69 protein-coding genes, 1 rRNA gene and 2 other annotated features (1 of these 72 running past the window's edge) are annotated in these 57,671 nt (G+C 37.1%); all 70 genes read left to right on the top strand.

Annotation, left to right across the window (positions count from 1 at the left end; genetic code table 11):
* Positions 1-86: ribosomal RNA gene (gene rrf, locus ACX6U0_RS20095) — 5S ribosomal RNA — on the top strand; the annotation flags it as partial.
* Between the two features lie 305 nt (positions 87-391).
* On the top strand, positions 392-853 hold the full coding sequence (locus ACX6U0_RS20100; RefSeq protein WP_464961636.1) for a CtsR family transcriptional regulator: 462 nt from the start codon (positions 392-394) through the stop codon (positions 851-853).
* A 20-nt stretch (positions 854-873) separates the two neighbouring features.
* Positions 874-1,422: a UvrB/UvrC motif-containing protein gene (locus tag ACX6U0_RS20105; RefSeq protein WP_464961637.1), complete on the top strand. Its 549-nt coding sequence runs from the start codon at positions 874-876 to the stop codon at positions 1,420-1,422.
* A gap of 5 nt (positions 1,423-1,427) precedes the next feature.
* The gene (locus ACX6U0_RS20110) at positions 1,428-2,492 is read left to right on the top strand and encodes a protein arginine kinase (RefSeq protein ID WP_464961638.1); all 1,065 of its coding nucleotides are present in this window, start codon (positions 1,428-1,430) and stop codon (positions 2,490-2,492) included.
* A 20-nt stretch (positions 2,493-2,512) separates the two neighbouring features.
* A complete protein-coding gene (clpC, locus tag ACX6U0_RS20115) occupies positions 2,513-4,954 on the top strand; it encodes an ATP-dependent protease ATP-binding subunit ClpC (protein WP_464961639.1) in 2,442 nt (813 codons plus the stop codon).
* 175 nt (positions 4,955-5,129) lie between these two features.
* Complete coding sequence (gene radA, locus ACX6U0_RS20120) at positions 5,130-6,503, top strand: DNA repair protein RadA (RefSeq protein ID WP_464961640.1); 1,374 nt, start codon at positions 5,130-5,132, stop codon at positions 6,501-6,503.
* 10 nt (positions 6,504-6,513) lie between these two features.
* Positions 6,514-7,587: a DNA integrity scanning diadenylate cyclase DisA gene (gene disA, locus ACX6U0_RS20125; protein WP_464961641.1), complete on the top strand. Its 1,074-nt coding sequence runs from the start codon at positions 6,514-6,516 to the stop codon at positions 7,585-7,587.
* A gap of 80 nt (positions 7,588-7,667) precedes the next feature.
* On the top strand, positions 7,668-8,735 hold the full coding sequence (locus ACX6U0_RS20130) for a PIN/TRAM domain-containing protein (RefSeq protein WP_088003731.1): 1,068 nt from the start codon (positions 7,668-7,670) through the stop codon (positions 8,733-8,735).
* Positions 8,736-8,760: 25 nt separating this feature from the next.
* Entirely contained in the window at positions 8,761-9,447 is a 687-nt protein-coding gene (ispD, locus tag ACX6U0_RS20135; protein WP_464961642.1) for a 2-C-methyl-D-erythritol 4-phosphate cytidylyltransferase, read from the top strand.
* A gap of 11 nt (positions 9,448-9,458) precedes the next feature.
* On the top strand, positions 9,459-9,938 hold the full coding sequence (gene ispF / locus ACX6U0_RS20140) for a 2-C-methyl-D-erythritol 2,4-cyclodiphosphate synthase (protein WP_464961643.1): 480 nt from the start codon (positions 9,459-9,461) through the stop codon (positions 9,936-9,938).
* A gap of 42 nt (positions 9,939-9,980) precedes the next feature.
* The gene (gltX, locus tag ACX6U0_RS20145; protein ID WP_464961644.1) at positions 9,981-11,441 is read left to right on the top strand and encodes a glutamate--tRNA ligase; all 1,461 of its coding nucleotides are present in this window, start codon (positions 9,981-9,983) and stop codon (positions 11,439-11,441) included.
* Positions 11,442-11,483: 42 nt separating this feature from the next.
* Positions 11,484-11,708: a binding site (T-box leader), on the top strand.
* 94 nt (positions 11,709-11,802) lie between these two features.
* Positions 11,803-12,441: a serine O-acetyltransferase gene (gene cysE, locus ACX6U0_RS20150; RefSeq protein WP_464961645.1), complete on the top strand. Its 639-nt coding sequence runs from the start codon at positions 11,803-11,805 to the stop codon at positions 12,439-12,441.
* 4 nt (positions 12,442-12,445) lie between these two features.
* Positions 12,446-13,846 carry a cysteine--tRNA ligase gene (gene cysS / locus ACX6U0_RS20155; RefSeq protein ID WP_464961646.1) on the top strand — a complete coding sequence of 467 codons (1,401 nt, stop codon included), beginning with the start codon at positions 12,446-12,448 and terminating at the stop codon, positions 13,844-13,846.
* A 4-nt stretch (positions 13,847-13,850) separates the two neighbouring features.
* Positions 13,851-14,267, top strand: coding sequence for a Mini-ribonuclease 3 (locus ACX6U0_RS20160; RefSeq protein ID WP_464961647.1), 417 nt, complete (start codon positions 13,851-13,853; stop codon positions 14,265-14,267).
* A 1-nt stretch (position 14,268) separates the two neighbouring features.
* The gene (gene rlmB / locus ACX6U0_RS20165) at positions 14,269-15,012 is read left to right on the top strand and encodes a 23S rRNA (guanosine(2251)-2'-O)-methyltransferase RlmB (RefSeq protein WP_464961648.1); all 744 of its coding nucleotides are present in this window, start codon (positions 14,269-14,271) and stop codon (positions 15,010-15,012) included.
* Between the two features lie 34 nt (positions 15,013-15,046).
* On the top strand, positions 15,047-15,526 hold the full coding sequence (locus ACX6U0_RS20170; RefSeq protein WP_464961680.1) for an NYN domain-containing protein: 480 nt from the start codon (positions 15,047-15,049) through the stop codon (positions 15,524-15,526).
* A 64-nt stretch (positions 15,527-15,590) separates the two neighbouring features.
* Positions 15,591-16,241, top strand: a complete 651-nt coding sequence (gene sigH / locus ACX6U0_RS20175) for an RNA polymerase sporulation sigma factor SigH (protein ID WP_464961649.1) — start codon at positions 15,591-15,593, stop codon at positions 16,239-16,241.
* A gap of 87 nt (positions 16,242-16,328) precedes the next feature.
* Positions 16,329-16,475: a 50S ribosomal protein L33 gene (gene rpmG / locus ACX6U0_RS20180; RefSeq protein WP_464961650.1), complete on the top strand. Its 147-nt coding sequence runs from the start codon at positions 16,329-16,331 to the stop codon at positions 16,473-16,475.
* A 139-nt stretch (positions 16,476-16,614) separates the two neighbouring features.
* Positions 16,615-16,797, top strand: a complete 183-nt coding sequence (gene secE, locus ACX6U0_RS20185) for a preprotein translocase subunit SecE (protein ID WP_464961651.1) — start codon at positions 16,615-16,617, stop codon at positions 16,795-16,797.
* 112 nt (positions 16,798-16,909) lie between these two features.
* The gene (gene nusG / locus ACX6U0_RS20190; RefSeq protein ID WP_088003763.1) at positions 16,910-17,443 is read left to right on the top strand and encodes a transcription termination/antitermination protein NusG; all 534 of its coding nucleotides are present in this window, start codon (positions 16,910-16,912) and stop codon (positions 17,441-17,443) included.
* 166 nt (positions 17,444-17,609) lie between these two features.
* Complete coding sequence (rplK, locus tag ACX6U0_RS20195; RefSeq protein WP_142283142.1) at positions 17,610-18,035, top strand: 50S ribosomal protein L11; 426 nt, start codon at positions 17,610-17,612, stop codon at positions 18,033-18,035.
* 115 nt (positions 18,036-18,150) lie between these two features.
* Entirely contained in the window at positions 18,151-18,840 is a 690-nt protein-coding gene (gene rplA / locus ACX6U0_RS20200) for a 50S ribosomal protein L1 (RefSeq protein ID WP_088003769.1), read from the top strand.
* Positions 18,841-18,894: 54 nt separating this feature from the next.
* Positions 18,895-19,030, top strand: a sequence feature (ribosomal protein L10 leader region).
* Positions 19,031-19,074: 44 nt separating this feature from the next.
* Positions 19,075-19,575, top strand: coding sequence for a 50S ribosomal protein L10 (gene rplJ, locus ACX6U0_RS20205; RefSeq protein ID WP_464961652.1), 501 nt, complete (start codon positions 19,075-19,077; stop codon positions 19,573-19,575).
* 55 nt (positions 19,576-19,630) lie between these two features.
* A complete protein-coding gene (gene rplL, locus ACX6U0_RS20210) occupies positions 19,631-19,993 on the top strand; it encodes a 50S ribosomal protein L7/L12 (protein ID WP_088003775.1) in 363 nt (120 codons plus the stop codon).
* A 106-nt stretch (positions 19,994-20,099) separates the two neighbouring features.
* On the top strand, positions 20,100-20,699 hold the full coding sequence (locus tag ACX6U0_RS20215) for a class I SAM-dependent methyltransferase (RefSeq protein WP_464961653.1): 600 nt from the start codon (positions 20,100-20,102) through the stop codon (positions 20,697-20,699).
* A gap of 245 nt (positions 20,700-20,944) precedes the next feature.
* Complete coding sequence (rpoB, locus tag ACX6U0_RS20220) at positions 20,945-24,478, top strand: DNA-directed RNA polymerase subunit beta (RefSeq protein ID WP_088003779.1); 3,534 nt, start codon at positions 20,945-20,947, stop codon at positions 24,476-24,478.
* 46 nt (positions 24,479-24,524) lie between these two features.
* Complete coding sequence (rpoC, locus tag ACX6U0_RS20225) at positions 24,525-28,133, top strand: DNA-directed RNA polymerase subunit beta' (RefSeq protein WP_464961654.1); 3,609 nt, start codon at positions 24,525-24,527, stop codon at positions 28,131-28,133.
* A gap of 248 nt (positions 28,134-28,381) precedes the next feature.
* Positions 28,382-28,804, top strand: a complete 423-nt coding sequence (gene rpsL / locus ACX6U0_RS20230; protein ID WP_056467392.1) for a 30S ribosomal protein S12 — start codon at positions 28,382-28,384, stop codon at positions 28,802-28,804.
* A gap of 32 nt (positions 28,805-28,836) precedes the next feature.
* The gene (gene rpsG / locus ACX6U0_RS20235) at positions 28,837-29,307 is read left to right on the top strand and encodes a 30S ribosomal protein S7 (RefSeq protein ID WP_464961655.1); all 471 of its coding nucleotides are present in this window, start codon (positions 28,837-28,839) and stop codon (positions 29,305-29,307) included.
* A gap of 233 nt (positions 29,308-29,540) precedes the next feature.
* Positions 29,541-31,619, top strand: coding sequence for an elongation factor G (gene fusA / locus ACX6U0_RS20240; RefSeq protein WP_464961656.1), 2,079 nt, complete (start codon positions 29,541-29,543; stop codon positions 31,617-31,619).
* Positions 31,620-31,739: 120 nt separating this feature from the next.
* The gene (gene tuf, locus ACX6U0_RS20245; RefSeq protein ID WP_088003792.1) at positions 31,740-32,927 is read left to right on the top strand and encodes an elongation factor Tu; all 1,188 of its coding nucleotides are present in this window, start codon (positions 31,740-31,742) and stop codon (positions 32,925-32,927) included.
* 334 nt (positions 32,928-33,261) lie between these two features.
* Positions 33,262-33,570 (top strand): 30S ribosomal protein S10, encoded by a 309-nt coding sequence (gene rpsJ / locus ACX6U0_RS20250; RefSeq protein WP_088003795.1) that lies wholly within the window; start codon positions 33,262-33,264, stop codon positions 33,568-33,570.
* A gap of 33 nt (positions 33,571-33,603) precedes the next feature.
* A complete protein-coding gene (gene rplC, locus ACX6U0_RS20255) occupies positions 33,604-34,233 on the top strand; it encodes a 50S ribosomal protein L3 (protein WP_088003797.1) in 630 nt (209 codons plus the stop codon).
* 26 nt (positions 34,234-34,259) lie between these two features.
* A complete protein-coding gene (gene rplD, locus ACX6U0_RS20260; protein WP_464961657.1) occupies positions 34,260-34,883 on the top strand; it encodes a 50S ribosomal protein L4 in 624 nt (207 codons plus the stop codon).
* Positions 34,883-35,173, top strand: a complete 291-nt coding sequence (rplW, locus tag ACX6U0_RS20265; protein ID WP_088003801.1) for a 50S ribosomal protein L23 — start codon at positions 34,883-34,885, stop codon at positions 35,171-35,173. Before rplD ends, rplW begins: the two co-directional genes overlap by 1 nt.
* A gap of 31 nt (positions 35,174-35,204) precedes the next feature.
* Positions 35,205-36,035 carry a 50S ribosomal protein L2 gene (gene rplB, locus ACX6U0_RS20270; RefSeq protein WP_464961658.1) on the top strand — a complete coding sequence of 277 codons (831 nt, stop codon included), beginning with the start codon at positions 35,205-35,207 and terminating at the stop codon, positions 36,033-36,035.
* A gap of 57 nt (positions 36,036-36,092) precedes the next feature.
* A complete protein-coding gene (gene rpsS, locus ACX6U0_RS20275; protein WP_088003805.1) occupies positions 36,093-36,371 on the top strand; it encodes a 30S ribosomal protein S19 in 279 nt (92 codons plus the stop codon).
* A 17-nt stretch (positions 36,372-36,388) separates the two neighbouring features.
* Entirely contained in the window at positions 36,389-36,730 is a 342-nt protein-coding gene (gene rplV / locus ACX6U0_RS20280; protein WP_056467425.1) for a 50S ribosomal protein L22, read from the top strand.
* A 3-nt stretch (positions 36,731-36,733) separates the two neighbouring features.
* Positions 36,734-37,393, top strand: coding sequence for a 30S ribosomal protein S3 (gene rpsC, locus ACX6U0_RS20285; RefSeq protein WP_464961659.1), 660 nt, complete (start codon positions 36,734-36,736; stop codon positions 37,391-37,393).
* 2 nt (positions 37,394-37,395) lie between these two features.
* Positions 37,396-37,830, top strand: coding sequence for a 50S ribosomal protein L16 (rplP, locus tag ACX6U0_RS20290; RefSeq protein WP_088003809.1), 435 nt, complete (start codon positions 37,396-37,398; stop codon positions 37,828-37,830).
* Positions 37,820-38,020: a 50S ribosomal protein L29 gene (rpmC, locus tag ACX6U0_RS20295; protein WP_088003811.1), complete on the top strand. Its 201-nt coding sequence runs from the start codon at positions 37,820-37,822 to the stop codon at positions 38,018-38,020. The genes rplP and rpmC overlap by 11 nt, the downstream gene beginning before the upstream one ends.
* A gap of 21 nt (positions 38,021-38,041) precedes the next feature.
* A complete protein-coding gene (rpsQ, locus tag ACX6U0_RS20300; RefSeq protein WP_088003813.1) occupies positions 38,042-38,305 on the top strand; it encodes a 30S ribosomal protein S17 in 264 nt (87 codons plus the stop codon).
* Positions 38,306-38,351: 46 nt separating this feature from the next.
* Entirely contained in the window at positions 38,352-38,720 is a 369-nt protein-coding gene (rplN, locus tag ACX6U0_RS20305; RefSeq protein WP_088003815.1) for a 50S ribosomal protein L14, read from the top strand.
* Between the two features lie 56 nt (positions 38,721-38,776).
* Positions 38,777-39,088, top strand: coding sequence for a 50S ribosomal protein L24 (gene rplX, locus ACX6U0_RS20310; protein ID WP_056467443.1), 312 nt, complete (start codon positions 38,777-38,779; stop codon positions 39,086-39,088).
* A gap of 28 nt (positions 39,089-39,116) precedes the next feature.
* Positions 39,117-39,656, top strand: coding sequence for a 50S ribosomal protein L5 (gene rplE, locus ACX6U0_RS20315; protein ID WP_088003817.1), 540 nt, complete (start codon positions 39,117-39,119; stop codon positions 39,654-39,656).
* A 34-nt stretch (positions 39,657-39,690) separates the two neighbouring features.
* Complete coding sequence (locus tag ACX6U0_RS20320) at positions 39,691-39,876, top strand: type Z 30S ribosomal protein S14 (RefSeq protein ID WP_069716795.1); 186 nt, start codon at positions 39,691-39,693, stop codon at positions 39,874-39,876.
* Positions 39,877-39,909: 33 nt separating this feature from the next.
* Positions 39,910-40,308, top strand: a complete 399-nt coding sequence (gene rpsH, locus ACX6U0_RS20325) for a 30S ribosomal protein S8 (protein ID WP_088003819.1) — start codon at positions 39,910-39,912, stop codon at positions 40,306-40,308.
* Between the two features lie 30 nt (positions 40,309-40,338).
* The gene (gene rplF / locus ACX6U0_RS20330) at positions 40,339-40,875 is read left to right on the top strand and encodes a 50S ribosomal protein L6 (protein WP_088003821.1); all 537 of its coding nucleotides are present in this window, start codon (positions 40,339-40,341) and stop codon (positions 40,873-40,875) included.
* A 31-nt stretch (positions 40,876-40,906) separates the two neighbouring features.
* A complete protein-coding gene (gene rplR, locus ACX6U0_RS20335; protein ID WP_464961660.1) occupies positions 40,907-41,269 on the top strand; it encodes a 50S ribosomal protein L18 in 363 nt (120 codons plus the stop codon).
* Between the two features lie 20 nt (positions 41,270-41,289).
* On the top strand, positions 41,290-41,790 hold the full coding sequence (rpsE, locus tag ACX6U0_RS20340; RefSeq protein WP_098848445.1) for a 30S ribosomal protein S5: 501 nt from the start codon (positions 41,290-41,292) through the stop codon (positions 41,788-41,790).
* A 15-nt stretch (positions 41,791-41,805) separates the two neighbouring features.
* Positions 41,806-41,988, top strand: coding sequence for a 50S ribosomal protein L30 (rpmD, locus tag ACX6U0_RS20345; protein ID WP_088003827.1), 183 nt, complete (start codon positions 41,806-41,808; stop codon positions 41,986-41,988).
* 30 nt (positions 41,989-42,018) lie between these two features.
* Entirely contained in the window at positions 42,019-42,459 is a 441-nt protein-coding gene (gene rplO, locus ACX6U0_RS20350; protein ID WP_088003829.1) for a 50S ribosomal protein L15, read from the top strand.
* On the top strand, positions 42,459-43,757 hold the full coding sequence (secY, locus tag ACX6U0_RS20355; protein ID WP_088003831.1) for a preprotein translocase subunit SecY: 1,299 nt from the start codon (positions 42,459-42,461) through the stop codon (positions 43,755-43,757). Before rplO ends, secY begins: the two co-directional genes overlap by 1 nt.
* Positions 43,758-43,816: 59 nt before the next feature.
* Positions 43,817-44,467: an adenylate kinase gene (locus tag ACX6U0_RS20360; RefSeq protein ID WP_464961661.1), complete on the top strand. Its 651-nt coding sequence runs from the start codon at positions 43,817-43,819 to the stop codon at positions 44,465-44,467.
* Positions 44,468-44,752: 285 nt separating this feature from the next.
* On the top strand, positions 44,753-44,971 hold the full coding sequence (infA, locus tag ACX6U0_RS20365; protein WP_056467475.1) for a translation initiation factor IF-1: 219 nt from the start codon (positions 44,753-44,755) through the stop codon (positions 44,969-44,971).
* 38 nt (positions 44,972-45,009) lie between these two features.
* Positions 45,010-45,123: a 50S ribosomal protein L36 gene (rpmJ, locus tag ACX6U0_RS20370; protein WP_000868344.1), complete on the top strand. Its 114-nt coding sequence runs from the start codon at positions 45,010-45,012 to the stop codon at positions 45,121-45,123.
* A gap of 21 nt (positions 45,124-45,144) precedes the next feature.
* A complete protein-coding gene (gene rpsM / locus ACX6U0_RS20375; protein WP_088003835.1) occupies positions 45,145-45,510 on the top strand; it encodes a 30S ribosomal protein S13 in 366 nt (121 codons plus the stop codon).
* A 26-nt stretch (positions 45,511-45,536) separates the two neighbouring features.
* The gene (rpsK, locus tag ACX6U0_RS20380) at positions 45,537-45,926 is read left to right on the top strand and encodes a 30S ribosomal protein S11 (RefSeq protein WP_056467481.1); all 390 of its coding nucleotides are present in this window, start codon (positions 45,537-45,539) and stop codon (positions 45,924-45,926) included.
* Between the two features lie 169 nt (positions 45,927-46,095).
* The gene (locus ACX6U0_RS20385; RefSeq protein ID WP_088003837.1) at positions 46,096-47,040 is read left to right on the top strand and encodes a DNA-directed RNA polymerase subunit alpha; all 945 of its coding nucleotides are present in this window, start codon (positions 46,096-46,098) and stop codon (positions 47,038-47,040) included.
* Positions 47,041-47,127: 87 nt separating this feature from the next.
* Entirely contained in the window at positions 47,128-47,490 is a 363-nt protein-coding gene (gene rplQ, locus ACX6U0_RS20390; RefSeq protein WP_464961662.1) for a 50S ribosomal protein L17, read from the top strand.
* A gap of 112 nt (positions 47,491-47,602) precedes the next feature.
* Positions 47,603-48,445 carry an energy-coupling factor ABC transporter ATP-binding protein gene (locus ACX6U0_RS20395; RefSeq protein ID WP_464961663.1) on the top strand — a complete coding sequence of 281 codons (843 nt, stop codon included), beginning with the start codon at positions 47,603-47,605 and terminating at the stop codon, positions 48,443-48,445.
* Positions 48,421-49,287 (top strand): energy-coupling factor ABC transporter ATP-binding protein, encoded by an 867-nt coding sequence (locus tag ACX6U0_RS20400; RefSeq protein WP_464961664.1) that lies wholly within the window; start codon positions 48,421-48,423, stop codon positions 49,285-49,287. Before ACX6U0_RS20395 ends, ACX6U0_RS20400 begins: the two co-directional genes overlap by 25 nt.
* Entirely contained in the window at positions 49,284-50,078 is a 795-nt protein-coding gene (locus tag ACX6U0_RS20405) for an energy-coupling factor transporter transmembrane component T family protein (protein WP_464961665.1), read from the top strand. Before ACX6U0_RS20400 ends, ACX6U0_RS20405 begins: the two co-directional genes overlap by 4 nt.
* A 12-nt stretch (positions 50,079-50,090) precedes the next feature.
* The gene (gene truA, locus ACX6U0_RS20410; RefSeq protein WP_464961666.1) at positions 50,091-50,834 is read left to right on the top strand and encodes a tRNA pseudouridine(38-40) synthase TruA; all 744 of its coding nucleotides are present in this window, start codon (positions 50,091-50,093) and stop codon (positions 50,832-50,834) included.
* Between the two features lie 156 nt (positions 50,835-50,990).
* Complete coding sequence (gene rplM / locus ACX6U0_RS20415; RefSeq protein WP_088003849.1) at positions 50,991-51,428, top strand: 50S ribosomal protein L13; 438 nt, start codon at positions 50,991-50,993, stop codon at positions 51,426-51,428.
* A 21-nt stretch (positions 51,429-51,449) separates the two neighbouring features.
* The gene (rpsI, locus tag ACX6U0_RS20420; RefSeq protein ID WP_056467505.1) at positions 51,450-51,842 is read left to right on the top strand and encodes a 30S ribosomal protein S9; all 393 of its coding nucleotides are present in this window, start codon (positions 51,450-51,452) and stop codon (positions 51,840-51,842) included.
* 253 nt (positions 51,843-52,095) lie between these two features.
* Positions 52,096-53,367, top strand: a complete 1,272-nt coding sequence (locus tag ACX6U0_RS20425) for a cation:dicarboxylate symporter family transporter (protein WP_464961667.1) — start codon at positions 52,096-52,098, stop codon at positions 53,365-53,367.
* Positions 53,368-53,385: 18 nt separating this feature from the next.
* Positions 53,386-54,822, top strand: coding sequence for an aspartate ammonia-lyase (gene aspA, locus ACX6U0_RS20430; protein WP_464961668.1), 1,437 nt, complete (start codon positions 53,386-53,388; stop codon positions 54,820-54,822).
* 127 nt (positions 54,823-54,949) lie between these two features.
* Entirely contained in the window at positions 54,950-56,641 is a 1,692-nt protein-coding gene (locus ACX6U0_RS20435; protein WP_464961669.1) for an NAD-dependent malic enzyme, read from the top strand.
* A 134-nt stretch (positions 56,642-56,775) separates the two neighbouring features.
* Positions 56,776-57,671, top strand: partial view of an ATP-binding protein gene (locus tag ACX6U0_RS20440; protein WP_464961670.1) — the 5' portion only. Its footprint extends 400 nt past the window's final position; only the first 896 of its 1,296 coding nucleotides appear in the window; its start codon is at positions 56,776-56,778; its stop codon lies beyond the right edge, outside the window.

Here is a 57,671-nt window from a genome sequence, read left to right on the forward strand (position 1 = left end):
GTTCCCATACCGAACACGGCAGTTAAGCTCTTCAGCGTCGATGGTAGTTGGGGGTTTCCCCCTGTGAGAGTAGAACGTCGCCTGGTAACTAAAACATCAGCTATTAAGCTGATGTTTTTTTGTGTTTGTTAAGATAGAACATTGTTTTTAAATATGATCAGCAGGAATTTCAAAAAATTAGTAGTAATAAATAAAGTACTTCATCATTCAATTTAACCTTAGTAAAAATAACTTCATAATAAAGATTCATTTACATATATTTATATAATACAAATCAGATTAAGTCTTTCATACTTTGGCAAAAATAATAAAAGAGTTATTAGTTGAAATTTTTCTTGAAAGGAATATAATAATAGTCAAAGATAGTCAAAGTCAGTAAGGGTGGTTAGTAATGAAAAATATATCAGATATTATTGAACAATATCTAATGCAGTACTTTGATGTATCAGACAAAGATTATGTTGAAATAAAAAGAAGTGAAATTGCTAATAAATTTGATTGTGTACCATCACAAATTAATTATGTTATAAATACAAGGTTTACGTTAGAAAGAGGATATGTAGTTGAGAGTAAACGTGGTGGTGGAGGTTACATCCGAATAATCAAAGTACAATTTCATGACAAGGCTAGCGTAATTGATCAGGTTATGAATAGTTTTAATACTAGTATCGCTCAATCAAGCTCAGAAGATTATATACATTTACTTCTTGAAAGAAATGTTATTACAGAAAGAGAAGCAAAAATGATGCTTAGTGTATTAGATCGTTCTGTTTTAATGGTCAATTTACCTTATCGTGATGAATTAAGGGCCAGGTTATTAAAAGCAATGTTAAGAAGTTTAAAATATAAATAGAATATGGAGGTTGCCCCCAAATGATATGTCAAGAATGTCAAGAACGTCCGGCAACATTACACTATTCTAAGATTATAAATGGTGAAAAGACAGATATTCACTTATGTGAGAAGTGCGCAAATGATTCAAACAACAAATATATTTTTTCCGAAATAAGTGGGTATTCTGTAAATGATTTGTTAGCCGGATTATTTAAAGGTAATAATGGTATTTATGAAATGAAAAAAAATACATTTCATAAAGATCAACAAATTGAGTGTCCTAGATGTAAGATGACATTTCAAAAGTTTACTAAAATCGGACGTTTAGGTTGTTCAACTTGTTATGAAACATTTAAAGAGCAGATGAAACCAATTGTTAAAAGGATTCATAGCGGAAATGTTTCTCATACAGGAAAATTGCCTCAGAAGATAAGTGGAGCAATTTCATTAAAAAGGAAGTTGAATGATCTTAAAACGCAAATGAAGACTTTTATTGAAAAAGAAGAATTCGAGCAAGCAATCAAATTACGGGATGAAATTCGAACAATCGAAAAAGATTTACAAATCCTTCAAGAGGAGGGGGAGTAAGTTTTATGTCAATTCATCGCATTATTAATGAAGCAATTAGTCCTTGGATGAAGCAAGAAGGTCCTGATAATGACATTGTACTAAGTAGTCGGATAAGGCTTGCTAGAAATTTTAGCGCATATTTATATCCGACTTTATTAAGCCAAGACAAGGCAAAAGAAATTTGTCACTTAGTAAAACATTATTTTGAAGGAAGTACAGCTTTACCAAATGCACCTTTTGAATATATTGAAATTAATAAGTTAGAACCAGTTGAAAAACGTGTACTGATTGAAAAGCATTTGATTAGTCCAAATTTAGTTGAATCTGTACATGGTGCATGTATTCTTTCGCAAAATGAACAGATTAGCATAATGATTAATGAGGAAGATCATTTACGTATTCAAGCTTTATACCCAGGGTTACAACTTAGAGAAGCATTAACAGAGGCGAATAATATAGATAATTATATTGAAAGTCAACTAGAATACGCTTTTGATGAAACGATTGGTTATTTAACAAGCTGTCCAACAAATGTAGGTACTGGTTTAAGAGCATCTGTAATGATGCATTTACCGGCACTTGTCATAACAAAGCAATTCAATCGTTTGATCCCAACTATTAATCAACTCGGATTAGTTGTAAGAGGAATTTACGGTGAAGGTAGCGAAGCTTTAGGTAATATCTTTCAGATTTCTAATCAAATCACATTGGGGAAATCGGAAGAAGAGATTATTGAAGATTTGATTACAATCGTTCAACAGTTGATCAAACATGAAAAGTCAGCTAGAGACGCACTTGTTAAAACTTCATTAATCAGACTAGAGGATAGAATCTATCGTTCTTTAGGGATATTGAAATACGGTAGAATTATTGAAACAAAAGAAAGTGCTGTTTGTTTATCAGATGTACAATTAGGTATCGATTTAGGTTTAATAACCGGTCTATCTAAAAACTTTTTGAATGAATTAATGATTCTAACCCAACCAGGTATATTACAACAATATGTTGGTGATCAACTTACACCTGAGGAAAGGGATATCAGAAGGGCATCATTAATTCGAGAAAAACTATCTAGTAAAAATAACTAATTATATGGGAGGAACCAATTATGATGTTTGGTCGATTTACAGAACGTGCTCAAAAAGTATTAGCTCTTTCTCAAGAAGAGGCAATCCGAATTGGACACTCAAATATAGGAACAGAACATATATTATTAGGGCTTGTACGTGAAGGCGAAGGAATCGCAGCAAAAGCATTACTTGCTCTTGGACTTAGTCCGGAAAAAGTACAGCAAGAAGTAGAAACATTAATAGGTCGTGGTCAAGGTGTAGCACAAACTGTACATTATACACCTAGAGCTAAAAAAGTAATTGAATTATCTATGGATGAAGCTCGAAAACTAGGTCACTCATATGTAGGGACAGAACATATCTTACTAGGTTTAATTCGTGAAGGTGAGGGTGTTGCAGCAAGAGTATTAAATAATCTTGGTGTTAGTTTAAACAAAGCCCGTCAACAGGTACTTCAATTATTAGGTAGCAATGAAAGCTCATCTAATCATCAAAATGGATCAGCTAACCAAGCAAATACACCTACGTTAGATAGCTTAGCTCGTGATTTAACTGTATCTGCTCGAGAAGGTCGATTAGATCCGGTTATTGGCCGTAGCAAAGAGATTCAACGTGTTATTGAAGTATTAAGCCGTCGTACGAAAAATAACCCAGTTCTAATTGGTGAACCAGGTGTTGGTAAAACAGCAATTGCTGAAGGGTTAGCGCAACAAATTGTAAATAATGAAGTACCAGAAATCCTTCGTGATAAACGAGTAATGACGCTTGATATGGGGACAGTTGTAGCTGGAACTAAATATCGAGGTGAATTCGAGGATCGTTTGAAAAAGGTAATGGACGAAATTCGTCAGGCAGGAAATATTATTTTATTCATTGATGAGCTTCATACATTAATCGGTGCTGGTGGTGCTGAAGGTGCAATTGATGCATCTAATATCTTAAAACCATCACTTGCACGTGGAGAATTACAATGTATCGGTGCTACGACAATTGATGAATACCGTAAATATATTGAAAAGGATGCAGCTCTAGAGCGTCGTTTCCAACCAATTACAGTCGATCAGCCTAGTGTTGATGAGTCAATTCAAATTTTACAAGGGTTACGCGACCGTTATGAAGCGCATCATAGAGTATCAATTTCTGATGAAGCGATTATTGAAGCAGTAAAATTATCTGACCGCTATATTACAGATCGTTTCTTACCAGATAAAGCGATTGATGTAATTGATGAAGCTGGTTCAAAGGTTCGTTTACGTAGCTTTACAACGCCACCAAACTTAAAAGAATTAGAAGTAAAATTAGAAGAAGTGCGTAAAGAAAAAGATGCCGCAGTTCAAAGCCAAGAATTTGAAAAAGCAGCATCATTAAGAGATTCAGAGCAAAGATTACGTGAGCAATTAGAAGATACAAAACGTCAGTGGAAAGAAAAACAAGGTAAAGAAAATTCTGAGGTGACTATAGAGGATATTGCGAATGTTGTATCTTCATGGACGAATATCCCAGTTACTAAGCTAGCACAAACTGAAGCTGATAAGCTGTTAAACATGGAAAGTGTTTTACACAAACGTGTAATAGGTCAAGAAGAAGCTGTTGTTGCTGTTTCTAAAGCAGTAAGACGTGCAAGAGCTGGCTTAAAGGATCCTAAACGTCCAATCGGTTCATTTATCTTCTTAGGCCCAACTGGTGTCGGTAAAACAGAATTAGCGCGAGCTCTAGCAGAAACAATCTTTGGTGACGAGGATGCAATGATTCGTATCGATATGTCCGAGTATATGGAGAAACACGCAACTTCAAGACTTGTTGGTGCACCTCCAGGATATGTTGGATATGATGAGGGTGGACAATTAACTGAAAAAGTTAGACGTAAACCATATTCTGTTATTCTTTTAGACGAAATTGAAAAAGCTCATCCAGATGTATTTAATATCTTACTTCAAGTATTAGAAGATGGTAGATTAACTGATTCTAAAGGTCGAACTGTTGACTTTAGGAATACGCTAGTGATCATGACTTCTAACGTAGGAGCAAGTGCATTAAAAACAAATAAATATGTTGGATTTAATATTAATGATGGAGCGAAAGACTATCAAGACATGAAAGGGAAAGTAATGGAGGAATTAAAGAAAGCATTCCGACCAGAGTTCCTTAACCGTATTGATGAAACAATTGTGTTCCATTCATTAGAGAAAAAACATATTAAAGAGATTGTTCATTTAATGGTAAATAGTTTAACAAAACGATTAAAAGAACAAGAAATCGAATTAGAATTATCTGATGCAGCGATTGATAAAATTGCAGATGAAGGATTTGATCCTGAATATGGAGCTCGTCCATTAAGAAGAGCAATCCAAAAGCAAATTGAAGATAGACTATCAGAAGAGCTATTAAAAGGTGCTGTTGAAAAGGGACAAAAAGTTGTTCTTGATGTTCAAGAAAATGAATATGTCATTAAATCAGCAGCTGAAATTGTAAATCAATAATTAATAAGTGTTTCCTAGCCTTTTAAAATAGGATTATTGTATACGGAAACGCTGAATTAACTAATTTTTGAAAAAGGGCGTTAAGCCCTTTTTCTTATATCATAAAAAAGGTAGGATAGACTTAGAATACATATACTAAATTAAGTAATCATGTTGCATGAGAGGTACAATACATATGGCTAAAAAGAAAACTAAATTTGTCTGTCAATCTTGCGGATATGAATCTGTTAAATGGGTAGGAAAGTGTCCAGCATGTAATGAATGGAATACAATGGTTGAGTTCATTGAACAACCGCCAAGTTCTAGAAGATTAACATTTAATACAAGCTCTTCTACTGAAGGTTCTAAGCCAATCTCCATTATGGAAGTTGAAATTGGGTCTGAAACGCGTATTGAAACGACCTTTCAAGAATTTAATCGTGTATTAGGTGGAGGAATTGTTTTAGGTTCTTTAGTATTAATTGGTGGAGACCCTGGTATCGGGAAGTCGACAATGCTTTTGCAGGTTTCTTCACAATTAGCAAAAAAGGATCATAAAGTTTTATACGTTTCTGGAGAGGAATCACAGAAACAAATAAAGCTTAGAGCAGAGCGTCTAGGAATTGCTACAAAAAACTTATTCGTGTTATCAGAGACTGATCTTTCTTACATTGCTAGATTTATGGATGAAATGGCACCAGATTTTGTTGTAATAGACTCCATTCAAACAATTTATTTGAATGAAGTAACCTCAGCTCCTGGCAGTGTTTCACAAGTTAGGGAATGTACATCAGAATTAATGAAAATTGCTAAAACAAAAGGTATACCTATATTCATAGTAGGTCATGTTACGAAGGAAGGCGCAATTGCAGGTCCTCGTTTATTAGAACATATGGTAGACGCAGTTTTATACTTTGAAGGTGAAAGACATCATACATATCGCATACTAAGAGCGGTAAAAAATCGCTTTGGTTCAACAAATGAAACTGGCATTTTTGAAATGAAGGAATTAGGATTGGTCGAAGTGTTAAATCCTTCTGAAATTTTCTTGGAGGAGCGTCCATTTGGCGTAGCCGGTTCTACAGTCGTATCTTCAATGGAAGGGACAAGACCTGTTTTAGTGGAGCTACAAGCACTTGTATCACCTACTAGTTTTGGTAATGCAAGAAGAATGGCAACGGGAGTCGATCATAACCGTGTGTCTTTAATTATGGCTGTTCTAGAAAAAAGAGTCGGTCTATTATTACAAAATCAGGACGCATATTTGAAGGTTGCTGGAGGATTAAAGTTAGATGAACCTGCAGTAGATTTAGCTGTTGCCGTTAGTATTGCATCAAGTTTTCAAGACAAGCCTACGAAACCAACAGACGTTGTAATTGGTGAAATTGGTCTAACCGGTGAAGTACGAAGAGTATCCAGAATCGAGCAAAGGGTGCAGGAAGCTGCAAAACTTGGGTTTAAACGAGCAATAATTCCTGCAAAAAATATTGGAGGGTGGAGTTTTCCTGAAGGAATGGAAATAATAGGGATAAACTCAGTTCAAGAGGCTTTAAAACATTTGTTGAGTTAGGAGGGTATAGATGGAAGATCAAAAGCAAAAGACCAAAACGATGCTGCCAGTACTAGAGATGATTTCACCTGGCACGCCATTACGTGATGGGATAGACAATGTTTTGAGAGCGCAGACAGGTGGTTTAATTGTCCTAGGCTTCAATGATGAAACAAAACAAATGGTAGATGGCGGCTTTCATATTAATGATCCATTTTCTCCAGCAAGCTTGTATGAGTTAGCGAAAATGGATGGTGCAATTATTTTAAATGAGAATGGCTCTAAAATTCTTTTGGCAAATGCACAATTAATCCCCGACCAATCTATTAATACAAAAGAAACTGGTATGCGTCACCGTACTGCTGAGCGTGTATCTAGACAAACTGGGAATTTAGTCATTGCAATCTCACAAAGAAGAAATGTCATTACTTTGTACAAAGGGAACCTACGATATACTTTAAAAGATATAGGGGTTATTTTAACAAAAGCAAACCAAGCGATTCAAACGCTTGAGAAATATAAAAGCGTTTGGAATCAAGGGATTACTTCTCTTAGTATTTTAGAATTCGAGGAGTTAGTCACTTTATTTGAAGTTGTCAATGTATTACATAGTGTTGAAATGGTATTGCGTATTAAAAATGAAATTAATAATTATGTAATAGAACTCGGTGATGAAGGTAGATTGATTGAATTACAATTAATTGAAATCATTTCGGACCTTGAGGAGGAGGCATTATTATTAATTAAAGATTATCATTATAATAAAGAGCAAAATCCTAAATATATTTTGCAAAAGCTACAAGAGTTAGCAAATGAAGAGTTATTAGAGGACCACGTTATTATTAAACTGCTTGGCTTCCCTAATAATACGAATTTAGAAGAAATGGTTGAGCCGAGGGGTTATAGGATGTTAATGAAAATTTCTAGACTACCGCCTTTGGTCATCGAGAATTTAACAGAGCGCTTCAGACATTTAAAAGGGATATTTAGAGCTTCACTTGATGAACTTGATGATGTCGATGGAATAGGTGAAATTCGTGCTAAAAAAATCAAAGAAGGATTAAAACGAATCCAAGAGCAATTGTATATCAATAGACATAATTGAGTAGTTTCGTCTAAGATAGAGTTAATTACAATATAAATAACCATAGTTGTAATTATATATTATTGATAGGAGGTGGCGAAGTGATAAAAAGGATAGTACAAGTAATTTATATCTTTGTGGGAAGTACATTATGTTTAGTATTGTTTCCACTCTTAGATAAGTTGTTAAAAACAGAGATGCCTTCAATATTACTTAATTCATACGTACAAGCATTAAGTGGGGCAGTTATCTTTTTCATTTTATCGCTTTGGTTAGTAGATCCAACAGTAATGTTTATTAGGTATATAGAGGAGAAATTGTTAAAGGCTCCTATTTCAATGATTTTGTTTGGTAGTTTAGGACTTGTTTTTGGACTTATTCTGGCATTTCTTATTTCATTGCCAATTGACTCGATTAGATTACAATATGTATCATCAATTATTCAGATTGTCGTTACGATTTTGTTAGGTTATTTAGGATTCCAAGTTGGGATTAAGAAAAGAGAAGAATTACTTGGTTTATTTACTTTATCAAAAGCTTCTAAGCGAAAAGCAACTGATGAGCAGGATACAGTAGAAACGCCGGTTAAAATTTTAGATACGAGTGTTATTATTGATGGGCGTATCGCTGACATTTGTCAAACTGGGTTTATAGAAGGTACGATTGTGATTCCGCAATTTGTATTAGCTGAGTTACAGTACATAGCAGATTCTTCTGACACGTTAAAACGAAACAGAGGTAGAAGAGGTTTAGATATACTAAATCGAATTCAAAAAGAGCTTGCTATGAACGTAGAAATTTATGAAGGTGACTTTGAAGATGTTCCTGAAGTTGATGCAAAATTAGTTAAACTTGCAAAACTAAAGAATGGTATTCTAGTTACGAATGATTTTAATTTAAACAAAGTAAGTGAATTACAACAAATTAAGGTCTGGAATATAAATGATTTAGCAAATGCCATCAAACCGGTAGTATTACCTGGAGAAGTAATAACGGCATTTGTCGTAAAAGAAGGTAAAGAAAAACTGCAAGGTGTTGCTTACCTGGATGATGGAACGATGATAGTTGTAGAAGATGGAAAAGAATCAATCGGAAAACGTATAGATACAATCGTTACAAGTGTACTGCAAACATCTGCAGGCCGTATGATTTTCGCAAAAGTAAAGTAAGGTAAAGTAAAGGGGTAACAGAGGCATGCAATATAAAGTCATTATCCCAGCAGCGGGTTCAGGCTCTCGAATGGGCGCAGGCTTCAACAAATTATTTCTAAAGATAAAGAATTCACCTATTATCGAACTAACCATTAAAATATTTGGTGAAGATCCAAGATGTAATGAGATTATTTTACCAATCAAAGAAGCTGAGAGACATCTATTTGATACATTAAACCTATCTAAATCGATTAAACAAAAAATCACTTATGTACAAGGTGGGTCTGAAAGACAAGAAAGTGTATATAATGGTTTACTATCTATTAAAGATGCAGCTGGGTATGTGCTTGTACACGACGGGGCAAGACCTTTTGTATCAAAAGATGTGATTGAACGAATTTTAAAAAGACTGAATGAACATCATGCAGTTATTTGTGCAGTTCCTATGAAAGATACGATTAAAAAAGTAATTGATGAAAAAGTGGTTGAAACAATTGATCGATCTACACTTTGGGGGGTACAAACTCCCCAAGCTTTTACTTATGAATACTTGGTACAAGCTCATCAAAAAGCGATACAAAATGGCTTTTTAGGGACTGATGATGCAAGTTTAGTTGAATGGAATGGACAAGTTGTTTCAGTAGTGAATGGTGATTATAATAATATAAAAGTTACAACAAAAGAGGATTTGTTTTTTGCTGAAACAATCTATGAACAATATCAAAATTAGAAGGTGTATACATGTTTAGAATCGGACAAGGGTTTGATGTTCATGCTTTTGCAGAAAATCGCCCATTAATTATCGGTGGCATTGAAATTCCGTATGAGCTTGGCTTACTTGGACATTCAGATGCTGATGTGCTTCTACATACAATTTCAGATGCATTATTAGGTGCGATAGGGGAAGGCGACATTGGAAAACATTTCCCAGACACAGACCCAGCTTTTAAAGATGCTGATTCGGCTAAGCTTTTAATTCACGTTTATCAACTTGTAAAAGATAAAGGATATGAATTAGTCAATGCTGATTGTACAATCATTGCACAAGCACCGAAAATGGCGCCATATATACAATCAATGAGAAGTAGAATTGCAGAATTACTAGAAACGTCTTCGGATCTTATTAATGTAAAAGCAACGACAACTGAAAAGTTAGGTTTTACTGGAAGAAAAGAAGGAATTGCTTCACAAGCGGTTGTATTGTTACAGAAGAAGGCTTAAACTAGTAAAGTATAATTATAAATCAGTGGAGAGTGTCTATAAATGTCAAATAGAGTAAGAGTTCGTTATGCACCTAGTCCAACGGGGCATTTACATATTGGTAACGCGCGTACTGCATTATATGTTTATTTATTTGCAAAACACTTTAATGGCGATATGGTATTACGTATTGAGGATACAGATATCGAACGAAACGTTGAAGGTGGCGAAGAAAGCCAAGCAAAATTTTTACACTGGTTAGGAATCGACTGGAATGAAGGTCCAGATAAAGGTGGAGAATATGGTCCTTACCGTCAATTAGAAAGATTAGATTTATATAAGCAATACGCTAACGAGTTAATTGAAAAAGGTCACGCTTATAAGTGTTATTGTACAGAAGAAGAACTTGCAGCTGAACGTGAAGCTCAAATTGCTTCTGGACTTCCAACTACACGTTATAGTGGTAAATGTCGTCATTTAACAGCGGAAGAAAGAACAGCAAAAGAAACAGAAGGTGCAGAATATACGATTCGTTTTGCAGTACCAGCATCTGATACGTATGAGTGGGAAGATATTGTTCGTGGAAATATCAAGTTCGAATCAAAAGATATCGGTGACTGGGTTCTTGTGAAAAAGAATGGAATTGCTACGTATAACTATGCAGTAGTAGTAGATGACGCGTTAATGAAAATTAGTCACGTATTACGTGGAGAAGAGCATATTTCGAATACACCGAAACAATTAATGGTCTATCGAGCGCTAAATTGGGATGCACCTGAATTTGGACACATGGCTGTAATTGTGAATGAAAACCGTAAAAAGCTTTCAAAACGTGATGAATCAGTATTACAATTTATTGAGCAATATCAAAACCTTGGTTATTTACCAGAAGCTTTATTTAACTTTATTGCGCTTCTTGGTTGGTCACCAGTTGGTGAGGAAGAAATTTTTAATAAAGAAGAATTTATTAAAATTTTCGATCCTAGCCGTTTAAGTTCAGCACCTGCAATGTTTGATAAGCAAAAGTTAACTTGGATTAACAATCGCTATATTAAAGAGCAGCCATTAGAGAAAGTAGTAGAAATTTCATTACCTCATTTAATCGAAGCTGGTTATGTAAAAGAAGAGCGTACTGCAGATGAAAATCTTTGGGTAACGAATCTTGTTGCACTTTACCAAGATCAAATGAGCTTTGGAGCTGAAATCGTAGAACTATCTAGCTTATTCTTTAAAGATGAGTTAACATTTGGTGAAGAAGAACAAGCTGTTATTTCTGAAGACCAAGTAAAAGAAGTTCTAGCTGCATTAGTTGAAGAATTAAATTCTGCTGATGAGTTTACTGTAGATTCTATTAAAACTTCAATGAAAAATGTTCAAAAAGCTACAGGACATAAAGGTAAAAAGTTATTTATGCCAATTCGTGTTGCGACAACTGGACAATGTCACGGACCTGAATTACCAGCTGCAATGACGTTATTAGGAAAAGAAAAAGTTATTGCTCGTTTACAACAAATTATTGGTTAACAATTTTGCATTCGTGTAATATATATAAATAACATTCATATAGGAAAAATGTTGATAGGGAAGAGTAAATGATTGTTCGTTATCCAGAGAGAATCACAAGTGGTGTGAGTGATTTTAACGACATACATGGAAGTGCGCCCTTGAGTCTTTAGCCGAACGATTATTTTAGTAGGTTAAAGCGGTGGAAACCGTTATATTACATGAGTTGAGATGATTTTTACTAATTATCTAAACAGAGTGGAACCGCGCAAAACAAGCGTCTCTGTGTTTAAGTACACAGGGGCGCTTTTTTATTTTTTTAGTACCATATTAAAATAGAGAGAAACGGAGTTCTTAATAAATTCTTTAAGGGGAAATGAAAATGCTAAAGTACATGAAGGAAGATGTAGCGACGATATTTGAACGTGACCCAGCTGCAACTGGATATTTAGAAGTAATTCTAACGTATGCTGGTTTACATGCATTATGGCTTTATCGATTTGCACATTATTTCTATCGTAGAAAATGGTACTTTATTGCAAGAAGTATTTCACAATTTGCTCGCTTTCTAACAGGCATTGAAATTCATCCAGGTGCGAAAATCGGTAGACGCTTCTTTATCGATCATGGGGCAGGAGTTGTTATTGGAGAAACTTGTGAAATTGGCGATGATGTCACTATTTATCAAGGAGTAACATTAGGTGGAACGGGGAAAGAAAAAGGTAAAAGACACCCGACCTTATTAAACGGAGTACTTGTTGCTACAGGGGCAAAGGTATTGGGATCGATTACAGTCGGAGAGAATGCAAAGATAGGTGCAAATTCAGTTGTACTAAAAGATGTTCCAAATAATACGACTGTAGTTGGTATACCTGGAAAGATAGTTGTTCAAGATGGAATTAGAGTGAATAATCAGTTTGATCACTGTGATTTACCAGATCCTGATGCAGATAGATTGCTTCAATTAGAAGCAGAGATTCAAGAATTGAAAAGTTTATTGAGCATAACTGAAAGGAAGTAAAAATATGGCGATTCAAATTTATAATACATTAACGAGGAAAAAAGAAGACTTTAAACCTTTAGAAGAAGGAAAAGTAAAAATGTATGTGTGTGGGCCAACAGTATACAATTATATTCATATCGGAAATGCGAGACCAGCAATTGTTTTTGACACAGTACGACGTTACTTCGAATACCGTGGATATGACGTGAATTTTGTATCAAACTTTACTGATGTAGATGATAAATTAATTAAAGCAGCAAATGAACTAGGTTCAGATGTACCAACAATCGCTGACAAATTTATAAGTGCATATTTTGAAGACGTTCAAGCACTAGGCTGCAAAACAGCTACTAATCATCCACGAGTAATGGAAAACATGGATATTATTATTGATTTTGTTGAGGAATTAATTAAAAAAGGATACGCATATGAGTCAGAGGGCGATGTGTATTTCAAAACAAAAGAATTTAATGGATACGGTAAGCTTTCTCATCAATCGATTGAAGACCTTCGTATCGGTGAAAGAATTGAGATTGGTGAAAAGAAAGAAGATCCGCTTGACTTTGCTTTATGGAAAGCAGCTAAACCAGGAGAAATTTATTGGGAAAGCCCTTGGGGTAATGGTAGACCTGGCTGGCACATCGAGTGCTCCGCAATGGCAAAAAAATATTTAGGTGAAACAATTGATATTCATGCAGGTGGTCAAGATTTATCATTCCCACATCATGAAAACGAAATTGCTCAATCTGAAGCATTGAGCGGAAAAACTTTTTCAAATTACTGGATGCATAATGGCTATATTAATATTGATAATGAAAAAATGTCAAAATCACTTGGAAACTTTGTTTTAGTACATGACATCATCAAATTAATTGATCCGATGCTGTTAAGATTCTTTATGTTATCTGTACATTACCGTCATCCAATTAACTATAGCGAAGACCTTCTTCAAGAAGCTAAAAATGGGTTCGAACGTATTAAAACAGCTTATCAAAATCTGAAACACAGACTTGAAAGTAGCACGAATTTAACTGAAGAAGACGAGAAATGGTTAAAAGAAATTAAAGACGAGAAGCAAGTCTTTATCAAAGTAATGGATGATGACTTTAATACTGCAAATGCAATTTCAGTGTTATATCAACTAGCAAAATCAGCGAATCAATATTTATTGGAAGCACACACTTCAACGAAAGTGTTGAATCAATTCCTTCAGACTTTTGATGAATTATCTAGTGTTCTTGGTATCAATCTAGTGAAAGAAGAAGCAATGTTAGATGAAGAGATTGAGGCGCTAATTCAAAAACGTACTGAAGCAAGAAAAAATCGTGATTTTGCATTAGCTGATCAAATTCGTGATCAATTAAAAGACTTAAATATTATCATTGAAGACACTCCACAAGGTATTCGCTGGAAAAGAGGATAACTTGATGATTGAAAGTAGTCAAAATTTAGATGTAAAACAATTAAATAGTTTAGCTCTTGCATATATAGGTGATGCTGTATACGAAATTTATGTACGTCATCACCTCCTTGTAAAAGGAACGGTTCGACCTCATCAGTTGCATAAAGCAGCAACTAGTTTTGTTTCTGCAAAAGGACAAGCTAAAGTAATCAGAGAAATGCTATCTTCTGACTTTCTGTCTGAAGAAGAAATTGCTGTTGTAAAAAGAGGAAGAAATGCCAAGTCGGGCACGGTCCCTAAAAATACAGATGTTCAAACATATCGATATGCTACAGCAATTGAAGCGTTGATTGGATATCATTACTTACTAAAAAATGAAGATAGACTCAATAGTATTGTACAATTTGCAATTCAGTTTATTGAGAATGAAAAAGGAGTATAACATGTCAGAGGAATTTATTATTGGACGTAACCCTGTTATGGAAGCGATACGTTCAGGTCGAGATATTAATAAAATATGGGTAAGTGATAGCGCAAATAAAGGACAAATTCATAAACTTTTAGAATTAGCGAATGAAAACAAAGTGTTAGTTCAAAAAGCGCCTAATAAAAAATTAGACGGTATGGTTCAAGGAAATCACCAAGGTGTAATTGCCCAAGTTGCTGCTTATGAATATGTAGAGGTTGAAGACTTATTCGAGGTTGCAAGTAGTCGAAATGAACAACCATTCTTCATCATACTTGATGAAATTGAAGATCCACATAATTTAGGGTCTATTATGAGAACTGCAGATGCTGTTGGTGCACATGGTATTATCATTCCAAAAAGAAGAGCGGTTGGATTAACTTCAGCAGTAGCAAAATCTTCTACGGGAGCAATTGAATATATCCCTGTTGCAAGAGTTACAAACCTTGCAAGAACTGTAGATGATTTAAAACAAAGAGGCGTTTGGATTTTCGGTACGGATGCAAAAGGTGCTGAGGATTATCGTAAAATGGACGGCGAAATCTCACTTGGTTTAATTATCGGTAGTGAAGGAAAAGGTATGAGCAGAATTTTAAAAGAAAAATGTGACTTTCTAATTAAACTGCCAATGGTTGGTAAAGTTACTTCGTTAAACGCATCTGTTGCTGCAAGTTTGTTAATGTATGAAGTACACCGCAAGAGAAATCCTCTTGGATCATAAAAAGAAAGAAATCCTGATAGTAGATGGATACAACATGATTGGAGCTTGGCCAAATCTAAGAAAGCTTCGAGATGTAGACTTTGATAAATCTCGAGACTTACTGATTACATTACTTGCTGAGTATAAAGCTTCTACTGGAATGAGCGTCATTGTCGTATTTGATGCTCATTTTGTAAACGGAATTGAAAAAGTAGATAAGCATTCGAAAGTAGATGTCATTTTTACACGTAAAAATCAGTCTGCTGATGAAAAAATTGAAAAGCTAGCAATCGAGCTCCGTCATGTAAATCATCAAATCTATGTTGCAACATCGGATTTTACAGAGCAATGGCAAATTTTTGGGCAAGGTGCGCTTCGGATTCCGGCAATGGAGTTATATCGTTCAGTTACACAAAATAAAAAAATGATCAGTAGCAAAATTAAAGAAATACCTGATCAAAGGCTGACAATAGGCAAAAAATTAAATTCAAAACAAACAGAAATTTTAGAAAAATGGCGAAGAGGGGAACGATGACTTATTGTTTCCTTTTTCTTTGTACTGTATAATGAGGTAAATTGTACGGTCGGAGGTGCTAATTTTGAACGTTGAACAGGAATTAAAACTAATGGTAGAATATGGTCCTTTGGATGATGAGGTAATTTTAGAATATGTCCGAGGAGGAGACCAAGAAGCACTTACATTTTTAATTCAAAAATACCGTAATTTTGTTAAAGCTAAATCTAGATCTTATTTTCTAATTGGTGCAGACCGTGAAGACATTATTCAAGAGGGTATGATTGGCCTGTATAAAGCAATTCGTGACTATAAAGAAGACAAGCTTTCGTCCTTTAAGGCGTTTGCAGAATTATGCATTACAAGACAAATTATTACAGCGATCAAAACAGCAACTAGACAAAAGCATATACCATTAAATTCATATGTATCGTTGGACAAGCCTATATACGATGAAGAGTCAGATCGTACTTTATTAGATGTACTGACTGAATCTAAAAATATGGATCCAGAAGAACTTGTTATAAATCAAGAAGAAAATGTGGACATAGAATTAAAAATGTCAGAATTATTAAGCGATTTAGAAAGAAAAGTATTATCACTTTACTTAGATGGACGTTCTTATCAAGAAATTTCCGAGGAATTAAACAGGCATGTAAAGTCGATTGACAATGCACTACAACGTGTAAAAAGGAAATTAGAAAGATATATGGAAATTAGAGAACTATCTGTATAGAGGTTTTCTTTAATACGGTTTGACAGTTTAGGGGACACATGTTACATTTTTAATGGATAATTATAGATGAATTAGGTTGGTGTCACCATGAGAAAAAAGGTTGTCCTGTCGTGCACTACTTGCAATAATAGAAACTACTCCACAATGAAAAATTCTGCTTCTGTAGAACGTTTGGAGATGAAGAAGTTTTGTAAAACGTGTAATGAACATACTACACATAAAGAAACAAAATAAATGAAATAATTGCGGGTGTCCTTGATCAATATTAGAATCATAGCTTTTCTGTATATAGCATGTAACGACGCTCTATTTGTACGGACAAGCGGGACGTTTACGCATTTCTCTAAACAAGTATATATTGGGGGTTGCGTCAATGGGTCGTATCGGTAAATTTTTTCGCGATGTAAAAAGCGAAATGAAGAAAGTTTCTTGGCCTAAAAGAAAAGAATTAGTTAATTCAACGGTGACAGTTGTAGCTACAGTTGTTGTCTTTGTATTTTTCTTTGCGGTGCTTGACACAGGAATTTCTGAGTTAATCCGACTTATTCTTGAATAAGTTAAAACTAAATGTGCTATAATGAATGATAATGTTTAAAGAAAAGCCCGGTAACGGGTTTTTTAATTTGCAAAGAAAGTTGACCGGGGAGGGAAGGACTTAGTCCTCTAAAATGGAAAAAAGTTGGTATGTTGTTCATACTTATTCAGGATATGAGAATAAGGTAAAAGCTAATCTAGAAAAGCGTGTAGAAACAATGGGAATGCAAGATAAGATTTTCCGAGTGATCGTTCCTGAAGAATCAGAAGTTGAAATGAAGAACGGTAAAGAAAAAGTTACAAAACGTAAAGTGTTTCCTGGTTACGTTTTAGTTGAAATCGTTATGACGGATGATTCATGGTATGTTGTACGAAATACACCAGGTGTAACAGGGTTTGTTGGATCAGCGGGTTCAGGTTCAAAACCAACTCCTTTATTAGAAGAAGAGATCACACATATTCTTAAGCATATGGGTCTTGATGAGCAAGTAATTGATTTCGATTTAGAAGTGAATGAAGTTGTTCGTTTAAAAGAAGGACCATTTGCGAATTACACTGGTTCAATAAAAGAAATTGATTTTGAAAAGAAAAAAGTTACAGTACTAGTAGAGTTCTTTAATAAAGAAACGCCTGTAGAACTAGATTTACATCTTGTAGAAAAATTATAATACTAGACCTTGCTTTTTTATTTTGAAAGTGTTAGACTTTTAAAGGTCAATATGCATCGATTAGATGATATTAACTTCTGTATAAGAATATGCATGAGAATGCAAACGATATGAGTGGGAGGGTGAATCCCTATTACCACATCACGGACTTAAGGAGGTGTGTCTCGTGGCTAAAAAAGTAATTAAAATGGTAAAATTGCAAATTCCTGCAGGAAAAGCAAACCCAGCACCACCAGTTGGTCCTGCATTAGGACAAGCAGGTGTTAACATCATGGGATTCTGTAAAGAGTTCAACGCTCGTACAGCTGACCAAGCTGGTTTAATTATTCCTGTTGAAATCACAGTATTCGAAGATCGTTCGTTTACGTTTATTACGAAAACTCCTCCTGCTGCTGTACTTCTTAAAGTAGCGGCTGGTATCGAGTCTGGTTCTGGTGAACCAAATCGTAAAAAAGTAGCAACAGTAAAACGCGATAAAGTACGTGAGATTGCTGAAACTAAAATGCCTGATTTAAACGCTGCTTCAGTTGAAGCTGCTATGCGTATGGTTGAAGGTACTGCACGTAGTATGGGTATCGTTATTGAAGACTAATCCCATCTTCAATAAGGTGTGATTGAGGAGGTTGCGAACATCGCTTTTGGTGTACTATCGCAACCTTTATTCGTGGGAGGAAAATCCGTTAAAACCACATTAGGAGGAAAAGAACATGGCTAACAAAGGTAAAAAGTACCAAGAAGCTATTAAATTAGTAGATCGTACAGCTGTTTACGCTGTAAACGAAGCTGTAGAACTAGTAAAGAAAACTACAACTGTTAACTTCGACGCAACTGTTGAAGTAGCATTCCGTTTAGGAGTAGATCCAAAGAAAGCTGACCAACAAATTCGTGGTGCAGTAGTTCTTCCACACGGTACTGGTAAAGTACAACGTGTATTAGTATTCGCTAAAGGTGAAAAAGCTAAAGAAGCTGAAGCTGCTGGTGCTGATTTCGTAGGCGATGCTGAAATGATCGCTAAAATCCAAAAAGGTTGGTTCGACTTTGATGTAGTAGTAGCAACTCCAGACATGATGGCTGAAGTTGGTAAATTAGGACGTGTATTAGGACCTAAAGGTTTAATGCCAAACCCTAAAACAGGAACTGTTACATTTGATGTAACGAAAGCTGTTAACGAAATCAAAGCTGGTAAAGTTGAATACCGTGTTGATAAAGCTGGTAACATTCACGTACCAATCGGTAAAGTATCTTTCGAAAACGAAAAGTTAGTAGAAAACTTTACAACAATCTTCGAAACTATGGTTAAGGTTAAACCTGCAGCTGCTAAAGGAACATACATGAAGAACGTAGCAATCACTTCAACTATGGGCCCTGGTATCAAAGTAGATCCTGCTAGTTTCTAAGATAAAAAACAAAGTTGACAATTCGACAAGAACTCTCTATAATGGAGATTGTCTTGCTAATTAAATAGACTACCGTAGACAGTAGGTGCGTAAGCTTAATATCCTGCCGAGGTGTATAACTGATAAATTCGTGCATATACAGCCTCCATGTCTTTTTTTGAAAAATTCGTGGAGGTTTTGTTATGAGTTACACTTTTGCGGTATACACACTAAAATCCACAGGAGGTGTAATAAATGAGCGCAGTATTAGAAGCAAAAAAACAAGTTGTATCTGAAGTAGCTGCTAAATTACGTGAAAGCAAATCAACAATCGTTGTTGATTACCGTGGTTTAAACGTTGCTGAAGTAACTGAATTACGTAAGCAATTACGTGAAGCTGGTGTTGAGTTCAAAGTTTACAAAAACACTTTAACTCGTCGTGCTGCTGAAGAAGCTGGCTTAGCTGGTTTAAACGAAGCATTAACTGGTCCAAACGCAATCGCGTTTAGTACGGAGGATGTAATTGCTCCTGCTAAAGTAATCAACGACTTCGCTAAAAAACACGAAGCTTTAGAAATTAAAGCTGGTGTAATCGAAGGAAACGTTGCGACAGTTGAAGAAGTGAAAGCTCTTGCTGAACTTCCATCTCGCGAAGGTTTACTTTCTATGTTGCTTAGCGTGCTACAAGCACCAATCCGCAACTTCGCTCTTGCAACTAAAGCAGTTGCAGAACAAAAAGAAGAACAAGGCGCTTAATGCCAAAATTGCATAAAAAATTATTATTGAAGGTATATATAAGGAGGAAATAACAATGACTAAAGAACAAATCATTGAAGCAGTTAAAAACATGACTGTATTAGAATTAAATGACTTAGTAAAAGCTATCGAAGAAGAGTTTGGCGTAACTGCTGCTGCTCCTATGGCTATGATGGCTGGTGGCGGTGCTGAAGCTGCTGCTGAGCAAACTGAATTTGACGTAGTATTAGCTGGCGCTGGCGACCAAAAAATTAAAGTAATCAAAGTAGTTCGTGAATTAACTGGATTAGGATTAAAAGAAGCTAAAGAATTAGTTGACAACACTCCTAAAGCAGTTAAAGAAGGAATCAGCAAAGAAGAAGCTGAAGAAATGAAAGCTAAACTTGAAGAAGTTGGCGCTTCTGTAGAAGTTAAGTAATTTCTAATCGTTTTTACAAAAGCTCGCATTTATGCGAGCTTTTTTTGTACATATAGAGTTGCGATTGGGAAGACTAATCAGTATCAAAGATGGAAGAAGGATTTATATGGCTGATCACTATTTTACGAACCAACCGAATAGCAAAAACGATAAGAAGGTATTTTCTTTTACTTTAAGAGGAAATGCATTAAAGTTTCAATCGGATGCCGGAGTATTTTCAAGAAACGAAGTTGATTTTGGTTCGCGAGTATTAATAGAGACATTTACTTTTCCAGGAATTGAAGGAACGATTTTAGATGTGGGCTGTGGATATGGTCCCATTGGTTTATCGATTGCTAAAGTTGATCCGAATCGTTTGGTGGAAATGGTCGATGTGAATTTAAGAGCGATTGAATTAGCGAAAGAGAATGCGAAGGTAAATAACATAGAAAATGTGAAAATCTATGAAAGTAGTATCTATGAAAATGTAACTGGAGAATATGCCGCGATTTTAACAAATCCACCTATACGAGCTGGCAAATCTGTAGTGCACACAATTTTAAAAGAAGCTCATGAAAAACTACTTCCTGGTGGTGAGCTTTGGGTCGTAATTCAAAAGAAACAAGGAGCTCCTTCGGCTTTGGAATTACTAAAAGAGTTGTTTGATGAAGTGGATGTTGTAAAAAAGGAAAAAGGGTATTATATCATAAAAAGTAAAAAAGATTGACTCTAAATTTCGCTTGTGATAGTATTATTAAATGCCAATATATATTTATTTTCAAAAATCATTTTTTGGAAGTGGGTATATTTCTATATTCTTTGGAAATGATAGTAAAATGACTGTCGTTGAGTTTAATAAATGGTTTTCATTTTGAAACCATTTTATTTTTTGTTTAACAAGTAAGGGGTTTTTATGCTTATTTGTTACTATTTTTTTGTTTTAAATACTCTTAAATTTAAGGGGTGAATATGTTGACAGGTCAACTAGTTCAATATGGACGACACCGCCAACGCAGAAGTTATGCTCGTATCAGTGAAGTTTTAGAGTTACCTAACTTAATTGAAATTCAAACAGCATCTTACCAATGGTTTTTAGATGAAGGTTTGAGAGAAATGTTCCAAGACATTTCGCCGATTGAGGATTTTACAGGTAATCTATCATTAGAATTCATTGATTACAGTTTAGGTGAGCCGAAGTATGTTGTAGAAGAATCAAAAGAGCGTGATGTAAACTACGCTGCTCCACTTCGAGTAAAAGTTCGCCTATTAAATAAGGAAACTGGCGAAGTTAAAGAGCAAGATGTTTTCATGGGAGATTTCCCATTAATGACGGACACAGGCACATTTATTATTAATGGTGCTGAACGTGTTATCGTTTCACAATTAGTACGTTCTCCAAGTGTGTACTATAGTGGAAAGATCGACAAAAATGGTAAAAAGGGTTATACAGCTACTGTAATTCCAAACCGTGGTGCTTGGTTAGAGTACGAAACGGATGCGAAAGACGTAGTTTATGTACGTATTGACCGCACAAGAAAATTACCTGTTACTGTCTTACTACGTTCGCTTGGATTTGGTACAGACCAAGAGATTCTGGACTTATTAGGCGAAAACGAATACCTACGTAACTCACTTGAAAAAGATAATACAGATAGCACTGAAAAAGCGCTTCTTGAAATCTATGAGAGATTACGCCCAGGTGAACCACCTACAGTAGAAAATGCAAAAAACCTATTAATTACTCGCTTCTTTGATCCGAAGCGTTATGATTTAGCTAGCGTAGGTCGCTACAAAATCAATAAAAAATTACACATTAAAAACCGTCTATTTAATCAACGTATTGCTGAAACTTTAGTTGATCCAGAAACTGGTGAAATTATTGTAGAAAAAGGGACAACTCTTGATCGTCGTACGTTAGATAGAATTCTTCCGTTCTTAGAGAAGAATATCGGTGAAAAAGTAGTTCAACCTGCAGGTGGCGTACTAGAAGAAGAGATTAATTTACAATCTATTAAAATCTATGCACCAGTTGAAGGCGATGGCGAACAAGTAATTCAAGTCATTGGAAATGCTAATGTAAGCAAAAGCGTGAAAAACATTTCACCAGCTGACATTATCGCTTCGATTTCTTACTTCTTTAACTTACTACATAACGTAGGAGACACAGATGATATTGACCACTTAGGTAATCGTCGTTTACGTTCAGTTGGAGAATTACTTCAAAACCAATTCCGTATCGGGTTATCTCGTATGGAACGTGTAGTTCGTGAACGTATGTCAATTCAAGATACAAATGCAGTTACTCCACAGGCGTTAATTAATATTCGCCCAGTAATTGCTTCAATTAAAGAATTCTTTGGTAGTTCACAGCTATCTCAATTCATGGACCAAACAAACCCACTAGCAGAATTAACTCACAAACGAAGACTATCAGCGCTAGGACCAGGTGGTTTAACACGTGAACGTGCTGGATTCGAAGTACGTGACGTTCATTACTCTCACTATGGTCGTATGTGTCCGATTGAGACGCCTGAGGGACCGAACATCGGATTAATTAACTCACTTTCTTCTTATGCGAAAGTAAATCAATTTGGTTTCATTGAAACGCCATATCGTCGCGTAGATTCTGAAACTGGTCGTCTGACTGATAAAATTGATTACTTAACAGCTGACGAAGAAGATCTATACGTTGTAGCCCAAGCGAATGCTCGTTTAGGTGAAGATGGTAGTTTCTTAGATGAAGATGTAGTAGCTCGTTTCCGTGGAGACAACACAGTTGTTAAACGTGAGCGTATTGACTACATGGATGTATCTCCAAAACAAGTAGTATCAGCTGCGACAGCATGTATCCCGTTCTTAGAGAACGATGACTCAAACCGTGCCCTAATGGGAGCGAACATGCAACGTCAAGCAGTTCCATTATTAAACCCTGAATCACCAATCGTTGGTACAGGTATGGAGTACGTTTCAGCGAAAGACTCTGGTGCTGCAGTAATCTGTAAACACCCTGGTATTGTTGAACGTGTTGAAGCGAAAGAAGTTTGGGTACGTCGCTATTCAGAAGTTGATGGACAAAAAGTTAAAGGTGACCTTGATAAATATCGTATGTTAAAATTCGTACGTTCAAACCAAGGTACTTGTTATAACCAACGCCCAATCGTAAGTGTTGGTGACGAAGTAGTAAGAGGCGAAATTCTTGCAGATGGACCTTCTATGGAAAAAGGTGAATTAGCTCTTGGACGTAACGTACTAGTAGCATTCATGACATGGGATGGTTACAACTACGAGGATGCGATCATTATGAGTCGCCGTCTTGTTAAAGAAGATGTTTACACTTCAGTTCATATTGAAGAATATGAGTCAGAAGCTCGTGACACTAAATTAGGACCTGAAGAAATCACTCGTGATATTCCAAACGTTGGTGAAGATGCTCTTAAAAATCTTGATGAGCGTGGGATTATCCGAATTGGTGCAGAAGTTAAAGATGGTGACTTATTAGTTGGTAAAGTAACACCTAAAGGGGTTACTGAATTAACTGCTGAAGAACGTCTACTTCATGCAATCTTCGGTGAAAAAGCTCGTGAAGTTCGTGATACTTCTTTACGTGTTCCACACGGTGGAGGCGGAATTATTCTTGATGTTAAAGTATTCACTCGTGAAAACGGTGATGAATTACCACCAGGAGTTAACCAACTTGTTCGTGTATATATCGTTCAGAAGCGTAAAATCTCTGAAGGGGATAAAATGGCTGGACGACATGGTAATAAAGGGGTTATATCCCGCATTTTACCAGAAGAAGATATGCCGTTCTTACCAGATGGAACGCCAGTTGATATCATGTTAAACCCATTAGGGGTACCTTCTCGTATGAACATCGGTCAGGTACTAGAGTTACACTTAGGTATGGCTGCTAGATATCTTGGCATTCATGTTGCTTCTCCTGTATTTGATGGAGCACGTGAGGAAGATGTTTGGGGTACGATTGAAGAAGCTGGTATGGCACGTGATGCTAAGACTGTACTATATGATGGACGTACGGGTGAACCGTTCGATAACCGTGTATCTGTAGGTGTTATGTATATGATCAAACTTGCTCACATGGTTGACGATAAGCTACATGCGCGTTCAACTGGACCATACTCACTTGTTACGCAACAACCACTTGGTGGTAAAGCACAATTTGGTGGACAACGTTTTGGTGAGATGGAAGTATGGGCACTTGAAGCATATGGTGCTGCTTATACACTACAAGAAATCTTAACTGTTAAATCTGATGACGTTGTTGGACGTGTGAAAACATATGAAGCAATCGTTAAAGGTGAAAACGTACCTGAGCCAGGTGTTCCTGAATCATTTAAAGTATTAATTAAGGAATTACAATCTCTAGGTATGGACGTTAAGATGATGTCTGCTACAGATGAGGAAATCGAAATGCGCGATACTGAAGACGATGATGATCAAGCTTCAGAACATTTAGCGATGGATATGGAATACGTAAAAGAATAAGTATTATATTGGGTAAAACCTTAGGACAGAAAGGGAGGTAGGCCCCTTGATAGATGTAAATAATTTCGAGTATATGAAGATCGGACTTGCATCGCCTGACAAAATTCGCTCGTGGTCATACGGGGAAATTAAAAAACCTGAAACAATTAACTACCGTACGTTAAAACCTGAAAAAGATGGTCTTTTTTGTGAACGTATTTTCGGTCCTACAAAGGATTGGGAATGTCACTGCGGTAAATATAAACGTGTACGTTATAAAGGTGTAGTATGTGATCGTTGTGGAGTTGAAGTAACTCGTGCAAAAGTACGTCGTGAGCGTATGGGACACATTGAATTAGCTGCTCCTGTATCACATATTTGGTATTTCAAAGGTATTCCAAGCCGAATGGGACTTGTTTTAGACATGTCCCCTCGAGCTTTGGAGGAAGTTATCTACTTCGCTTCTTATGTAGTAACAGAAACTGGAGATACGCCTTTAGAAAAGAAACAATTACTTTCTGAGAAAGAATTCCGTGCTTATCGTGAGCGCTATGGTCAAACTTTCCAAGCATCTATGGGTGCTGAAGCAATTAAAAAGCTTTTAAGCGATATTAACCTTGAAAAAGATGTTGATTCTTTAAAAGAAGAATTAAAAACTGCACAAGGGCAACGTCGTACAAGAGCAATTAAACGCTTGGAAGTATTAGAAGCATTCCGTAACTCTGGTAATGAGCCATCTTGGATGATCCTTGATGTTCTTCCAGTTATTCCACCTGAATTACGTCCAATGGTTCAATTGGATGGTGGACGTTTTGCTACTTCGGATTTAAACGATTTATATCGTCGTGTAATTAACCGTAACAACCGTTTAAAACGTTTATTAGACCTTGGTGCTCCAAGCATTATCGTTCAAAACGAAAAACGTATGCTTCAAGAAGCAGTTGACGCGTTAATTGACAATGGTCGTCGTGGTCGTCCAGTTACTGGACCGGGTAACCGTCCATTAAAATCACTTTCTCACATGCTTAAAGGTAAGCAAGGACGTTTCCGTCAAAACTTACTTGGTAAACGTGTTGACTACTCTGGTCGTTCGGTAATCGTTGTAGGACCAAACTTACAGATGTATCAATGTGGTTTACCAAAAGAAATGGCGATTGAGTTATTCAAGCCATTCGTGATGAAAGAATTAGTAGAGCGTGGATTAGCACATAACATTAAGAGTGCAAAACGTAAAATTGAGCGTTTACACCCAGAAATTTGGGATGTATTAGAATCGGTTATTCGTGAGCATCCAGTGTTACTAAACCGTGCCCCAACTCTACACAGACTTGGTATCCAAGCGTTCGAACCTACTCTAGTAGAAGGCCGTGCGATTCGTCTACATCCACTTGTATGTACTGCATACAACGCCGATTTTGACGGTGACCAAATGGCTGTTCACGTTCCGTTATCAAGTGAAGCTCAAGCAGAAGCTCGTATTCTAATGCTTGCAGCTCAAAACATCCTGAATCCGAAAGATGGTAAACCAGTAGTTACACCATCTCAAGATATGGTATTAGGTAACTATTACTTAACACTTGAGCGTGCAGGCGCAGTCGGTGAAGGTATGGTATTTAAAGATATCAATGAAGCGTTAATCGCATACCAAAACGGTTATGTACACTTACATTCTCGTATTGCTGTTGCGGCTGGAACGTTAAATAACGAAACATTTACTGAAGAACAAAATAACTCATTATTAATCACAACTGTTGGTAAGTTAATCTTTAATGAAATCTTACCTACATCGTTCCCGTATATTAATGAGCCAACTCAGAGTAATCTTGAAAAAGAAACTCCGCAGATGTATTTTGTATCTAAAGGTGCAAATGTGAAAGAAATTATTGAAAGTAGAGAAGAAATTGCTCCTTTCAAAAAGAAAATTCTTGGAAACATCATTGCTGAAGTATTTAAACGTTTCAAAATCACTGAAACGTCAAAAATGCTTGACCGCATGAAGGATCTAGGATTTAGACATTCTACTAAAGCCGGTATCACAGTAGGTGTTGCTGACATCATCGTATTACCTGAGAAGCAACAAATTATTGCTGAGGCACAAGAAAAAGTAGATAAAGTATTGAAGCAATTCCGACGCGGTTTAATCACAGAAGATGAGCGTTACGATCGTGTAATCGCAATTTGGAGTGACGCGAAGGATGTAATTCAAGGAAAACTGATGGCTTCATTAAATAAACGAAACCCTATCTTTATGATGAGTGACTCTGGTGCCCGTGGTAACGCATCTAACTTCACTCAGCTTGCAGGTATGCGTGGTCTGATGGCCAACCCGGCTGGACGTATCATTGAGTTACCGATCAAATCATCATTCCGTGAAGGTTTAACGGTACTTGAATACTTCATCTCAACACATGGTGCTCGTAAAGGTCTTGCCGATACTGCACTTAAAACAGCCGATTCAGGTTACCTAACTCGTCGTCTAGTAGACGTTGCACAAGATGTAATCGTTCGTCAAGATGACTGTGGTACTGATCGCGGTTTACATGTTAAGGCAATTAAAGAAGGTAACGAAATTATTGAAGGTCTATACGATCGTTTAGTAGGTCGTCATTTACGTGCAACTCTACGTCACCCAGAAACAGGCGTATTACTTGCTCAAGAGAACGATTTAATTACAGAAGACTTAGCTCGTGAAATTATCGATGCTGGTATTGAAGAAGTTAATATCCGTTCTGCATTTACATGTAATACGAACCATGGAGTATGTAAAAAATGTTATGGTCGCAATTTAGCTACAGGTGCTGAAGTTGAAGTTGGTGAAGCAGTTGGTATTATCGCTGCTCAATCAATTGGTGAGCCAGGTACTCAGTTAACAATGCGTACATTCCATACAGGTGGGGTAGCAGGAGACGATATTACTCAAGGTTTACCTCGTATTCAAGAGCTATTTGAAGCACGTAACCCTAAAGGTCAAGCTGTTATATCTGAAATCGATGGTGTTATCTCGATCTCAACTGATGCAAAAGACAAACAAGAAATTATTGTTGAAGGCTCAGTTGAATCTAGAAGCTATCCAGTTCCTTATGGCGCTAGATTAAAAGTTCAAGACGGTGAAAGAATTGAACGTGGTCAAGTAATGACTGAAGGTTCAATTGATCCGAAAGAGCTATTAAAAGTAAAAGGTACAAATGCTGTTCAAGAATACTTACTACGCGAAGTTCAAAAAGTATACCGTATGCAAGGGGTAGAAATTGGCGATAAACACGTAGAGGTAATGGTTCGACAAATGCTGAAGAAAGTTCGTGTAATGGATGCAGGGGAAACTGATTTACTTCCTGGTACATTACTAGAATTACATCAGTTTACTGAAGCAAATAAAGAAGCTTTATATGCAGGTAAACAACCAGCAACTGCTCGTCCGTTATTACTAGGTATTACAAAAGCATCATTAGAAACAGACTCATTCTTATCAGCTGCATCATTCCAAGAAACAACGCGTGTGTTAACAGACGCTGCGATCAAAGGAAAACGTGATGAGTTGCTAGGATTAAAAGAGAATGTTATTATAGGTAAGTTGGTTCCGGCTGGTACAGGTATGAACAGATACCGTAAAGTTGATCTTGTAAAAGATGTAAACGAATCAGTTGAATTGAACGAAGAAGTTTTAGTTGAAAAATAAAACTTAAAATATTTTCATTCTTGAGTTGACATCAAATGATGAAAAATGATAAGATATTCAAGGTTGCTCCTAGACAATAGCACTGCTAATCTTAGCAGGTTAGACCCGGGGCTAATTTAGGAATATACAGTTAAAACTGTTTTTGTGAGAAGGAAGATTCCTTCCTTCTTGCAAAAACTTTGTTTTCAACTAATTATGAACCACCTGGATGTGTGGTCTTATAAATATGTGAAGGGAGGAAAAAACTCATGCCTACTATTAACCAGTTAGTGCGTAATGGACGTACTTCTAAAGTATGGAAATCAAAATCACCAGCATTAAACAAAGGTTTCAACTCATTAAAGAAAAAATCAACTGATTTATCAGCTCCACAAAAACGTGGTGTTTGTACTCGTGTTGGTACTATGACTCCAAAGAAACCGAACTCAGCATTACGTAAATATGCTCGTGTACGTTTAACTAACCAAATCGAGGTAACTGCTTATATCCCAGGTATCGGACACAACTTACAAGAGCACAGTGTTGTTCTTATTCGTGGAGGACGTGTAAAAGATTTACCAGGGGTACGTTATCACATCGTTCGTGGTGCGTTAGATACTGCAGGTGTTGACAAGCGTATGCAAGGTCGTTCTAAATACGGAACTAAGAGACCAAAAGCAGCTAAGAAGTAATAGATAACAACTAGTCGAAAGGAGGAAATCACATGCCACGTAAAGGTCCTGTTGCAAAAAGAGATGTATTGCCAGATCCACTTTATAATTCAAAATTAGTTTCTCGTTTAATCAACAAAATGATGATTGACGGAAAAAGAGGAAAATCTCAAGCTATCTTATACGGAGCTTTTGAATTAATCCAAGAACGTTCTGGTAAAGAACCAATGGAAGTATTCGAAGCAGCTCTTAAAAATATCATGCCAGTTCTAGAAGTTAGAGCTCGTCGTGTTGGTGGTTCTAACTACCAAGTACCAGTTGAGGTTCGTCCAGAGCGTCGTACAACTTTAGGTCTTCGTTGGTTAGTTAACTATTCTCGTCTTCGTGGAGAAAAAACGATGGAAGAGCGTTTAGCTAACGAAATTCTTGATGCAGCTAACAACGCAGGTGCTGCAGTTAAGAAACGTGAAGATACACACAAAATGGCAGAAGCGAACAAAGCGTTTGCTCACTACCGTTGGTAAGATTAAAAGCATTTTAGTTATTTCTGCACATAATGAATGTTGGTTAAGTCGTTCACCTATTTTAAACTAGTCTTCTAGTTTAAATAGGTGAACGTCGGATTACATAACTTAGGATGACATGAAAGTTCTTTGCTTGTAGTGCTTAACTTAATAACATGAAATATGTATAGGAATAACTTTTTCTTATACAATAAAAAATCCTACTTACAAATTGGAAGGGAGAAAGAACCCTTATGACAAGAGAGTTCTCCTTAAATAACACTCGTAATATCGGGATCATGGCTCACATTGACGCTGGTAAAACAACGACTACTGAGCGTATCCTTTATTACACTGGTCGTATTCACAAAATTGGTGAAACTCATGAAGGAGCTTCACAAATGGACTGGATGGAGCAAGAGCAAGAGCGTGGTATCACTATCACATCTGCTGCTACAACAGCTCAATGGAATAACCACCGTGTAAATATCATTGATACTCCAGGTCACGTAGACTTCACTGTAGAAGTTGAACGTTCTCTACGTGTACTTGATGGCGCAGTTGCAGTACTTGATGCTCAATCTGGTGTTGAGCCTCAAACTGAAACAGTATGGCGTCAAGCAACTACTTACGGAGTTCCACGTGTTGTATTCGTTAACAAAATGGATAAAATCGGCGCGGATTTCTTATACTCTGTAGGAACATTGCACGATCGTTTACAAGCTAACGCACACCCGATCCAATTAGCGATGGGTGCTGAAGATAACTTCTGGGGTATTATCGACCTTGTAGAAATGAAAGCTATCAAGTATAACAATGACTTAGGTACTGACATTGAAACAATCGAAATTCCTGAAGAGTACCAAGAGCAAGCTGAAGAATACCGCGGAAGATTAGTTGAAGCAGTAGCTGAGCTTGACGAAGAATTAATGATGAAATACCTTGAAGGCGAAGAAATCACACTTCCTGAATTAAAAGCTGCTATTCGTAAAGCAACTTGTTCAGTACAATTCTACCCAGTAGTATGTGGTTCTGCTTTCAAAAACAAAGGTGTTCAATTAATGCTAGATGCAGTAATTGACTACTTACCATCACCATTAGATGTACCAGCAATCATGGGAACTGTACCTGATTCTGATGAAGAGAAAGTTGTTCCTTCAAGTGACGACGAGCCATTCGCTGCTCTTGCATTCAAAATCATGACTGATCCTTATGTTGGTAAATTAACGTTCTTCCGTGTTTACGCAGGTACGTTAGAATCTGGTTCATACGTTCAAAACTCTACTAAAGGTAAGCGTGAGCGTGTAGGTCGTATCCTACAAATGCATGCTAACTCTCGTCAAGAGATTTCGAAAGTATACGCTGGTGACATCGCTGCTGCAGTAGGTCTTAAAGATACTACAACTGGAGATACTCTATGTGATGAAAAGAATTTAGTAATTCTTGAGTCTATGGAATTCCCAGAGCCAGTTATTCACATTGCAATTGAACCAAAATCTAAAGCTGACCAAGATAAAATGGGTCAAGCATTAGTTAAATTAACAGAAGAAGATCCTACTTTCCGTGCTCACACTGACCAAGAAACTGGTCAAGTAATCATCGGTGGTATGGGTGAACTTCACCTTGACATCATCGTTGACCGTATGCGTCGTGAATTTAAAGTAGAAGCTAACGTTGGTGCTCCTCAAGTAGCATACCGTGAAACTTTCCGTTCTTCTGCACAAGTAGAAGGTAAATTCGTTCGTCAATCAGGTGGACGTGGACAATTCGGTCACGTTTGGATTGAATTCTCACCAAACGAAGAAGGAAAAGGCTTCGAGTTCGAAAACGGAATCGTTGGTGGTGTTGTTCCACGTGAATACATCCCAGCAGTTGCTGCAGGTCTTGAAGATTCTCTAAAAAATGGTGTATTAGCTGGATTCCCACTAATCGACATTAAAGCTCGTCTATTTGATGGTTCTTACCATGATGTTGACTCGAATGAGATGGCGTTTAAAGTTGCTGCTTCATTAGCACTTAAAAACGCAGTTAAAAAATGTAACCCAGTTCTACTTGAACCAATCATGAAAGTAGAAGTTGTTATCCCTGAGGAATACTTAGGAGATATCATGGGTGACGTTACTTCTCGTCGCGGACGCGTTGAAGGTATGGAAGCTCGCGGTAACGCTCAAGTAGTACGTGCAATGGTACCTCTTGCTGAGATGTTTGGTTATGCAACTTCATTACGTTCTAACACTCAAGGTCGTGGAACGTTCTCAATGGTATTTGACCATTATGAAGATGTACCAAAATCAATCTCTGAAGAAATTATCAAAAAATATAAAGGTGAGTAATTGATTATTTAGTTCTCATCATGTATAACTATGTATGTTAGTCATAAAGGGGACTTGCCCCTTTATGGCATAATAATAAAACTAAAATAAATTTTCTTAATTATAAGGAGGATTTTTACAATGGGTAAAGCTAAATTCGAACGTGTAAAACCACACGTTAACATTGGTACAATCGGACACGTTGACCATGGTAAAACTACATTAACAGCTGCTATTACTACAGTATTAGCTAAAGTAGGTGGAGCTGAAGCTCGTGCTTACGATCAAATCGATGGTGCTCCAGAAGAAAGAGAACGTGGTATCACAATCTCTACTGCACACGTTGAGTATGAAACTGAAACTCGTCACTATGCACACGTTGACTGCCCAGGTCACGCTGACTATGTTAAAAACATGATCACTGGTGCTGCTCAAATGGACGGTGGTATCTTAGTAGTATCTGCTGCTGATGGTCCAATGCCTCAAACTCGTGAGCACATCCTTTTATCTCGCCAAGTAGGTGTACCTTACATCGTAGTATTCATGAACAAATGTGACATGGTTGACGATGAAGAGTTACTTGAATTAGTTGAAATGGAAATTCGTGATCTATTATCAGAATATGAATTCCCTGGCGATGACATTCCAGTAATCAAAGGTTCAGCTCTTAAAGCTTTAGAAGGTGACGAAGCTTGGGAAGCTAAAATCCATGAATTAATGGCTGAAGTTGATTCTTATATCCCAACACCAGCTCGTGAAACTGACAAGCCTTTCTTAATGCCAGTTGAGGATGTATTCTCAATCACTGGTCGTGGAACAGTTGCTACTGGTCGTGTTGAGCGTGGTATCGTTAAAGTTGGTGACGTAATCGAGATCATCGGTCTTGTTGAAGAGCCAAAATCAACTACTGTAACAGGTGTTGAAATGTTCCGTAAACTTCTTGATCAAGCAGAAGCTGGAGATAACATCGGTGCACTTCTTCGTGGGGTTGCTCGTGACGATATCCAACGTGGTCAAGTTTTAGCTAAACCAGGTTCAGTTAAACAACACACTAAGTTCAAAGCTGAAGTTTACGTTTTATCTAAAGAAGAAGGTGGACGTCATACTCCATTCTTCGCTAACTACCGTCCACAATTCTATTTCCGTACAACTGACGTAACTGGAATCATCCAATTACCAGAAGGTACTGAAATGGTTATGCCTGGCGACAACATCGAAATGACTGTTGAGTTAATCAACGCAATCGCTGTTGAAGAAGGAACTAAGTTCTCTATCCGTGAGGGTGGACGTACTGTAGGCGCTGGCGTAGTTGCTACAATCGTTGAATAATTAAACATTTAAAAGCTTAGAAGATTTTCTTCTAAGCTTTTTTTCTTTAAATTGGAAATGAATTTTAACCTATATAACACCTATTCAAGCTTGCTTTTACTAGTAAGAGATAATATAATAACAAAGTACAAAAGACGACAAACTATTATTTACAATAAACTTATAACTAATGCTTGCAATAGCATTATTTTTTATGTATAATAGATGATGTTGGTCTTTGACTGCGTAGAAGTGGAAGGTTGCTGATACACCCGGCCGCTTTGCCATGGCGAGTGTAAGGAAATTTCCATGGAGTATGTCTATTATTTAAATAGGCGAAAAAGGAGGGAAAATTATGGCAAAAGAAAAAATTCGTATTCGTTTAAAAGCTTACGATCACCGTATTTTAGATCAATCTGCAGAGAAAATCGTTGAAACTGCGAAACGTTCAGGTGCTTCTGTATCTGGTCCGATTCCATTACCAACTGAGAAATCTATCTACACGATTCTTCGTGCGGTTCATAAATACAAAGATTCTCGTGAGCAATTCGAAATGCGCACACACAAACGTTTAATCGATATCGTGAACCCAACACCACAAACTGTTGATTCACTAATGAGACTAGACTTACCGTCTGGCGTTGATATTGAAATCAAACTTTAATAACGATATATATAAATTCAGGAGGTGTGACTTATGACTAAAGGAATCTTAGGGAAAAAGATCGGTATGACACAAGTATTTGCTGAAAACGGCGAGTTAATTCCAGTTACTGTTATCGAAGCTACTCCAAACGTAGTTTTACAAAAGAAAACTGCTGAAACTGACGGATACGAAGCAATCCAAATCGGATTCGCTGACAAACGTGAGAAATTAGCTAACAAACCAGAACAAGGACACGCTGCTAAAGCAAACACTGCACCTAAGCGCTTCGTTCGTGAAATTCGTAATGCTGATATGACAGCTTATGAAGTAGGTCAAGAAGTCAAAGTTGATATTTTTGCAAATGGTGACATCGTTGATGTGACTGGAACTTCAAAAGGTAAAGGATTCCAAGGTAGCATCAAGCGCCACGGACAATCTCGTGGACCTATGTCTCACGGTTCTCGTTACCACCGTCGTCCAGGTTCAATGGGACCTGTTGCTCCAAACCGCGTATTTAAAAACAAAGCATTACCAGGACGTATGGGTGGAGAAAAAGTAACTGTACAAAACTTACAAATCGTTAAAGTTGACGCTGAGCGTAACTTACTATTAGTAAAAGGTAATGTACCAGGTGCTAAAAAATCTTACGTAACAATCCGTTCTGCGGTTAAATCTAACTAATTAATTAGAAGAAAGGAGGAAACCAAATGCCTAAAGTTACTATGTTTAACCAAACTGGTGCTCAAGTAGGAGAAATTGAATTAGCTGATGCTGTATTCGGAATTGCTCCAAACGAACACGTTTTATTTGATGCTGTAATGATGCAACGTGCGTCTTTACGTCAAGGTACTCACAAAGTAAAAACACGCTCTGAAGTGCGTGGTGGTGGTCGTAAACCATGGAGACAAAAAGGAACTGGCCGTGCTCGTCAAGGTTCAATCCGTTCTCCACAATGGCGTGGTGGTGGTATCGTATTCGGTCCAGCTCCAAGATCATACTCATATAAATTACCTAAAAAGGTACGTCGCTTAGCGATTAAATCTGCTTTATCTACTAAAGTATTAGAGCAAAGCATGTTAGTGCTTGAAGATTTAGCGTTAAACGCACCAAAAACAAAAGATATGGTTACTGTATTACAAGGCTTATCAGTTCAAAAGAAAGTCTTAATCGTAACTGCTGACTTAAATGAAAACGTAGCTTTATCTGCTCGTAACATTCCTGGAATTACAGTAATTGCAGCAAATGAAGTTAACGTAATCGACGTTTTACATCATGATACTTTAATCATGACTAAAGCTGCGGTGGAAAAAGTAGAGGAGGTGCTTGCGTAATGAAGGATCCTCGTGATATTATCAAACGCCCAGTTATCACTGAAGCTTCTATGGATGCTATTTCTGAGAAAAAATATACTTTCGAAGTTGATGTAAGAGCTAACAAAACTGAAGTTAAAGATGCTGTTGAAGCAATCTTCGGTGTTAAAGTAGAAAAAGTTAACGTGATGAACTACAAAGGTAAGTTTAAACGTATGGGTAAACATGCTGGTTACACTAACCGTCGTAGAAAAGCAATCGTTAAATTAACTGCTGATAGCCAAGATATCCAATTATTCGAAGGCGTTTAATACTAACTACTAGAAAAGGAGGGAACTAACGATGGGAATCAAAAAGTATAAACCAACCACTAACGGTCGCCGTGGTATGACTACTAATGACTTTGCTGAGATCACTACTGACAAACCAGAAAAATCATTATTAGCACCACTTAGCAAAAAAGCTGGCCGTAATAACCAAGGTAAAATTACTGTTCGTCACCAAGGTGGTGGACACAAACGTCAATACCGTATCATCGATTTCAAAAGAGATAAAGATGGTATACCAGGACGCGTTGCTACAATCGAGTACGATCCAAACCGTTCTGCAAACATTGCGTTAATTAACTACGCAGATGGAGAAAAACGCTACATTCTTGCTCCTAAAAACTTAGTAGTAGGAATGGAAATCGTTTCTGGTCCAGAAGCTGATATTAAAGTAGGTAACGCTTTACCACTTGCTAACATTCCAGTAGGTACTACAATCCACAACATCGAGTTAAAACCAGGTCGTGGAGGACAATTAGTACGTTCAGCTGGTACTTCAGCTCAAGTATTAGGTAAAGAAGATCGTTACGTATTAGTACGTTTAAATTCTGGTGAAGTACGTATGGTATTAGCTACATGCCGCGCGACTGTAGGTCAAGTAGGTAATGAGCACCACGAACTTATTAACATCGGTAAAGCAGGTCGTTCTCGTTGGATGGGTAAACGCCCAACTGTACGTGGATCTGTAATGAACCCAGTTGATCACCCACACGGTGGTGGTGAAGGACGCTCTCCAATCGGACGTAAATCACCAATGTCTCCATGGGGTAAACCAACTCTTGGTTACAAAACTCGTAAGAAAAACAAAGCGTCAGACAAGTTTATCGTACGTCGTCGTAAAAAATAACGCGGTTGTGCTACGGTTCACTAGAACCGTAGGTCAATCACGAAGGGAGGTACCACAATGGGACGCAGCCTGAAAAAAGGTCCATTTATTGATGATCACTTATTAACTAAAGTGGAAAAATTAAACGAAACTGAATCAAAACAAGTTGTAAAAACTTGGTCACGTCGTTCTACAATTTTCCCACAATTTATCGGACATACTATTGCAGTGTACGATGGTCGTAAACACGTACCTGTTTATGTAACAGAAGATATGGTAGGTCACAAACTTGGCGAATTTGCTCCAACTCGTACTTATAAAGGTCACGATGCGGATGACAAGAAAACTAGAAGATAATGAGAGGAGGCACTCCAATGCAAGCAAAAGCTGTACTGAGAACAGTTCGTATCGCTCCTCGTAAAGTTCGTCTTGTAGTCGATTTAATCCGAGGTAAACAAGTTGGCGAAGCGATCGCAATCCTTCGACACACACCAAAAACTGCTTCTCCTGTTGTAGAAAAATTATTAAAATCTGCTATTGCAAATGCAGAACATAACTATGATATGGATGTTAACAACTTATACATCGAAAAAGTATTCGTTGATGAAGGTGCAACATTAAAAAGATTCCGCCCACGTGCACAAGGACGTGCTAGCGCAATCAACAAACGCACAAGCCACATTACAATCGTGGTATCAGAGAAGAAGGAGGGATAATCGATGGGTCAAAAGGTAAATCCAGTCGGACTTCGTGTCGGTATTATCAAAGATTGGGAATCTAAATGGTACGCAGAGAAAGATTACGCAGACCTTTTACATGAAGATATCAAAATTCGTGAATATATTAGTGCTCGTTTAAAAGATTCTGCTGTTTCTAAAGTAGAAATCGAAAGAGCAGCAAACCGTGTAAACATTACAGTTCACACTGCAAAACCTGGTATGGTAATCGGTAAAGGTGGTTCAGAAGTTGAAGCTCTTCGTAAAGCTTTAAACAACTTAACTGGCAAACGTGTTCATATCAACATTATCGAAATCAAAAGAGCTGATCTTGATGCTAAATTAGTAGCTGAAAACATCGCTCGTCAATTAGAAAACCGTGTTTCATTCCGTCGTGCTCAAAAGCAAGTATTACAACGTGCAATGCGTGCTGGTGCATTAGGTATCAAAACACAAGTTTCTGGTCGTCTTGGCGGAGCAGATATCGCTCGTGCTGAATCATATAGCGAAGGTACAGTGCCACTTCATACATTACGTGCAGACATCGACTATGCAACTGCAGAAGCAGATACAACATACGGTAAGCTTGGCGTAAAAGTATGGATTTACAAAGGTGAAGTTCTTCCTACTAAAAAGAAAGCTTCTGAGGAAGGAGGAAATTAATTATGTTAATGCCTAAACGTGTTAAATATCGTAGAGAGCACCGTGGAAAAATGCGCGGACGTGCTAAAGGTGGCACAGAAGTAGCATTCGGTGAATTTGGTTTACAATCAACTGAAGCATCTTGGATTACTAACCGTCAAATCGAAGCAGCGCGTCGTGCAATGACTCGTTACATGAAACGTGGCGGTAAAGTATGGATTAAGATCTTCCCTTCTAAGCCTTACACAGCTAAACCTCTTGAGGTACGTATGGGTAGCGGTAAAGGTGCTCCAGAAGGTTGGGTTGCTGTTGTTAAACCTGGCAAAATCATGTTCGAAATCGCTGGTGTATCTGAAGAAGTAGCTCGTGAAGCACTACGCTTAGCAGCTCACAAATTACCAGTTAAATGTAAGTTTGTAAAACGCGAAGACAATGGTGGTGATTCTAATGAAAAGTAATGAGATTCGCGATCTTACCACTGCTGAAATTGAATTAAAAGTGAAATCTCTTAAAGAAGAGTTATTCAACCTTCGTTTCCAATTAGCTACAGGACAATTAGAGAACACTGCACGTATCCGTGAGGTTCGTAAAGCTATTGCTCGTATGAAAACTGTAGTACGTGAAAGAGAAATTAACTCTAACAATTAATCATGAGGGGAGGTTTGCACAGTGAGCGAACGTAACCAACGTAAAGTTTACACAGGACGTGTAGTTTCTGATAAAATGGATAAGACAATTACTGTTGTAGTTGAAACTTACAAAACACACAAACTATACGGAAAACGCGTTAAATATTCTAAGAAATATAAAGCGCACGATGAGCTAAACCAAGCAAAAGTTGGCGATATCGTAAAAATCATGGAGACTCGTCCATTATCAGCTACAAAACGTTTCCGTTTAGTAGAAATCGTAGAAGAAGCTGTTATTATCTAATAGATGATCGGATATTATTCTTAATCCGAAAGGAGGTCAATTTGACATGATCCAACAAGAAACTCGTTTAAAAGTTGCTGACAATTCAGGTGCACGTGAATTACTTACTATTAAAGTATTAGGTGGTTCAGGCCGTAAAACTGCTAACATCGGTGATATCATCGTATGTACAGTAAAACAAGCAACACCAGGTGGCGTTGTTAAAAAAGGTGATGTAGTTAAAGCCGTTATCGTTCGTACGAAACGCGGTGTTCGTCGTCCAGATGGTACTTACATCCGTTTTGACGAAAACGCAGCTGTTATCATCAAGGATGATAAGAGCCCACGTGGTACTCGTATTTTCGGACCAGTTGCACGTGAATTACGTGATAGCAACTTCATGAAAATCGTATCATTAGCTCCAGAAGTTCTATAATTAATGTACTACAATAAATACTTCAGAAAGCCTTATTAAGGAGGTGCACGAAGAAGATGCATGTAAAAAAAGGTGATAAAGTTCAAGTTATCTCTGGTAAAGACAAAGGAAAACAAGGTGTGATCCTTGCGGCTTTTCCAAAGAATAACCGCGTACTAGTTGAAGGTGTTAACATCATTAAAAAACACTCAAAACCTACTCAAGCTAACCCACAAGGTGGCATCATCGAGAAAGAAGCACCAATCCATGTTTCTAATGTTATGGCATTAGATCCAAAAACTGGAGTACCTACTCGCGTAGGTTACCAATTAGTGGATGGTAAAAAAGTACGTATTGCTAAAAAATCAGGCGAATTACTTGATAAATAATATCCATTTATGAAAGGAGGTCAACTGAATGAACCGCCTAGTTGAGAAATATCAAAAAGAAATTACTCCTGCTCTAATGAGCAAGTTTAACTATAAATCAATTATGGAAGTGCCTAAAATTGAAAAGATCGTCATCAACATGGGTGTTGGTGAGGCTGTTTCAAATTCTAAAGCATTAGATACTGCTGTTGAGGAATTAACTCTAATCGCTGGTCAAAAACCTGTTGTAACTAGAGCTAAAAAATCAATCGCTCAATTCCGTCTTCGTGAAGGTATGCCTATCGGTGCTAAAGTTACATTACGTGGAGAGCGTATGTACGAATTCTTCGAGAAATTAGTAGCTGTAACTTTACCACGTGTACGTGACTTCCGCGGAATCTCTAAAAAAGCATTCGATGGCCGTGGAAACTACACTTTAGGTGTTAAAGAACAATTAATCTTCCCAGAGATCGATTATGATAAAGTAAACAAAGTACGTGGTATGGACATCGTTATTGTTACTACTGCAAATACTGATGAAGAAGCTCGTGAAATGCTAACATTATTCGGAATGCCTTTTCAAAAATAATGAAAGCCAGCGCTAAAGAAGAGGAGGCGAAAACGTGGCTAAAAAATCAATGATTGCGAAACAAAAACGCGAACAGAAATTTAAAGTACAAGAGTATACACGTTGCGAACGATGCGGACGTCCACACTCAGTTTTACGTAAATTTAAACTTTGCCGTATTTGTTTCCGTGAACTTGCTTACAAAGGACAAATCCCTGGCGTTAAAAAAGCTAGTTGGTAATTTTATAGATATTAGGAAGGAGGTTATCTGAACATGGTCATGACAGATCCTATTGCAGATATGCTTACTCGCATTCGTAATGCGAACATGGTACGTCACGAGAAATTAGAATTCCCAGGTTCTAACCTAAAGAAAGAAGTTGCTGAAATTCTAAAACGTGAAGGTTTCATCCGTGACGTTGAGTACATTGAAGACGATAAACAAGGTATCATCCGTATTTTCTTAAAATATGGTGTGAACAACGAACGCGTTATCACTGGATTAAAAAGAATCTCTAAACCTGGCTTACGTGTTTACGCTAAAGCTGATGAAGTACCTCGCGTACTTAACGGTTTAGGTGTTGCGATTCTTTCAACTTCTAAAGGTGTAATGACAGATAAAGAAGCTCGTCAAGCTAAAACTGGTGGCGAAATCTTAGCATACGTTTGGTAATAAAACACAGAGCGAATGGAGGTGTAGTGAATGTCTCGTGTTGGTAAAAAAGAACTTGTAATTCCAGCTGGAGTTACTCTTACTAATAACAACAATACAATTACAGTAAAAGGACCTAAAGGTGAGTTAACTCGTACTTTTAGTCCAGATATGCAAATCGAATTAAACGAGAACGTATTAACAGTTGCACGTCCAACTGACAACAAAGAGCACCGTGCTCTTCATGGTACAACTCGTGCCCTTTTAGGAAACATGGTTGAAGGTGTAACTAATGGTTATACTCGTAACCTAGAACTAATCGGGGTAGGTTACCGTGCTACAAAAACAGGTGACAAACTTGTTCTTAGCGTTGGTTATTCTCACCCAGTTGAGATCACTCCTGAAAATGGTGTTGAAATCGAAGTACCTTCAAATACTAAAATCAGTATCAAAGGTATCGACAAAGAACGTGTAGGCGCTCTTGCTGCTTACATCCGTCAAGTACGTCCACCAGAGCCTTACAAAGGTAAAGGTATCCGTTACGAAGGTGAAACTGTTCGTCGTAAAGAAGGTAAAACTGCGAAGTAATCTAACTAGATAAGAGAAAGGAGTGACCAAGATGATCTTTAAGGCTGATAAAAATGCAGTACGTAAAAAGAGACATGCTCGTGTTCGTACTAAATTATCTGGTACTCAAGAACGTCCACGTTTAAACGTTTACCGTTCAAACAACCATATCTATGCTCAAATCATTGATGATGTTAATGGCGTAACATTAGCAAGTGCATCAACTTTAGATAAAGAATTAACTATTAATGGTACTGGTAATATCGAAGCAGCAAAATTAGTTGGTGGTTTAGTTGCAAAACGCGCTACTGACAAAGGTGTTACTGAAGTTGTATTCGACCGCGGTGGTTACTTATATCATGGTCGCGTAAAAGCTTTAGCTGAAGCTGCTCGTGAAGCTGGTTTACAATTTTAATAAAAGAAGGAGGGACATACATGCGTCGCATTGATCCTAATAAATTAGAGCTTGAAGAACGCTTAGTTACGATCAACCGTGTTGCTAAAGTTGTAAAAGGTGGTCGTCGTTTCCGCTTTGCAGCATTAGTAGTTGTTGGTGACAAAAACGGTCATGTAGGTTTTGGTACTGGTAAAGCTCAAGAAGTACCAGATGCTATCCGTAAAGCTGTTGAAGATGCTAAGAAAAATCTAATTAATGTACCAATCGTTGGAACTACAATTCCTCACGAAATTACAGGTCGTTTTGGAGCTGGTGAAGTATTCCTAAAACCTGCTTCTGAAGGTACTGGAGTTATCGCTGGAGGTCCAGTTCGTGCGGTATTAGAACTTGCAGGAGTTCACGATATCTTATCTAAATCACTTGGTTCTAACACGCCGGTTAATATCGTTCGTGCTACAATCGAAGGATTAAGCAACTTAAAACGTGCGGATGAGGTTGCAAAATTACGTGGTAAATCTGTAGAAGAATTACTAGGTTAATAAGGAGGGATAACGATGGCTAAAAAGTTAGAAATTACCCTTACTCGTAGTGTTATTGGTCGCAAACAAGATCAAATCGCAACAGTTCGTGCGTTAGGTATTACAAAAACTAACCAAACAGTTGTTAAAGAAGATAACGCTGCAATGCGTGGGATGATTAACAAAGTTTCTCACCTTGTATCTGTAAAAGAAATTTAATGAAACATGAATAAGTAAGGAGGTGCCCTAATGAAACTTCATGAATTAAAACCTACAGAAGGTTCTCGTAAAGTATCGAAACGTATCGGTCGTGGTATCGGTTCTGGTACTGGTAAAACTGCTGGTAAAGGTCATAAAGGACAAAACGCTCGTTCAGGTGGCGGTGTTCGTCTTGGATTTGAAGGTGGTCAAACTCCTTTATTCCGTCGTTTACCAAAACGTGGTTTCACTAACATCAACCGTAAAGAGTACGCAATCGTTAATGTTGAAACGTTAAACCGCTTCGAAAACGGAACTGAAGTAACTCCTGAGTTACTGATTGAAACTGGTATCGTTCGTAAAGAATTAGCTGGTATTAAAATTTTAGGTAAAGGTAAGTTAGAAGTTAAACTTACTGTAAAAGCTCATAAGTTCTCATCTACTGCAGTAGAGGCAATCGAAGCAGCTGGTGGAAAAACTGAGGTGATCTAATGTTCCGGACAATCTCCAACTTTATGCGCGTTGCAGATATTAGAAGAAAGATTCTCTTCACGTTATTAATGTTAATTGTATTTCGTATTGGGACGTTTATACCTGTTCCAAACGTCAACGCTGATGTGCTTGCTTCCCAAGATAGCTCGCTGAGCGTCTTTGGAGTACTAAATACATTCGGTGGAGGAGCTCTTAAACAGTTCTCGATTTTTGCAATGGGTATAATGCCTTACATTACAGCATCGATCATTATTCAGTTACTTCAAATGGACGTTGTTCCAAAGTTAACTGAATGGTCGAAGCAGGGTGAGATTGGTCGACGTAAATTGACTCAACTGACTAGATATATCACAATTATTTTAGGATTTATTGAAGCTATTGGGTTATCGATCAGTATGAACAATGTTACAGGCGGAATGTTAATTGAAAATGCTGGTTGGTCTACCTACCTATATATTGCAACTGTACTAACAGCTGGTACAGCTTTCTTATTGTGGCTAGGTGAGCAAATTACTGCTAAAGGTGTAGGGAACGGTATATCAATTATTATCTTTGGTGGTATAGTAGCTGCTATTCCAACTACAATTTCACAAATCTATCAGCAACAATTTAAAGGTGCTGGAGATGAGCTATTCTTAAATATTGTTAAAGTTGGCTTAGTTGTATTGGTATTATTACTAGTTATTGTTGCTGTTATTTACATCCAACAAGCAACTCGTAAAATTCCGATCCAATATGCAAAACGTAATAATGGAAATAATAGCTATGTCGGAGGACAATCTACTCACTTGCCATTAAAAGTAAATGGTGCTGGGGTTATTCCGGTAATCTTCGCTGTTTCATTTTTAATAACTCCATCAACAATCGCATCGTTCTTACCAAATAACAGTGTGACTGATTGGATTGAAAAAGTATTTACTTATAACAATCCTTGGGGTATGGCATTTTATCTAATTTTAATTATTGCTTTTTCATACTTTTATACTTTTGTTCAGGCTAATCCTGAGCAAATGGCTGAAAACTTACAAAAGCAAGGTGGCTACATCCCAGGCATTCGCCCAGGTAAGAGCACACAAGAATATATAATCAAAGTCTTATATCGCTTAACGTTTGTAGGATCAATTTTCTTAGCTTTCATAGCTTTATTACCAATTGCATTTGGTAAAATTGCTAACTTACCACCTTCAGCTCAAATTGGAGGAACAAGTTTACTAATCGTTGTCGGCGTTGCGCTTGAAACAATGAAGCAATTAGAAAGTCAGCTTGTAAAACGAAACTACAAAGGCTTTATAAAATAACGAGCGTTAGGGAAGTAGAAATTTCCCTTTTGCTCACCTAATTAAGAGGAGGATCAACCATGAATTTAATATTAATGGGACTTCCTGGTGCAGGCAAAGGCACACAAGCTGAGAAGATTGTCGAAAAATACGGCATTCCTCATATTTCTACTGGTGATATGTTTCGTGCTGCTATTAAAGATGGTACAGAACTAGGTCTTAAAGCAAAATCGTTTATGGATCAAGGCCATCTTGTTCCTGATGAAGTAACAATAGGTATTGTACGTGAACGATTAGCTAAAGATGATTGCCAAAACGGTTTTTTATTGGACGGCTTTCCTAGAACAGTTGCGCAGGCTGAAGCACTAGAAGAGACACTGAAATTAATGAATCGTAAATTAGACTTCGTGTTAAACATTCATGTAGACCAACAACTTTTAATTGATCGTTTAACAGGACGTCGTATTTGCAAAGAGTGTGGATCAACTTATCACTTAATTTTCAATCCTCCTGCTGAAGAAGGTATCTGCTCTAAATGTGGTGGAGAGCTTTATCAACGTGCGGATGATAATGAAGAAACAGTTGCAAACCGCCTTGAAGTAAATATTAAACAAACTCAACCTTTACTTGATTTCTACAATAACCTTGGTTATGTAAAAACAATTGAGGGTGACCAAGAGATTAGCAAAGTTTTTGTAGACATTGATAATCTTTTAAAAGAGTTAGTTTAAAAAACGAACGAGAGATCGTCGTTCCATGTGTATGACGTTTTGTCGTTTCGTCAAAACTAATTACTATGAATAAAAGCTTTGATTTAGCTTTGATTGGAACGATTGATATAATATAGGATCTACTAATCAATTGGTAATAGGATCAAACCTATACTACTGACAGAAAGATTTTCTTACTTATGTAGGCCAATTAATCTCCAACATATCAGAGCACTTTGGCTTAATATTCCTAAGCGTATGTTTGCCTACAGCAAGCTACTGATTTGAAGAAAGGAGAATGCCCTAATGGCGAAAGATGATGTAATTGAAATTGAAGGTACCGTTACGGAAACACTTCCGAATGCGATGTTCAAAGTTGAATTAGAAAATGGTCATGTTGTTCTAGCACACGTTTCTGGTAAAATTCGTATGAACTTCATTCGAATTCTTCCTGGTGACAAGGTAACTGTTGAACTATCTCCATATGATTTAACTCGTGGTCGTATTACGTACCGTTTTAAATAATAATTATGCACTCCGTAATCTACAAGGAGGTTTAAATCATGAAAGTGAGACCATCAGTAAAACCAATCTGTGAGAAATGTAAAGTTATTCGCAGACGTGGTAAAGTAATGGTAATTTGTGAAAATCCAAAACATAAACAAAAACAAGGTTAATAAAGAAGGAGGTGCACTAGAATGGCTCGTATTGCTGGTGTAGATATTCCTCGCGACAAACGCGTGGTTATTTCTTTAACTTATGTATTCGGAATCGGTCGTGCAACTTCTGAAAAAATCTTAGCTGAAGCTGGTATTTCAGAAGACACTCGTGTACGTGATTTAACAGAAGAAGAATTAGGTAAAATTCGTGAATTAATTGACAAGTTAAAAGTTGAAGGGGATCTTCGTCGTGAAGTTTCTTTAAACATCAAACGTTTAATCGAAATCGGTTCATATCGTGGTATTCGCCACCGTCGTAGCTTACCTGTTCGTGGTCAAAACACTAAAAACAATGCTCGTACTCGTAAAGGCCCACGCCGTACAGTAGCGAACAAAAAGAAATAATATTTAAGTAAAGGAGGGTATTCAACATGGCACGTAAAACAAATGTACGTAAACGTCGTGTGAAAAAGAATATTGAAGCTGGTACAGCTCATATTCGTTCAACTTTCAACAACACAATCGTAACAATTACTGATGTTCATGGTAACGCGATTTCATGGTCAAGTGCTGGATCATTAGGTTTCAAAGGTTCTCGTAAATCTACACCTTTTGCTGCACAAATGGCTGCTGAAACAGCTGCGAAAGCATCTATGGAACATGGTTTAAAAACTCTTGACGTAACGGTTAAAGGTCCTGGCGCTGGTCGTGAGGCTGCTATCCGTGCTCTTCAAGCTGCTGGTCTTGAAGTAACTGCTATCAGAGACGTTACTCCAGTTCCACATAACGGATGCCGTCCACCAAAACGTCGTCGTGTATAATTTGTCTGTATAAGTTTTCAAAAATTGTCTATAATGGATTATGATATATGTTTGGCAAATATTAACAGACATCTCTTGTTGTGCACAATTAGGAACTGCCTAATGGGGACTTTCGGTTAGCACTTATGTCTAACCGAGGGTTTCGACGTTTTGAAGGAGGGTTTATAAAATGATTGAAATCGAAAAGCCGAAAATCGAAACGGTTGAGATCAGTGACGATTCCAAGTACGGTAAATTCGTTATTGAACCACTTGAGCGTGGATATGGTACAACGCTAGGTAACTCCTTACGTCGTATCCTTTTATCCTCACTTCCTGGTGCCGCTGTAACCGCTATTCAAATTGATGGTGTGTTACATGAGTTTTCTACAGTTGAAGGAGTTGTAGAAGACGTTACAACAATTATTCTTAATGTGAAAAAGCTTGCTCTGAAGATTTATTCAGAAGAAGATAAAACATTAGAAATTGATGTACGCGGTGAAGGACCGATTACTGCAGCTGACATTACGCATGATAGCGATGTTGAAGTTCTGAATCCAGATCTTCATATTGCGACACTTGCTAAAGATGCTCATCTTCGTATCCGTCTAACTGCTAGACGTGGTCGTGGATACATCCCTGCAGATGGTAATAAAAGAGAGGATCAAGCAATAGGTGTTATTCCTATCGACTCGATTTACACTCCAGTGTCTCGTGTCACATACCAAGTAGAAAATACACGTGTGGGACAGGTTTCAAATTTCGATAAGTTAACACTTGATGTTTGGACTGATGGAAGTATTGGACCTAAAGATGCAATAGCACTTGGTTCAAAAATTCTAACTGAACACTTAAACATTTTTGTAGGTTTAACTGACGAAGCTAAAAATGCAGAAATCATGGTCGAAAAAGAAGAAGATCAAAAAGATAAAGTACTTGAAATGACGATTGAAGAACTTGATCTTTCTGTTCGTTCATATAACTGCTTAAAGCGAGCTGGTATTAATACAGTACAAGAGCTTGCTAATAAGACAGAAGAAGACATGATGAAAGTACGTAACTTAGGTCGTAAGTCTTTAGAAGAAGTGAAACACAAGTTAGAAGAACTAGGTTTAGGCCTACGTAAAGAAGACTGACTGTTGCTTTGATAAAGGGAGAGGCGTTCTCTTCATCTAGTCTATATGACCCAATTTTGATACTACCTACAAAGGAGGGAACTAGAAATGGGATACAGAAAATTAGGACGTACTAGTTCACAACGTAAAGCTATGTTACGTGACTTAGCTACTGACTTAATCATCAACGAACGTATTCAAACAACTGAAACACGTGCGAAAGAATTACGCTCTGTTGTTGAAAAAATGATTACATTAGGTAAACGTGGAGACTTACACGCTCGTCGTCTAGCTGCTGCTTACATCCGTAATGAAGTTGCTAACACTGAGACTGGTCAAGACGCATTACAAAAATTATTCGCTGACGTGGCTCCTCGTTACACTGAGCGCCAAGGTGGATACACTCGTATCGCTAAAATCGGTCCTCGTCGTGGAGACGCAGCACCAATGGTTGTTATCGAATTAGTTTAATATTCGTTACTAAAGGGCTCGACGTTTATTGTAAACATGTCGTTGCCCTTTTTTTATATTTACTTTTAGACTATTATATATCTATAAACAAACAAGAATTATAGGTGAAATCATGAGAAAAGATAGTATTAAAGTAGATAATATATCCTTTAAATATCCGAATGCCCAAACAAATGCAGTTCACTCAGTAACTTTTGACATAAAAGAAAATGAATGGATCGCGATTGTAGGCAGAAATGGATCAGGAAAGTCAACCTTAGCTAAATTATTAAATGGCCTTATTCTTCCTGAGGAAGGGCATATAACAATAGATGATGAAATTATTTTAGCTGAAGAAACAATTTGGGACGTGCGAAAAAGAATAGCGATGGTTTTTCAAAATCCTGATAATCAGTTTGTTGGAACAACTGTATTAGATGATATTGCTTTTGGTTTAGAAAACCATGGCATAGAAAAGTCTGAGATGGATCGTAGAGTTCAAGATGTATTAAATATCGTTAATATGATGGAATTTAAATTACATGAGCCACATTCTCTTTCTGGTGGCCAAAAACAAAGAGTTGCTATTGCAGGTGCACTTGCTATTCAACCAAGTATATTAATTTTGGATGAGGCAACTTCAATGTTAGATCCATTTGGACGTAAAGAAGTGATTGAAACGATCCGTAACCTACATAAGGACATTAATATGACTGTTATATCGATTACACATGATATCGAAGAAGCAGTACATGCTGACCGTATATTCATTATGCATGATGGTCATTTAATTCAAAGTGTGACACCAGAGGAGCTCTTAACAACGGAATATTCACTAGAATCACTTGGATTAGCATCTCCTTTTACAAATAACCTTTCTAAGCTACTAGTTGAAAAGGGTTTACCTATTAATCAAGGCCATTTAGCGCAAGAAAGTTTGGTGAACGAATTATGCAAATTACTTTTGAAAAAGTAGGATATACCTATCAGCCTAATACACCTTTTTCGTATCGTGCTTTACATGAAATAGATGTTTCTATACCAGATGGTTCTTACTACGCTGTAATAGGTCACACAGGCTCAGGTAAATCAACTTTTCTACAACATTTAAATGGCCTCTTACAACCTACTGAGGGAATAGCTAGAATAGATGACATAACCCTCAATTCAGATAAAAAAAATAAAAAATTAAAATCACTCCGTAAAAAAGTGGGATTAGTATTTCAGTTCCCAGAACAACAACTATTTGAAGAAACAGTAGAAAAAGACATTTGTTTTGGACCTATGAATTTTGGTGTTTCAGAAGAAGAAGCAAAAAAAAGAGCTAGAATTTTAATCGAAAAAGTGGGGTTAAACGAAGATTACTTATTAAAGTCACCTTTTGAGTTAAGTGGTGGTCAAATGAGAAGGATTGCAATTGCTGGCGTATTAGCGATGGAGCCGGATGTACTTGTATTAGATGAGCCAACTGCTGGACTTGATCCTAGTGGTCAAAAAGCGCTTATGGATATGTTCTATCAATTACATAAAGAAAATGGCCTCACAATTATCTTAGTAACACATAGCATGGAAGATGCTGCTAGATATGCTGATACAATTCACGTTCTTCAAAAAGGCACTACATATTTAAAAGGAAGCCCATTAGAGGTATTCTCATATGAGAAGGAATTAGAAGCAATTGGACTACAAATCCCTTTATCATTAAAATTCCATCAAGAATTAAATCATAGGTTAGGAATCGAAAATCAAGCTACAAGCTTAACATTAGAGCAACTCGCAGATTATATAGTAAATCTTTACAATGGGGAAACTACATGAACGGTTTAATTATCGGTAAATATATACCAATTGATTCGCTGATTCATCGTTTAGATGCAAGAGCTAAACTTCTGACGATGTTCCTTTTTATTTTTATTGTCTTCTTTGCCAATAACTTAGTAACGTATTCTATCTTATTCGTATTTGTGATGACCGCAGTTTTATTGTCAAAAGTACCTATGAGTTACTATGTAAGAGGTCTTAAAACAATTTGGTGGTTAGTTTTATTTACGTTTATACTTCATGTATTTACAAATAAAGAAGGACCACTCTTATATGAATATGGTTGGTTAGAAATTCATAAAGAAGGAATCATTCAAGGGATTTTTATATCAGTCAGGTTTTTCCTTCTAGTTTCAATTACAACTATACTAACTTTAACAACGAACCCAATCGAAATTACTGATGGTTTAGAATCATTATTCCATCCTTTTAAGCGATTTGGTTTACCAGTTCACGAAATGGCTTTAATGATGTCAATTTCGTTACGTTTTATTCCTACTTTGATGGAGGAAACTGACAAAATTATGAAGGCACAATCATCAAGAGGAGTAGATTTTTCTTCAGGACCTATAAAAGAGCGTCTAAAGGCATTAGTTTCATTACTAGTACCATTATTCATTCATTCTTTTAAGAGGGCTGAGGACTTAGCTATTGCGATGGAGGCCAGAGGATATCAAGGCGGAGAAGGAAGAACTAAGTTTCGAATCATGAAGTGGAAAATGAGTGACACTTTATGTTTAGTTATCTTAGTCATTCTATTTATAATATTACTGTTTTTACGTAAGTAATGGAGAAGTGAAATGAATCGTATAAAATGTATAATCGCATATGAAGGTACACTTTTTAATGGGTATCAGGTTCAACCTAATCAACGTACTGTTCAAACAGACATTGAAACAGTACTAACTAGAATGCATAAAGGAATGAAGGTGCGTATCCACGCTTCTGGTCGTACAGACACAGGAGTACATGCAGTTGGACAGGTTATTCATTTTGATAGTGAATTTAATCTCGAACCAGAGCAATGGAAAAAGGCATTAAATGCTCAATTACCAAAGGATATCTATATTAAGTCAGTTACAATCGTAGAACCGACGTTTCACTCACGCTTTGATGTTGTTCAAAAAGAATATAGATATGTTATTTGGAATGAAACGGAAGAAAATATTTTTTCGAGAAACCAACATTATTTTTTTCCATATGAACTAGATCTTGGAAAGATGGAAGAGGCACTACAATACTTAATTGGTACGCATGACTTCAGTTCATTTTGTGCTTCAAATACTGATATAAAAGATAAAGTTCGTACAATTTATAAAGGGACGATTACGAAAGAAGAACAAGGAATTGTTATTAAGCTTGTCGGAAATGGTTTTCTTTATAATATGGTTAGAATAATTGTTGGAACATTACTCGAGGTTGGGCAAGGAAAACGCGATGTAATGAGTGTGAAAATCGCTTTAGAAGCCTGTGATCGAAGCTTTGCTGGCAAGACTTCACCGCCACATGGATTATTTTTATGGAAAGTAGATTATAACAACTAATCCTGGTGTAACATTTGCTTGACATTAGAAGGTAGAAAGTTTAATATTAAATACGGTATTGTTTTAAGAACCACGATTAGCCCCGGAACCAGTCGTGTTAAGATAAACAATAAAAACAATTTTACTTTATGTATATTGTATTAGGAGGAAAATAGAATGCGCACAACTTATATGGCAAAAGCTAGCGAAGTTGAACGTAAGTGGTTCGTTGTTGACGCTGAAGGTAAAACTTTAGGTCGTCTTGCAACTGAAGTAGCTGCTTTACTTCGTGGAAAACACAAACCAACTTTCACACCACACATTGACTCAGGTGATAACGTAATCATCATCAATGCTGAGAAAGTTGAATTAACAGGAAATAAATTAAACAACAAAATTTACTACCGTCACACAATGTATGCTGGTGGTTTAAAAGAGCGTACTGCTTTAGAAATGCGTACTAACTACCCAGTTAAAATGCTTGAATTAGCTGTTAAAGGTATGCTTCCAAAAGGACGTCTTGGACGTGCTCAAGTTAAAAAATTACACGTGTATGCTGGTAACGAGCATCCACACCAAGCACAAAAACCAGAAGTTTACGAACTTCGCGGATAATTATAAAAGGAGGGCATTCACATGGCACAAGTACAATACTATGGCACAGGACGTCGTAAAAGCTCAGTAGCTCGTGTACGTTTAGTTCCTGGCGAAGGACGCGTTATCATTAACGGTCGTGATTTTGAAGATTACATCCCATTCGCTGCATTAAGAGAAGTTGTTAAACAACCACTTGTTGCAACTGAAACTTTAGGTAGCTATGATATTCTAGTAAACGTTAACGGCGGTGGATACACTGGTCAAGCTGGTGCAATTCGTCACGGTATCTCTAGAGCATTATTACAAGTTGATCCTGAATACCGCGGAACTTTAAAACGCGCTGGATTATTAACTCGTGATGCACGTATGAAAGAGCGTAAAAAATACGGTCTTAAAGGTGCACGTAGAGCTCCTCAGTTCTCAAAACGTTAATTTTATTTTTACAAAGCTCTTTTCCATTCTGTGGAGAAGAGCTTTTTTCATTTGGTGTCAGTTGATTGTATATAAATACGTTATTTTTTTTTGAAATATTCTAGTAAGCTCAACCATTTGGTTGAGTTTTTTGTTTTTCTCAAATTTTTTTCAATTCAATTTGTAGGTTTCTGTATTGTTTTGTAGTTTTGCTTTTAGACTTAGTTAAGTATTTATTAAATTAATTTGAAAGCGTTCACAAGGGGGATGTTCCATGAAGAAATTTGGATTAGCTACGCAAATTTTTGTTGCTCTTATATTAGGAATAGTGGTTGGAGCTGTATTTTACGGAAACGAAACAGCGATATCTTACATTACACCAATTGGTGATATTTTCATTCACTTAATAAAAATGATTGTTATGCCGATTGTAATAGCAGCACTTATTGTTGCAGTTGCAGGCGTGGGTGATATAAAAAAGTTAGGAAAACTTGGCGGTAAGACACTACTTTATTTTGAAATTATTACTACCATCGCGTTAGGAATCGGATTACTGGCTGCTAACTTGTTCCATCCTGGCACAGGAATCGATATGGATAATCTACAAAAAGGAGATATCTCAGCATACGAACAAACAGCAACTGCCACACAAAACAAAGGCTTCGCTGAAACGATTGTTCACATTTTTCCAAAGAATGTGTTTGAATCTATGTCACAAGGTGACCTTTTACCGATTATTTTCTTCTCAGTTCTATTCGGTTTAGGGGTAGCTGCAATCGGAGACAAAGGAAAACCAGTACTACACTTCTTTGAAGGTGTATTAGAAGCAATGTTTTGGGTTACAAATCAAGTCATGAAGGCTGCTCCATTTGGAGTATTTGCACTGATTGCTGTAACAGTTGCTAAATTCGGAGTAAGCACATTGCTTCCGCTTGGAAAACTTGTATTGGCTGTGTATTTAACTGTTATGTTCTTTGCAATTGTCATCTTAGGTATAAACGCAAAAATGGCAGGAACAAATATTTTTACTCTTATTAAAATTTTAAAGGAAGAACTGATCCTTTCATTTACAACAGCAAGTTCTGAAGCAGTACTTCCAAACATTATGAAAAAAATGGAGCAATTTGGCTGTCCGAAAGCAATTGTTTCCTTCGTTATTCCGACGGGATATACATTCAACCTAACTGGTTCTGCAATTTATCAAGCACTTGCTTCACTTTTTGTTGCACAGATGTATAATATACACATGTCCTTTGTTGAACAAGTTACATTATTATTTGTACTTATGTTAACCTCAAAAGGTATGGCAGGTGTTCCAGGTGCATCGTTCGTTGTTGTACTGGCAACACTAGGTTCAATGGGATTACCATTAGAGGGAATCGCATTAATTGCGGGAATAGACCGTATTTTAGATATGATTCGCTCAGCTGTAAACGTATTAGGAAACTCATTGGCGGCCATCTCGATGGCGAAATGGGAAGGCGAATTTGATAAAGAGAAAGCGCAGCAATACATGAATTCCGTTAAAGAATCAAAAGTTGCGTAAAGATTGGAGAAGAGTACGATGACATTTACTGAAAGTAAACCTAATATTCGGTTAGAGAAAGATTTTCTAGGGGAAAAGGAATTGCCTGCGGATGCGTATTATGGGATTCAAACATTACGTGCTGTTGAAAACTTTCCGATTACAGGATATAAAATTCATGAAGAGTTAATTAAAGCTTTGGCTATCGTTAAAAAAGCTGCAGCACTTGCGAATATGGAAACAAAGCGCCTTTACGAGGGTAACGCTATGGCCATTGTAAATGCTGCTCAAGAGATTATTGATGGCAAATGGCATGATCATTTCATTGTTGACCCAATTCAAGGTGGAGCGGGTACTTCAATGAACATGAATGCAAATGAAGTGATTGCCAACCGTGCATTAGAGTTAATTGGCAAAGAACGTGGAGACTATTTCTGTATTAGTCCCAATAGCCATGTAAATATGTCACAATCTACAAATGATGCTTTTCCGACTGCAATTCACATTGCAACTTTAAATATGCTAGAAAAATTATTAGAAACGATGGAATATATGCATGAGGTGTTTGAGTCAAAAGCTAAAGAATTTGACCATGTCATCAAAATGGGACGTACTCACTTGCAGGATGCTGTACCAATTCGTTTAGGTCAAGAGTTTGAGGCTTACGCTCGAGTAATTGCTCGCGATATTAAACGTATTAAGCAATCACGCCAGCACTTGTATGAAGTAAATATGGGGGCAACAGCGGTAGGAACAGGATTAAATGCAGATCCTCGCTATATTGAGCTTGTTGTAAAACACCTTGCTGAAATTAGTGGTTTATCGCTTGTAGGTGCAGAACATCTTGTTGATGCAACCCAAAACACAGATTCTTACACGGAAGTATCAGCGTCACTAAAAGTATGTATGATGAACATGTCTAAAATTGCGAATGATTTACGTTTAATGGCATCTGGTCCTCGAGCAGGCTTAGGAGAGATTACACTACCTGCGCGTCAACCGGGTTCTTCAATTATGCCAGGAAAAGTAAATCCAGTTATGGCTGAAGTGATTAATCAAGTGGCATTCCAAGTAATAGGAAACGATCATACAATTTGTTTAGCGTCTGAAGCAGGGCAATTAGAACTAAATGTTATGGAGCCAGTACTTGTTTTCAACTTACTTCAATCAATCAATATCATGAATAATGCATTCCGAGCATTTACAGATTACTGCTTAAAGGGTATTGAAGCGAATGAAGAAAGAGTAAAAGAATATGTAGAAAAGAGTGTGGGGATTATCACTGCTGTTAATCCGCATATTGGCTATGAAGTTGCGGCACGAATTGCAAGAGAAGCAATTTTAACTGGACAACCTATTCGTGAACTGTGCTTAAAATATGATGTGTTAACAGAAGAAGAACTTGATTTAATTTTAGATCCTTATGAAATGACTCACCCTGGTATTGCGGGTGCAGCTCTTTTAGATAGACAGTAATGAACTGAATCAAGCAAAAGAGGGCGAAAAAGCCCTTTTTTTGCTTAACATAAAATCAATCCACTTGAGGGGTTCTTATAAGAGTTAATAGCAAAAAATGAATGATTGGAAAAAAGGAAGGGATTATATGTATAAATTTAAGGTAGATTCTAATGGGGAAGTAAAAACTACCTTACGTGGTGCTGAATTAATGGCTATCCCGTTATTAAATAAAGGCGTTGCTTTTACTGAAGAGGAGCGAAAAGAATTAGGGTTAACAGGATTACTGCCACCAGCAGTATTGTCTTTAGATGAGCAGGCACGACGCGCTTACGAGCAATTTTCTTCGCAACCAACTGATTTGCATAAAAATGTTACGCTATCAGCTTTACATGATCGAAATGAGATATTGTTTTATCGTGTGTTAACAGATCATTTACCTGAAATGCTTCCGATTGTCTATACGCCAACGGTTGGTCAGGCAATCAAACGTTTTAGTAATGAATATCGTCGACCTCGTGGAATGTATTTGTCAATCAATGATTTTGACGGCATCGAACAAGCTATTGATAATTTCGGTGCAAGTGCAGAAGATATAGATTTAATTGTTATTACCGATGGAGAAGGTATTTTAGGAATTGGTGACTGGGGTGTAGGAGGCATTAATATCGCAATTGGGAAATTAGCCGTTTATACAGCTGCTGCTGGAATCGATCCTGCAAGAGTTCTTCCTGTGATATTAGATGTAGGGACAGACCGTGAAGAGCTTCTAAACAACCCATTTTACATTGGGAATCGCCATCCGCGTTTACGTTCTGAGATTTATGATGATTTCATTGAGAAGTTTGTCAGTACTGTAGTCAGAAGATTTCCTAATGCATTATTACATTGGGAAGATTTTGGCACACAAAATGCGCGAGATATATTAGAGAAGTATAGAGATAGTGTTTGTACATTTAATGACGACATTCAAGGTACTGGAGCTGTTTCGCTAGCTGCTGTGTTAGCCGCAGTGCGTGCTTCTGATATTCCGTTAAGTGAACATCGTATTGTCGTGTTTGGAGCGGGGACAGCAGGCATTGGAATAGCCGATCAAGTTCGTGATGCAATGGTGCGTGAGGGGCTTTCATGGGAAGCAGCTAACCGTAGATTTTGGTGTATTGACCGAAATGGTTTACTTTCAGAGGATATGGAGTTATACGACTTCCAACAACCATATGCTCGCCCAATAGCTGAGAATAATTCAGGAGCTAGCTTAGCAGAAGTTGTTGCTCAAGTTCATCCAACTATTTTAATTGGTACCTCAACAGTAGCAGGGGCATTCACTGAAGAGATAGTGAAGGAAATGGCGGCACATGTTGAAAGACCTGTTATTATGCCTATGTCTAATCCGACACCGCTAGCAGAGGCAAAACCTGCTGATTTAATTCATTGGACTGAGGGAAGAGCTTTAGTGGCGACAGGAAGTCCGTTTCCTAACGTAACATATAACAAAACAGTTTATGTTATTGGACAATCTAATAATGCTTTAATTTTCCCTGGACTTGGTCTTGGAACGAATGTTTCTCGTGCACGCATAATAACTGACGGAATGTTTGCAGCGGCTGCAGAAGCTGTGGCCGCAATGATTGACGTAAGTAAATTAGGTGCACCTTTACTTCCGGAAATTGAAAATCTTCGTGAAATTTCTGAAGTCGTTGCGATAGAAGTAGCTAAAGCAGCTGTAGCTGATGGTGTAGCTCGTGCTCAGCATGATGATATTCAACAAGCTGTAAGAAATGCTATGTGGGAGCCAGAATATCGACCTATTAAAGCTGTAACAAACGCTTATATTGGATAGTCTAGAAAGTAACGGTACAGCTTGTTTAAATGAACAAGCTGTATTTTCTTATTAATTTACGTAGTATATGGAGGGCAATTGTGTTTATTAATCCAAGGCGATATACTATTGGCAAAAATCGGGGAGTGTCAGAATTGAAGCCAGATCAACTTCAAGATAAGGATGTCTGGATTGTTATTGCGCTAATGATTATCGTACCGATTGCGGGTGAATTAAATTTTCATCCATTCGATAATATTTTTCGCGTCAGTTTTGGAACGCCTATTTTCTTTTTTTCATTGTTGTACTTTAGGAAAATATCACCCGTTGTTTTGGGACTTTTTGTAGGAGCGGCCGTTTTTATCTTTCGTGTTGGATTGGACTGGGTAGTTTTGGCTGACTTTAGCCTAGATAATTCAATCTCCATAAGATACCCAACATTTTTCTATTATCTACTGTATGCCTTTTTGTTTTACCTATTAAAAGTGAATCGATTCCAACATCCTTTATTGATTGGCTTTTTCGGTATTACAATTGAAATTGCATCCAGTCTTTTAGAATTAATACTCCAACTGTTTAGAATTGGTTCAGAAATTACGGTAGGCGAATTAAATAAAATTATTATTATTGCGATATTTAGAAGTTTTTTCGTTTTAGCTTTTATTAATATGATGAAACTGTACGAACTAAGACTAAAAGAATCGCAAACTCGGAGAGAGAATGAGAATATGCTCATGCACCTTTCCAATTTATATGTTGAGTCTGTGTATTTGAAAAAAACACTACAAAATGCAGAAACAATCACAAAGGAATCCTATCATTTATATCGTAATATGAACCATGTTAACCCCGATCAAGGGTATCCAATTGAAGATTGGGGAAGAAAAGCCTTACGAATCGCAGGAGAAGTACATGAAATAAAAAAGGATAATCAGAGAATCTTTGCAGGTCTTTCAAAGCTCATTTCAAGTGAAAGCTTGCCTGAATATATGAATGTAAATGAATTAGCGCTGATTATAATTAGAAGCAATCAGAAATATGCTGCATTACT

The sequence above is a fragment of the Gottfriedia sp. ABJ_BB2_2 genome, from assembly GCF_055484705.1.

Coding starts and splice junctions, on each gene's coding strand:
- ACX6U0_RS20100 (WP_464961636.1), top strand. CDS start 392: ATGAAAAATATATCAGATATTATTGAACAATATCTAATGCAGTACTTT.
- ACX6U0_RS20105 (WP_464961637.1), top strand. CDS start 874: ATGATATGTCAAGAATGTCAAGAACGTCCGGCAACATTACACTATTCT.
- ACX6U0_RS20110 (WP_464961638.1), top strand. CDS start 1,428: ATGTCAATTCATCGCATTATTAATGAAGCAATTAGTCCTTGGATGAAG.
- clpC (WP_464961639.1), top strand. CDS start 2,513: ATGATGTTTGGTCGATTTACAGAACGTGCTCAAAAAGTATTAGCTCTT.
- radA (WP_464961640.1), top strand. CDS start 5,130: ATGGCTAAAAAGAAAACTAAATTTGTCTGTCAATCTTGCGGATATGAA.
- disA (WP_464961641.1), top strand. CDS start 6,514: ATGGAAGATCAAAAGCAAAAGACCAAAACGATGCTGCCAGTACTAGAG.
- ispD (WP_464961642.1), top strand. CDS start 8,761: ATGCAATATAAAGTCATTATCCCAGCAGCGGGTTCAGGCTCTCGAATG.
- ispF (WP_464961643.1), top strand. CDS start 9,459: ATGTTTAGAATCGGACAAGGGTTTGATGTTCATGCTTTTGCAGAAAAT.
- gltX (WP_464961644.1), top strand. CDS start 9,981: ATGTCAAATAGAGTAAGAGTTCGTTATGCACCTAGTCCAACGGGGCAT.
- cysE (WP_464961645.1), top strand. CDS start 11,803: ATGCTAAAGTACATGAAGGAAGATGTAGCGACGATATTTGAACGTGAC.
- cysS (WP_464961646.1), top strand. CDS start 12,446: ATGGCGATTCAAATTTATAATACATTAACGAGGAAAAAAGAAGACTTT.
- ACX6U0_RS20160 (WP_464961647.1), top strand. CDS start 13,851: ATGATTGAAAGTAGTCAAAATTTAGATGTAAAACAATTAAATAGTTTA.
- rlmB (WP_464961648.1), top strand. CDS start 14,269: ATGTCAGAGGAATTTATTATTGGACGTAACCCTGTTATGGAAGCGATA.
- ACX6U0_RS20170 (WP_464961680.1), top strand. CDS start 15,047: ATGATTGGAGCTTGGCCAAATCTAAGAAAGCTTCGAGATGTAGACTTT.
- rpmG (WP_464961650.1), top strand. CDS start 16,329: ATGAGAAAAAAGGTTGTCCTGTCGTGCACTACTTGCAATAATAGAAAC.
- secE (WP_464961651.1), top strand. CDS start 16,615: ATGGGTCGTATCGGTAAATTTTTTCGCGATGTAAAAAGCGAAATGAAG.
- nusG (WP_088003763.1), top strand. CDS start 16,910: ATGGAAAAAAGTTGGTATGTTGTTCATACTTATTCAGGATATGAGAAT.
- rplA (WP_088003769.1), top strand. CDS start 18,151: ATGGCTAACAAAGGTAAAAAGTACCAAGAAGCTATTAAATTAGTAGAT.
- rplJ (WP_464961652.1), top strand. CDS start 19,075: ATGAGCGCAGTATTAGAAGCAAAAAAACAAGTTGTATCTGAAGTAGCT.
- rplL (WP_088003775.1), top strand. CDS start 19,631: ATGACTAAAGAACAAATCATTGAAGCAGTTAAAAACATGACTGTATTA.
- ACX6U0_RS20215 (WP_464961653.1), top strand. CDS start 20,100: ATGGCTGATCACTATTTTACGAACCAACCGAATAGCAAAAACGATAAG.
- rpsL (WP_056467392.1), top strand. CDS start 28,382: ATGCCTACTATTAACCAGTTAGTGCGTAATGGACGTACTTCTAAAGTA.
- rpsG (WP_464961655.1), top strand. CDS start 28,837: ATGCCACGTAAAGGTCCTGTTGCAAAAAGAGATGTATTGCCAGATCCA.
- fusA (WP_464961656.1), top strand. CDS start 29,541: ATGACAAGAGAGTTCTCCTTAAATAACACTCGTAATATCGGGATCATG.
- tuf (WP_088003792.1), top strand. CDS start 31,740: ATGGGTAAAGCTAAATTCGAACGTGTAAAACCACACGTTAACATTGGT.
- rpsJ (WP_088003795.1), top strand. CDS start 33,262: ATGGCAAAAGAAAAAATTCGTATTCGTTTAAAAGCTTACGATCACCGT.
- rplC (WP_088003797.1), top strand. CDS start 33,604: ATGACTAAAGGAATCTTAGGGAAAAAGATCGGTATGACACAAGTATTT.
- rplD (WP_464961657.1), top strand. CDS start 34,260: ATGCCTAAAGTTACTATGTTTAACCAAACTGGTGCTCAAGTAGGAGAA.
- rplW (WP_088003801.1), top strand. CDS start 34,883: ATGAAGGATCCTCGTGATATTATCAAACGCCCAGTTATCACTGAAGCT.
- rplB (WP_464961658.1), top strand. CDS start 35,205: ATGGGAATCAAAAAGTATAAACCAACCACTAACGGTCGCCGTGGTATG.
- rpsS (WP_088003805.1), top strand. CDS start 36,093: ATGGGACGCAGCCTGAAAAAAGGTCCATTTATTGATGATCACTTATTA.
- rplV (WP_056467425.1), top strand. CDS start 36,389: ATGCAAGCAAAAGCTGTACTGAGAACAGTTCGTATCGCTCCTCGTAAA.
- rpsC (WP_464961659.1), top strand. CDS start 36,734: ATGGGTCAAAAGGTAAATCCAGTCGGACTTCGTGTCGGTATTATCAAA.
- rplP (WP_088003809.1), top strand. CDS start 37,396: ATGTTAATGCCTAAACGTGTTAAATATCGTAGAGAGCACCGTGGAAAA.
- rpmC (WP_088003811.1), top strand. CDS start 37,820: ATGAAAAGTAATGAGATTCGCGATCTTACCACTGCTGAAATTGAATTA.
- rplN (WP_088003815.1), top strand. CDS start 38,352: ATGATCCAACAAGAAACTCGTTTAAAAGTTGCTGACAATTCAGGTGCA.
- rplX (WP_056467443.1), top strand. CDS start 38,777: ATGCATGTAAAAAAAGGTGATAAAGTTCAAGTTATCTCTGGTAAAGAC.
- rplE (WP_088003817.1), top strand. CDS start 39,117: ATGAACCGCCTAGTTGAGAAATATCAAAAAGAAATTACTCCTGCTCTA.
- rpsH (WP_088003819.1), top strand. CDS start 39,910: ATGGTCATGACAGATCCTATTGCAGATATGCTTACTCGCATTCGTAAT.
- rplF (WP_088003821.1), top strand. CDS start 40,339: ATGTCTCGTGTTGGTAAAAAAGAACTTGTAATTCCAGCTGGAGTTACT.
- rplR (WP_464961660.1), top strand. CDS start 40,907: ATGATCTTTAAGGCTGATAAAAATGCAGTACGTAAAAAGAGACATGCT.
- rpsE (WP_098848445.1), top strand. CDS start 41,290: ATGCGTCGCATTGATCCTAATAAATTAGAGCTTGAAGAACGCTTAGTT.
- rpmD (WP_088003827.1), top strand. CDS start 41,806: ATGGCTAAAAAGTTAGAAATTACCCTTACTCGTAGTGTTATTGGTCGC.
- rplO (WP_088003829.1), top strand. CDS start 42,019: ATGAAACTTCATGAATTAAAACCTACAGAAGGTTCTCGTAAAGTATCG.
- secY (WP_088003831.1), top strand. CDS start 42,459: ATGTTCCGGACAATCTCCAACTTTATGCGCGTTGCAGATATTAGAAGA.
- ACX6U0_RS20360 (WP_464961661.1), top strand. CDS start 43,817: ATGAATTTAATATTAATGGGACTTCCTGGTGCAGGCAAAGGCACACAA.
- infA (WP_056467475.1), top strand. CDS start 44,753: ATGGCGAAAGATGATGTAATTGAAATTGAAGGTACCGTTACGGAAACA.
- rpmJ (WP_000868344.1), top strand. CDS start 45,010: ATGAAAGTGAGACCATCAGTAAAACCAATCTGTGAGAAATGTAAAGTT.
- rpsM (WP_088003835.1), top strand. CDS start 45,145: ATGGCTCGTATTGCTGGTGTAGATATTCCTCGCGACAAACGCGTGGTT.
- rpsK (WP_056467481.1), top strand. CDS start 45,537: ATGGCACGTAAAACAAATGTACGTAAACGTCGTGTGAAAAAGAATATT.
- ACX6U0_RS20385 (WP_088003837.1), top strand. CDS start 46,096: ATGATTGAAATCGAAAAGCCGAAAATCGAAACGGTTGAGATCAGTGAC.
- rplQ (WP_464961662.1), top strand. CDS start 47,128: ATGGGATACAGAAAATTAGGACGTACTAGTTCACAACGTAAAGCTATG.
- ACX6U0_RS20395 (WP_464961663.1), top strand. CDS start 47,603: ATGAGAAAAGATAGTATTAAAGTAGATAATATATCCTTTAAATATCCG.
- ACX6U0_RS20400 (WP_464961664.1), top strand. CDS start 48,421: ATGCAAATTACTTTTGAAAAAGTAGGATATACCTATCAGCCTAATACA.
- ACX6U0_RS20405 (WP_464961665.1), top strand. CDS start 49,284: ATGAACGGTTTAATTATCGGTAAATATATACCAATTGATTCGCTGATT.
- truA (WP_464961666.1), top strand. CDS start 50,091: ATGAATCGTATAAAATGTATAATCGCATATGAAGGTACACTTTTTAAT.
- rplM (WP_088003849.1), top strand. CDS start 50,991: ATGCGCACAACTTATATGGCAAAAGCTAGCGAAGTTGAACGTAAGTGG.
- rpsI (WP_056467505.1), top strand. CDS start 51,450: ATGGCACAAGTACAATACTATGGCACAGGACGTCGTAAAAGCTCAGTA.
- ACX6U0_RS20425 (WP_464961667.1), top strand. CDS start 52,096: ATGAAGAAATTTGGATTAGCTACGCAAATTTTTGTTGCTCTTATATTA.
- aspA (WP_464961668.1), top strand. CDS start 53,386: ATGACATTTACTGAAAGTAAACCTAATATTCGGTTAGAGAAAGATTTT.
- ACX6U0_RS20435 (WP_464961669.1), top strand. CDS start 54,950: ATGTATAAATTTAAGGTAGATTCTAATGGGGAAGTAAAAACTACCTTA.